Source organism: Ciceribacter lividus, assembly GCF_003337715.1.
Lineage (GTDB): Bacteria > Pseudomonadota > Alphaproteobacteria > Rhizobiales > Rhizobiaceae > Allorhizobium > Allorhizobium lividum.
In genome coordinates this window covers 171,566-227,772 of sequence record NZ_QPIX01000004.1, presented here as the reverse complement: position 1 = coordinate 227,772, position 56,207 = coordinate 171,566, and the positions used below count along the sequence as shown (strand labels likewise).

Sequence of the window (56,207 nt, the reverse complement as noted above, 5' to 3'; positions counted from 1 at the left end):
ACGAGTGCGTGTCGTTCACCGCAAGAACAACGCGTCCCCGTCCGCCGCAAGCCGGTGAACTGTGTGCCGTTCGAGCGCGGCGGTCACCTCGACGGCATCGCCTTCGAGCTGCTCCGGCGGGATCATCTGCCCGACGGTGAATTCGAAGCGATCACCCTTCTTGTTGAGAAGCTCATAGAAGACCGTCATGTCACGGAGCTCTGTCGACCACTTGGCGAACCAGTAGAAGAGCCCCGAATTGCGCGCCTTCATGTGAATCGGCAGTATCGGCAGGTTGTACTTGCGGGCGAGACCGACGGCCGAGGTCTTCCACGGGCGTTCGTTGAGGCGACCGTTCGCCCAATAGGCGATGCGCCCGGAGGGAAAAAGGATCGTCGCCTTCTGCTCGGCCACGGCACGGTTGGTGAGTTGCAGCGTTTCTCGCGCCTTGAGCTTGCTCTTGTATTCCTCCCGCCATTCAACGGGGATCACCATCTCGGCCAACCGCGGGTTCACGCGCACGGCGTCGCGGTTGGCGAAGAACATCATGTCCGGCCGCCGCTCCTTCAGAAGGTCGAAGACGGCCACCCCGTCGGCGATACCCGTCGGGTGGTTGCTGACCATGATGAAGCCGCCCGAGGAAGGAATGCGGTCGAGATTGCGCACCTGAATGTCGAGCCGCAGCACGTTGCTCAGATATTCGAACGCCTGAAAGCCGGGCATGTTGGCAACATCGTCAGCGAATTCGATCGCCTTGGCATAGCGCAGCAGCGTATAGAGGAATGGCCGCATCACCGGCCAGAGCGGGTGCTTGACGATCTTTTCGCCGCGCTCCGCGATCAGCGTATCGACGATATGTCCGGGTTGACCTTGCGATACCAGGGCGACGGCCTCTGCAAACTGTCCCAACATCGTCGTCGAATCACGGCGAGCCATGGAATACCCCGGTTCTGTCGATCAGCTTCCATCGCAGCTCAATGTGATGGAAGCATGACGAATCTACATGTTAGCTCTTCACTAACACATGCCGGGCATGTTGGTTCAGCAGGCTCTCAAAGTAAAGGTTCGTACCCTTGAACGTGCTGCTCATCATCGCCGCACCCGATCTCATGAAGGAACGCCAACAGTGGCTGGAAAGCCTCGCGGGCGAGAGACGGCTCGCCGACAACACGCTCGAAGCCTACGAACGGGATACGCGCCAGTTCCTCACCTTTCTCACCACACATCTCGGCGCTCCGCCCGGCGTGAACGATATCGCCGAGCTCAGGCCGGCGGACTTGCGCGCCTTCCTTGCCGCCCGCAGACGGGAAGGTTCAGGTGCACGTTCGCTCGGACGGCATCTTGCCGGACTTCGCTCATTTCTCCGTCACATGGAGAGGAAAGGGCTCGTCAACGCCGCGGGTGCGGGCGCCATTCGATCGCCGAAACAACCGAAGTCCCTACCGAAGCCGCTGACTGGACACCAGGCGATATCCGTGGTGCAGGCAGACTCCCAGCTGAGCGACGAGCCCTGGATCGCGGCACGCAACGCCGCCGTCCTGACCCTTCTCTACGGCTGCGGGTTGCGTATTTCCGAAGCGCTCGATTTGACACCAAAGGCCTTTGACGGCGACGACAGCACGTTGCGTGTCACCGGCAAGGGCCGCAAGACTCGAATCGTACCCCTGCTGCCGGTCGTCAGGGAGGCCGTCGAGAGCTACGTGCGGCTTTGCCCCAACCATCTGGAGGCGGACGGTGCGCTGTTCCGTGGTGCCCGGGGCGGCAAGTTACAGCCGGCGATCATCCAGCGGGAGATGCAGCGCCTGCGCTCCGCGCTCGGACTACCCGACTCCGCCACACCCCACGCACTCCGCCACTCCTTTGCCACCCACCTCTTGAGCGGCGGCGGCGATCTGCGCACGATCCAGGAGCTGCTGGGACATGCGAGCCTCTCGACCACGCAGGTCTACACCGCAGTCGACGCGGCGAGGCTCCTCGACGTCTACGAGAAGGCACATCCTCGCGCCTGACTTCCCGCGTTAACCAATCGCATTAAAGAAACGTGAGGAGCGGCGAGCGTAGTCTCGCCGGGATCGCAACCGGAGCGCTTCGATGTTCGCCAGCCTCTTCAACCGAAACGGATCGCATCATTCCCTCGCACGTATGGGCGATCTGGTCCTCTGGTTCTTGGCCGCGCTCCATGTGGCGCTCGCCTTGTCGCTCCTCCTTGTCCTGACCTCCCTCTCCCCCGCTCGCGCGGAAAGCGATAGCGAGTGCCCGGGTATCGATCTTCTTTCGGACTTGAAGCAGAAGGATTCCGACGCCTACGAGGCAATTCTCCGGGAGGCGGCAAAGACCCCGAACGGCAAGGGCATTTTCTGGAAAATAGAAAAGAATGGCCTCGCACCGTCCTACCTGCTCGGCACCATGCACGTGACCGATCCGCGCGTCCTCAAGATGCCGAAAGGGGCACCGGAGGCTCTCGCCGTCTCATCGACGATCGTCGTCGAGTCCGACGAGATCCTCGACGACAAGAAGGCGGCCGCGGCAATTCTGCTCCGGCCTGATCTCACGATGTTCACCGATGGCACGTCGATTACCGACCACCTCTCGGCCGAAGATGCGACCCGTCTGGAGGCAGGACTGCAGCAGCGCGGAATCCCGCTCGCGACAGTCCTGCGCATGAAGCCTTGGATCATCTCGAGCTTCGTCGCGCTGCCCAGATGCGAGGTCGCACGCAAGGCGAAAGGCGCTTCCTTCCTCGACAAGCAAATTGCCGAGGAGGCGGTAAAGGCCAGCAAGCCGGTGGTGGGCCTCGAGACCTTTGCCGAGCAATTGGAGGCAGTGTCTTCTCTGCCCGTCGACTTTCATCTCCAGGCTTTGATCGAAACTGTAGCCCTAGGCGACCGGATGAACGACGTCGTCGAGACGATGGTCAGGCTCTACACGACAGGCGAGATCGGCATGACCATGCCGATGCTGCAGAAGGTCGCGCCGGGCAAGACGGGTGACAATGACAGCGGTTACGCAGCTTTCGAACGTCGAATCGTTCTCGACCGCAACAAGACAATGGCTGAGCGGGCGATGCCGCTCCTCGCAAAGGGTGGCGTCTTCATTGCAGTCGGAGCCCTGCACCTTCCGGGCAACGAAGGTCTGGTCGAGCTGCTACGCAAACAGGGGTATAGCGTAACGGCGGTCAACGGCTGACGACCACCGGACCCGCAAGACGGCCAAGCGTGGTTCTCACGATCAGCCTGTGAAAAGGCGTAACCGCAAGAATGTAGAGCCGGCCGAAAGTATTGTGCCTCTTGACCAGCGTCGTGACGGAGACCTTGCTGCCGACAGTCCCAGCAGAAGCCACTTCAATCACGATGCGGAAATCCAGATGCCTGTCGTCGAAGCCCAGGACGACCTGATCGTCTCGCTCGCTGACGATCGCAAAGGCGCCGACAGAACCCGCCTCCCCAGACTTCGAATCCGCAGCCTTTAGGCCAAACGGCGCGACAACGCGATTGCGAATGTCGAGCAGACGGCGCGCCCAGACAGGCGATTGGCCAAGCGCCAAGTGGGCTGCACGAATCGCCGGCATCGCCCGTTCCGGAGTGATCACCGCATATCGATCGGCCCAGTCTGCCTCTATCAAGGCGAGATGCGGAAGCGCCGGGCTCTCAGGAAAAACATCGAGCATGGCGCTTCCTGTTCTTGTCTTATGTCACAGCTGAAAGCCGTAGTTCAGCCTTTGATCATCCGTTGCGCCACGGGCGTCTTCCAGACGAACTGGTGGACGAGAACCGCACCAACGTGGAGGACGATCAGCACCCACATCAACAGTTTCAACGGCCCCGCGTGGAGAAATCCGGCGGTCTCGATGTCGAAGTAGTAAGCGGCAATGCCGGCGATCGGCATCACGAAGAATAGCAGATAGAAGGTCGCGTGGGTGACTTTCGAGGCCATCTGCGCCAGCGGTGTCTCATCGGCGGGGGCCGCCGGCACGCCCTGCGTGAAGCGCAGGATCAGCCGGATGACGGCAAGACAGAGCACTACAATACCGACATAGGCGTGAATGTTGGCGGACGCAATCATGTCAGGTGTCACCGCCTGACCTTCTTCCGCGGCCTCCGTGAGCTCCTCCATGCCTTCGGTGAACAGGAGGTTGAACAGGATCAAGGCGGCCATGATCCAGTGGATCAGCCGCTGGGATAGGGAGTAGGAGATTACGGGGGAGGATGTCATCTTCTTGCCTTTTATCAAAAAGTTTCAGGGCGATTACGGCCGGATGATAGAAGCCGCGGCCCGTTTGGCAAGCCGCGGCTTCTATCATTAAGAAGATTTAGTCCGGCATGCGTATCACATGTGGATCGGCTTGAAGAAGGTCGCGAGCGCTGCCTCCTTAACCGCTTCCGACATCGTCGGATGCGCGTGGCAGGTCCGGCCGAGATCCTCCGACGAGCCGCCGAACTCCATCAGAACAGCCGCCTCGTGGATCATCTCGCCCGCGCCGAAGCCCACGATGTGGACGCCGAGTACTCGGTCGGTTTGCTTGTCCGCGAGAACCTTGACGAAGCCGTCGGTGGCAAGCATCGCACGCGCACGGCCGTTGGCGCTGAACGGGAACTTGCCGACCTTGTAGGCGACACCGGCGGCCTTCAACTCCTCCTCGGTCTTGCCGACGGAGGCGACTTCCGGCTGCGTGTAGACGACGCCGGGGATGACGTCATAGTTCACGTGGCCGTGCTGGCCGGCAAGGATTTCCGCCAGCGCCACACCCTCGTCCTCGGCCTTATGGGCGAGCATCGGACCACGGACGACGTCGCCGATCGCATAGATACCCGCGACGTTGGTGCGGAAGTGACTGTCGATCTCCACACGTCCGCGATTGTCGAGCGCAATGCCGGTCTCTTCCAACCCAAGACCCGCCGTGTAGGGCTTGCGACCGGTGGCGACCAGCACAATGTCGGCTTCGAGCGTCTGAGCCTCGCCGCCCTTGACGGGCTCGAAGGTGACCTTTGCGCCCTTGTCCGTCTTCTCGACGCCCGTGACCTTGGCGCCGAGATTGAACTCCATGCCCTGCTTGGCAAGCATGCGCTGGAACTGCTTCGACACTTCGCCGTCCATACCGCCGAGGATGTTGTCGAGATACTCGACCACGGTAACCTTGGCGCCGAGACGCGACCAGACTGAACCGAGTTCGAGCCCGATCACGCCGCCACCGACGACGATCATCTTGGCGGGCACCTTGTCGAGGGCGATGCCACCCGTGGAGGAAACGATCACCTTCTCATCGATGTCGACCTGAACACCCGGAATGCCGGCGACCTCGGATCCGGTCGCAATGATGATGTTCTTGGCCTCGAGAACCTGCGTCTCGCCCTTGTCATTGGTGACTTCGACCTTGCCGGCCGCGAGAATCTTGCCCATACCCTGGATACCGTCGACCTTGTTCTTCTTGAAGAGGAACGAGACGCCCTCGACATTCGACTTCACGGTCGCATCCTTGTGAGCCATCATCTTTGCGAGGTTGAGCTTGGGAGCTGCAAGCTCGACGCCGAGCGCGTCCATGCCATGAGCGGCGTGGTGATACATTTCCGACGCGTGCAGAAGCGCCTTCGACGGGATGCAGCCGACGTTGAGGCAGGTGCCGCCGTAGGTCGCGCGCTTCTCGACGACGGCGACCTTCAGCCCCAGCTGTGCCGCCTTGACCGCGCACACGTAACCGCCGGGGCCGGATCCGATAATGATGACATCATAAGACATGACTGCTTCCTTCGTATTCGGCGACTATCGTCCGCCGCTGACATTCAAGATGGAGCCAGTCACATAAGATGCCTGGCTGGAGAGGAGATAAAGGATCGCATCGGCGACCTCGTCCGGTTTGCCGGGACGCTGCATGGGAATCGTCGAAGCAAGTGCACTTGCCCGATCCGGAATGCCCCCGGATGCATGGATATCGGTGTCGATGATGCCCGGCCGGACGGCGTTGACGCGTATACCTTCGTCGGCCACTTCGCGAGCGAGGCCGACGGTGAAGGTGTCGATGGCACCTTTCGATGCGGCATAATCGACATACTGACCCGCACTACCGAGAACCGCCGCCATCGACGAGACGTTGACGATGGCACCGCCTCGTCCGCCATTGTTCGTGGACATGCGCTTCACCGCCTCGGCGGCGCAACGAATCTTGCCGATCACGTTGATGGCGAACATGCGCTCGAGCCTCTCACGGCTGAAGTACTCGACGCGGGCGGACACGTCGACGATACCGGCATTGTTGACCAGTCCGTCGAGGCGGCCAAAGCGTGCATCAAGTCTCGCGTAAATCGCTGCAATGCCGTCTTCAGTGCCGGTATCGCCCTGGACGACATCGGCAACGCCGCCAGCGGCCGCAATCTCGGCAGCAAGTGCCGTCGCGACGCCCTCCTGCGAGACGTAGTTGATCAACACCTGCCAGCCGAACCCGGCGGCCTTGCGGGCGACCGCCGCTCCGATGCCGCGGCTCGCACCCGTGATCAGAAGAACCGGTCCGTCACTCATTGGTCGCATCCTTCCAGGGAGAAAACATCCCATGGCGTCGTGTCGGTAGACTTGCCCGCGGATGACGCCATCCATGCCGGCCCGAAACCGGGCAACACGATCACCGGTGCCGCTGCCTCTCCTTCGGACGGCAGCAGGCCGATGCCGCCTTTCCGTTCGTCGCTCGCATAGATTATGCCGCGCCAGACGGTGCACGCGGCAATGTCGGCGCCCGTAACGTCTCCTTCGGGGCAGTTGTTGAGGACCATGGCAACCGGCCGTTCGATTTCGGGATCGTACATCACGTGCCCATTGAAGTGCTTGCCGCCGAGGATCAGCGCGAAGCGATGACTGAGCGGCGAATTCTCCTCGTCCGTGCGTGCAAACCGCAACTCGGCGCGCGCCTCCAGCTCGACGTAGATCGCCTTTTCGATCGGGCATTCGGCAGCCGCGAGCGACCGCACTCCCAACAGGGAGAAGGCGACGATGGCGGCAGACCTCACGCCCGGCATCTCAGCTCGCCTTTGCTGCCGCAAGCTTCAGCCCGAACGCGATGAAGACGAGGCCGGAGGCCCGATTGATCCACTTGCTCGCCCGGGAAAATGCCGCGCGCATCCGCGGTGTGGTCATGAAGAAGGAGACGCCGACGAACCAGGCGATCAGGCAGGCCGCCATGACAAAGCCGTAGCCGAGCTTCACCAGCCCCGGCGTCTCGTGGCTGACGACCGCCGAGAAGATCGAAAGAAAGAAGAAGACGGCCTTTGGATTGAGCGCATTCGCCATGAAGCCGAGGCCGAACGCCTTGATCCCCGACTGTCGCCTTTCTGCGTCCGCCTCGGTCGCCTCCGCTGGGCCGACACTCGCCTCGCCGGCGCGCAGGGCCTGTACGCCGATATAGACGAGATAGGCGACACCACACCACTTGATGACGTTGAAGAGCAGAATGGACTTGGAAATGATCAGACCGAGGCCGAGGATCGTATAAGTGACGTGGAACATCAGCGATACGCCAATGCCGAAGCTGGTGATGATTGCGGCCCGCCGGCCATGCACCAGCGACTGGCGGATGACCATGGCGAGGTCAGCACCCGGAGAAACGATAGCGAAGGAGAATATCGCCATCAGCGAGAGGAGTTCTAGAACGTAGTGCTGCATCATCGAAAGGAACTCCGCATCTGAAGACATCGCTGCGACTCTAGCAACAAGCGATCCGCTGCGACACCCCGGCAGAAGGCCGTTGCGCGCTCCGACGAGCCCGCTGCAACACAAGACCGTGAAATTGAGCGCCGCCCTGTCGACTGAATGGCAGGTTGGCACGCCCTCCCACGGAGACATCGGGGCGCCAGAGGCGCCCCGTCGCTGTCCTTAAAGATCGAGAACGAGACGCTCCGGATCTTCGAGGCTCTCCTTGACGCGGACGAGGAAGGTCACGGCTTCCTTGCCGTCGACGATGCGGTGGTCATAGGAAAGCGCCAGATACATCATCGGGCGGATGACGACCTGACCGCCGATGGCGACCGGACGTTCCTGGATCTTGTGCATGCCGAGGATACCCGACTGTGGCGCATTCAGGATCGGCGACGACATCAGCGAACCGTAGACACCGCCGTTCGAGATGGTGAACGTACCACCCTGCATGTCGGCCATCGAGAGCGCGCCGTCGCGCGCGGCCTTGCCGAGGCGACCGATTTCCTTCTCGATCTCAGCGATCGACATCTGGTCCGCATCGCGTACAACCGGAACGACGAGGCCCTTGTCGGTGCCGACGGCGACGCCGACATGGCAGTAGTTCTTGTAGATGATGTCGGTGCCGTCGATTTCGGCGTTGACCGCCGGCAGTTCCTTGAGCGCATGCGTGACGGCCTTGGTGAAGAAGCCCATGAAGCCGAGCTTCACGCCATGCTTCTTCTCGAAGATGTCCTTGTAGCGGTTGCGCAGGTCCATGACCGCCTTCATGTCCACCTCGTTGTAGGTGGTAAGCATTGCGGCGGTATTCTGCGCGTCCTTCAGGCGCTTGGCGATCGTCTGGCGCAGGCGGGTCATCTTCACGCGCTCTTCACGAGAAGCATCGTCGACCGAAGAAGCCGGGCGTGGAGCAGCCGGTGCGGCAGCCGGAGCCGGGGCCGCGGGGCCCTTGGCGATTGCGGCGAGAACGTCGCCCTTCAGCACCTGGCCGCGCTTGCCGGAGCCTTCGACGTCCGAGGTCGAGATGTTGTTGTCGGCAGCGAGCTTGGCAGCGGCCGGGGCAGCCGGCATGGCCGAGGGAGCAGCCGGAGCAGCGGCGGCAGCAGGGGCCGGAGCCGCGGCAGGTGCGGGAGCAGCAGCGCCTGCAGAGCCGGCGGCGCCTTCGGCGATCTGCCCGAGGAGCGCGCCGAGACCAACGGTCTCGCCGTTCGCTGCAACGATCTCGGTAAGGACGCCCGAGGCCGGAGCCGGGACTTCGACGGTCACCTTGTCGGTTTCGAGTTCGACGAGAGGCTCGTCGGCCTTCACGGTATCGCCAACCTTCTTGAACCAGGTGCCGACCGTGGCTTCACTGACGGATTCGCCCAGGGTGGGGACTCGGATTTCTGTGGCCATGATTTAATTCCGTTGATCAGTTATCGGTTTCTGTCGAATGGGTCGGTTGTGCGAGGGGAGCGTCAGCCCCCCAACGCATCCTCGAGGAATGCTTCGAGCTGTGCCAGATGCTTCGACATCAGGCCCGTCGCCGGCGACGCCGCCGCAGGGCGCCCGGTGTAGCGGACACGCTGGTACTTGGCATCGATGTGGGCAAGTACCCATTCGAGATACGGATCGATGAACGACCACGCACCCATGTTCTTCGGCTCTTCCTGGCACCAGACCATCTCTGCATTCCGGAACCGCGACAGCTCATTGATGAGCGCCTTGGCCGGGAACGGATAGAGCTGCTCAATGCGCAGGAGGTAGATGTCGTCGATGCCACGCTTTTCGCGCTCCTCGAGCAGGTCGTAGTAGACCTTGCCCGTGCACATGACGACGCGGCGGATCTTGTTGTCTTTCTGCAGCTTGATCGGGCCGTCCTTCACGACTTCGGCATCGTCCCACAGCAGACGGTGGAACGACGACTCGCCGGCCATTTCCGACAGCGACGAAACCGCACGCTTGTGGCGCAGCAACGACTTCGGCGTCATCAGGATGAGCGGCTTGCGGAAGTCACGCTTCATCTGCCGGCGCAGGATATGGAAGTAGTTCGCCGGGGTCGTGCAGTTGGCGACCTGCATGTTGTCTTCCGCGCAGAGCTGCAGGAAGCGTTCCAGACGGGCGGACGAATGCTCAGGCCCCTGACCTTCGTACCCGTGCGGCAGCAGGCAGACCAGACCGGACATGCGGAGCCACTTGCGTTCACCCGACGAGATGAACTGGTCGAACACGACCTGCGCACCATTGGCGAAGTCGCCGAACTGCGCTTCCCAGAGGGTCAGTGCATTCGGACGGGCAAGCGAGTAGCCGTATTCGAAGCCCAGCACCGCCTCTTCCGAAAGCATCGAGTTGATGACTTCGTAGCGCGCCTGGGTCGGCGACAGATTGGCGAGCGGAATGTAGCGTTCCTCGGTCTCCTGATCGTAGAGTACCGAATGGCGCTGCGAGAACGTGCCGCGTTCACAATCCTGGCCCGAAAGGCGGATCTTGTGCCCGTCGAGGCAGAGCGATCCGAAGGCGAGCGCTTCGGCCATCGCCCAATCGATCCCTTCGCCGGTCTCGACCATCTGCGCCCGGTTGTCCATGAAACGCTGAATGGTGCGATGCGCCTTGAAGTCTTCCGGGATCGTCGAAAGCTTGCGCCCGATCTCCTTCAGCGTCTTCATCGGCACCGAGGTCTTGCCGCGGCGCTGTTCGTCAGCATTGTCCGCGGCCCTGAGCCCCGACCAGACGCCATCCAGCCAGTCGGCCTTGTTCGGCTTGTAGGCCTGTCCCGCCTCGAACTCCTGTTCGAGATGGGCACGCCAGTCGGCCTTCATCTTCTCGAAGTCGCCTTCGGTGATCAGCCCCTCGGCGATCAGGCGCTCTGCATAGAGCTGCACGACCGTCTTGTGGCTCCGGATCGCCTTGTACATCTTCGGCTGGGTGAACGCCGGCTCATCGCCTTCGTTGTGACCGAAGCGGCGATAGCAGAACATGTCGACCACGACCGGCTTGTGGAATTTCATGCGGAACTCGGTCGCAACCTTCGCCGCGTAGACCACCGCTTCCGGATCGTCGCCGTTCACATGGAAGATCGGCGCCTCGATCATCTTGGCGACGTCGGACGGATAGGGCGACGAGCGCGAGAAGGCCGGGTTGGTGGTAAAGCCGATCTGGTTGTTGATGATGAAGTGCATGGTGCCGGCGACCCGGTGACCACGCAGGCCGGAAAGCCCGAGGATTTCCGCGACGACGCCCTGGCCGGCGAAGGCCGCATCGCCATGCAGCAGCAGCGGAAGGACCTTCGATCGTTCCTTGAGCGGGATGATGTCGCCTTCCCAGACCTTGGCGAGCTGGTCCTGCTTGGCGCGGGCCTTGCCCATGACGACCGGGTTGACGATTTCGAGATGCGACGGGTTCGCCGTCAACGAGAGGTGCACCTTGTTACCGTCGAATTCGCGGTCGGAGGAAGCGCCGAGGTGGTACTTGACGTCACCGGAGCCTTCGACTTCGTCGGGCTTGAAGGAGCCACCCTTGAACTCGTGGAACACAGCGCGATGCGGCTTGGCCATCACGTTTGTGAGGACGTTCAGGCGCCCGCGATGCGCCATGCCGAGAACGATTTCCTCAAGGCCCTCCTGACCACCACGCTTGATGATCTGTTCCAGCGCCGGGATCAGCGATTCACCACCGTCGAGACCGAAACGCTTCGTGCCCTTGTACTTGACGTCGATGAACTGCTCGAAGCCTTCCGCCTCGATGAGCTTGGACAGAATGGCCTTCTTGCCGTTTGCCGTGAACTCGACGCCCTTGTTCGGGCCTTCGATGCGCTCCTGGATCCATGCCTTCTCTTCCGGGTTGGAGATGTGCATGAACTCGACACCGAGCGTCGAGCAATAGGTGCGCTTCAGGATATCGAGCATTTCCGGGATCGTGGCGTATTCCAGACCCAGGACGTTGTCGATGAAGATCTTGCGGCTGTAGTCGGCCTCCGTGAAGCCGTACGCTGCCGGCGAAAGTTCATTGTAATCGTCGACCGGAGCAGCAAGACCGAGCGGATCGAGACTGGCATGCAGGTGGCCGCGCATGCGATAGGCACGGATCATCATGATGGCGCGGACGGAATCCCGCGTCGCCTGCACGATTTCGGCTTCACTGAGCGGGGTTCCTGCCGCGACAGCTTTCGCCTTGACCTTGGTTTCAATGGCCTTCTCGGCCAAGCCCCAGTTTCCGTCGAGTGCGGACACGAGCTCGCCGTTGGCCGAGATCGGCCAGTTCTTGCGTTGCCAGGATGCTCCGGCTGCCGCCTTCTTCACGTCTTCGGGCTTGTCGTCCAGCGCCTTGAAGAAGGACTGCCACTCAGCCGGCACGGAGGCCGGATCATCCTCGTAACGCGCATAAAGCTGCTCGATATAAGCTGCGTTCGATCCGTCGAGGAACGACGTGATCAGGAACTGCTCGTTGGCTTCTTGCCTTGCCATACTGTTCGCGGGCCTTTCACGCCCGCCTCCCACTTGTGGTGATGGCCGAAGACCGGCCCGCCGCTTTGCCACTCTCGATGCGATCCGCGTTCGCAGTGGCTGAAATGCCAGATCCGGGCAAAGGGATTCCTAACCCTCCCTTTGCCCGGCCTTTTGTCTTAGATAGGTCAGCCCTTCAGGACTTCGACCAGCGTCTTGCCGAGACGTGCCGGCGAAGGCGATACCTTGATGCCGGCCGCTTCCATCGCGGAGATCTTGGATTCCGCATCGCCCTTGCCGCCGGAAACGACGGCGCCGGCGTGACCCATGGTGCGGCCCTTCGGCGCCGTGCGACCGGCGATGAAGCCGGCCATCGGCTTCTTGCGACCCTTCTTGGCTTCGTCGATCAGGAACTGGGCGGCATCCTCTTCGGCGGAGCCGCCGATTTCGCCGATCATGATGATCGAGGTCGTGGCCTCGTCCGCGAGGAACATCTCCAGCACGTCGATGAATTCCGTACCCTTGACCGGGTCGCCGCCGATGCCGACAGCCGTCGTCTGGCCGAGGCCCTCGTTCGAGGTCTGGAACACGGCTTCATAGGTCAGCGTGCCGGAGCGCGAAACGATACCGACCGAACCCTTGCGGAAAATCGAGCCCGGCATGATGCCGATCTTGCACTCTTCCGGGGTCAGGATGCCGGGGCAGTTCGGTCCGAGCAGGCGCGACTTCGACTTGTCGAGCTTGGCCTTGACCCGCACCATGTCCATGACCGGGATACCCTCGGTGATGCAGGTGATGAACGGGATCTCGGCTTCGATCGCCTCGATGATCGCGTCGGCGGCGCCTGCCGGCGGAACGTAGATCACGGTCGCGTCAGCGCCGGTCTTTTCCTTGCCTTCGGCAACAGTCGCGAAGATCGGCAGGGTTTCGCCCTTGGAGCCGGTCCAGGTTTCTCCACCCTTCTTCGGATGGATACCGCCGACCATCTGCGTGCCGTAGTAGGCGAGCGCCTGTTCGGTGTGGAAGGTGCCGGTCTTACCGGTGAGGCCCTGCACGAGGACCTTGGTGTTCTTGTTTACGAGAATGGACATGTGTTCCGGTCCTTCAATTAGCCGTTGATCGCCGCGACGATCTTCTTGGCAGCGTCGTCGAGATCGTCGGCCGCGGTGATCGCGAGGCCCGATTCATTCAGGAGCTTCTTGCCAAGTTCGACATTGGTGCCTTCGAGGCGCACGACGAGCGGAACCTTCAGGCCGACTTCCTTCACGGCGGCGATCACGCCTTCGGCAATGACGTCGCACTTCATGATGCCGCCGAAGATGTTGACGAGGATGCCCTCGACCTTCGGGTCGGCCGTGATGATCTTGAAGGCTGCAGCCACCTTCTCCTTGCCGGCACCGCCGCCGACGTCACAGAAGTTGGCCGGCTCGGCGCCGTAGAGCTTGATGATGTCCATCGTCGCCATGGCGAGACCGGCACCGTTGACCATGCAGCCGATGTTGCCGTCGAGCGCGACGTAAGCGAGGTCCCACTTGGAAGCCTCGATTTCCTTCGCGTCTTCCTCGGTTTCGTCGCGCAGGGCACGGACGTCGTCATGACGGAACAGCGCGTTGCCGTCGAAGGAAACCTTGGCGTCGAGGACGCGCAGATGGCCATTCTTCATGACGATCAGCGGGTTGATCTCGAGAAGCGACATATCCTTCTCGTCGAAGGCCTTGTAAAGCGCCGGGAACAGCGACTTCGCGTCTTCGACCGCAGCCCCTTCGAGCTCGAGTGCCTTTGAGATCTTTGCGATATCCGAAGCGGTGACGCCGGCTTCCGGGTCGATCGCGATCGTGTGGATCTTTTCCGGCGTGTCATGCGCGACCGCTTCGATGTCCATGCCGCCTTCGGTCGAAACGACGAAGGCAACGCGACCGACCGAACGGTCGACCAGCAGCGAGCAATAGAGTTCGCGGGCGATGTCGGCGCCGTCCTCAATATAGAGGCGATTGACCTGTTTGCCGGCCTCGCCGGTCTGCGCCGTCACCAGCGTGTTGCCGAGCATTTCCTTGGCATGCGCGACGACCTCGTCGATCGACTTCGCGAGGCGGACGCCGCCCTTGGCGTCGGGGCCGAGTTCCTTGAACTTGCCCTTGCCACGGCCGCCGGCGTGGATCTGGCTCTTGACCACGTAGAGCGGGCCGGGAAGCTTCTTTGCGGCAGCTTCGGCTTCTTCCACCTTGAGGATGGCCACGCCTTCGGCAACCGGTGCGCCGTAGCCCTTCAGGAGAGCCTTGGCCTGGTATTCGTGAATGTTCATCGTCTTGTCCCTGTTTGATGGGTCGGAGCGGTTACTTCAGCGCCGGGGCGATATTGATGCAGGTTTCGCAGAGGCCGGCGACGGCGCCGACGGACTTCTGGAAGGCTTCCTCTTCCGCCTTGTTGAGGTCGATCTCGATGATGCGCTCGACGCCACCGGCACCGATGACGGTCGGCACGCCGACATACATGTCCTTGACGCCGTATTGACCGGAAAGATGAGCTGCGCAAGGCAGGACGCGCTTCTTGTCCTTGAGGTAGGATTCGGCCATTTCGATCGCCGAAGCGGCCGGCGCATAATAGGCAGAACCGGTCTTCAGAAGGCCGACGATTTCGGCGCCGCCGTCGCGGGTGCGCTGGATGATTTCCTCGAGGCGTTCCTTGGTGACCCAGCCCATCTTGATGAGGTCGGTGAGCGGAATGCCGGCGACAGTCGAGTAGCGGGCGAGCGGCACCATGGTGTCACCATGGCCACCCAGAACGAACGCGGTGACGTCCTGGACCGAAACGTTGAATTCTTCGGAAAGGAAGTGGCGGAAACGCGCGCTGTCGAGCACGCCGGCCATGCCGACGACCATGTTCTTCGGCAGGCCCGAGAACTTCTGGAGTGCCCAGACCATGGCGTCGAGCGGGTTGGTGATGCAGATGACGAAGGCGTTCGGCGCATACTTCTTGATGCCCGCACCGACCTGCTCCATGACCTTCAGGTTGATGCCGAGCAGATCGTCGCGGCTCATGCCCGGCTTGCGGGCGACGCCGGCGGTCACGATGCAGACATCGGCACCTTCGATGGCGGCATAGTCGCTCGCGCCGGTCAGCTTGGCATTGAAGCCTTCGACCGGCGAGGATTCGGCAATGTCGAGCCCCTTGCCCTGCGGAATGCCGTCGGCGATATCGAACAGGACGATGTCGCCCAGTTCCTTGAGGCCGGCGAGATGCGCCAGCGTGCCACCGATCATTCCAGAACCGATAAGTGCGATCTTTTTGCGCGCCATTGAAGAGCTTCCTTCTAGATCCAAAACCCGGGCAGACATTGGCTTTATGCCGACCGTTGCGTCAGATCGCATAGACAAAACCAAGAAAAACCGCAACCGATTCTTTTGGCGATAGGATTTTCAATCGGTTAGATCATTATTTTCTTACGTAAACGTAAAAATTTATGACCCGAGATCGTCACATTTGCTGACGTTGGCGCTTGTGCAGGGCAAGATAGTCGGCGCTCCGCATCTCGAAAAGGCGCGAAACGGTGCGGTCGAATTCAAAGCCCTCGGTTCCCTTTCGCACCGTCAAAAGATCCTCTGGCGCTGCCGCGGCGGAAACGAACAGCCGCACCGAGTGGTCGTAGAGAGCATCGACCAGAATGATGAAACGCTTCGTCTCGTTTCTCTTCTCTGGACCGAGAAGAGGAACGTGCTCGAGGAAGATCGTGTCGAACCTCCTGGCGATCTCGAGATAGTCCGACGCGCCGAGCGGCTTTTCGCAAAGCTCTGCAAAGGTGAACCGCGCCATTCTCCCGGCGGCGCAAGGGACATGTACCGACCGGCCACCCCTCTCGATCTCCAGCGAAGCCTCGGGTCTGCCCGCAACGAGGCTGTGCCAGGCCGCATTCATCGCCAGATCGGCACGCTCGTCGAGCGGCGTCACATAGACCGGAAGGTGCTGGTTCTTCTCCATCCGGTAGTCGGTCGGTGAGTCCAGGCTTACGACGTCGACGTGCCGTTTCAGAAGTGCGACGAAGGGAAGGAAGAGGCCACGGTTGAGCCCGTCCCGGTAGAGATTGTCCGGTTCCACGTTCGAAGTGGCGACAAGAATGCAGCCCCGCGAGAAGAGCTCCGTGAATAGCCGCGACAGGATCATCGCATCGGCGATATCGGTGACGGTGAACTCGTCGAAGCAGAGCAATTCCGCTTCCTCGCGCAATGCGGCCGCCACTGGAGGAACCGGGTCGGCCTGCCGCGTCTCGCCGTTCTTCAGCTTCACGCGATGGGCGTGGATACGTGCGTGGACGTCTGCCATGAACTCATGGAAATGTGCACGACGCTTCTTCTCCACCGGGGCGAACTTGAAGAAGACGTCCATGAGCATCGTCTTGCCGCGCCCGACACTCCCATGGACGTAGAGGCCACGTCGTGTACCGACGGGCTTCTTCTTGCGGGCGAACATCCAGCCGAGTGCGCTCGACTTTGCCGCAGGGCGCTGCTGCCTCAGATCAAACAGAATGTTGTCGAGAGACTGCGCCACCTCCATCTGGGCGGAGTCGGCCTGCAACAGGCCGGCGGCGGCCTGCGAGCGCAAGTGCTCGCATACGCTATGCGCATAATCGGGGATGGGCTGCATCGGATGCTCCGAGCGGGAACGAGGAAGGTTGGGCCCGCTCCAGAATTGGGACTAACGGCTGAGGCTGACCGGCTGGCCGTTATTGGTCGTTCCGTCGAAGCGAGCGTCCGCGGTCTTGTAGAGGCGGCCGATCACATTGCCGTTACGGTCCTTGAGCACGACCTGCTTGCCCTCGACCTCCCACGATCCCATCGTGGTCAGCGGGCCGGCACAGCCGCGGGTACCACCGCGCGAACCGGAGCCGAGATTGGTGAGCGTCAGGAACATATCGCAAGAGGCGCCGGCATTCGTGACACGCCAGTTGCCGACCATCGATTCCTTGGTGACGTCGAGAGCCGTCGCGGGCGCCGCAGTAGCAACCGAAGTCGGCGCGCCGGCGGGGGCCGCCGGGAACTGCGAAGGATCAGTAACGCCGCCGGGCGGCGGAAGCTGGCCGGACTGTACCGACGGCACGGGTTGAGCCTGCAACGGCGGCAGCGATGACGACGAGTTATCGAGACCGCTGTAAGATGTCCGCTGGCAGCCAGCAAGCGAAAGCACGACAGCAACACCCGTCGCGGCATATTTGAATTTCATATCGATACTCCCGTTCATCCGCTTCATTGGGTCAATCGCGCAGGAACACGGCGGAATTATCGCCAACGACCCTCTCAAATCAAGTTGACACTCAAATATTACGATCCATTCGCTTCTGCAACCGGGCGTCGACTGATGCCGCATACGTGAACGGGTCACATCCTTTCGGATGCAACCCGTTCTGCACGCGGATATCGGTACCGATCAGACGCGGCGCTCGACCATCATCTTCTTGATTTCGGCGATCGCCTTCGCCGGATTGAGCCCCTTCGGGCAGGTCTGCGCGCAATTCATGATCGTGTGACAGCGATAGAGCCGGAAGGGATCCTCGAGATTGTCGAGGCGCTCGCCGGTCGCTTCATCGCGGCTGTCGATGAGCCAGCGATAGGCCTGCAGCAGGACGGCCGGTCCGAGATAGCGGTCGCCGTTCCACCAGTAGCTCGGACAGGAGGTCGAGCAACAGGCGCAGAGGATGCACTCGTAGAGGCCGTCGAGCTTCAGACGGTCCTGGTGGCTCTGCTTCCATTCCTTCGCCGGCGCAGGGGAGACGGTCTTCAGCCACGGCTCGATCGAACGGTGCTGGGCATAGAAGTTGGTGAGATCCGGTACGAGGTCCTTGACCACCGGCATATGCGGCAACGGATAGACTTTCACCGTTCCGCCGATCTCATCCATACCCTTCGTGCAGGCGAGCGTGTTGGTGCCGTCGATGTTCATCGCGCACGAGCCGCAGATGCCCTCGCGGCAGGAGCGGCGGAGCGTCAGCGTCGGGTCGATGTTGTTCTTGATGTAAAGCAGGCCATCGAGAACCATCGGGCCGCAATTGTCGACATCGATATAATAGGTGTCGATACGCGGGTTCTGTCCGTCGTCCGGGTTCCACCGGTAGATGCGGTATTCCCGCAGGTTCTTGGCACCTTCCGGCTTCGGCCAGACCTTGCCTTCGGTGATCTGCGAGTTCTTGGGAAGAGCGAGTTCAACCATGTCCTGTTCCTCTCAGATCAGTAGACACGCGCCTTCGGCGCGATTTTCTGCGGATCGATGCCGTCGGCGATGAGGTCGGTGTGGACCGGACGGTAGTCCAGCTTGACTTCGCCCGCTTCGCTCACCCAAGCCAGCGTGTGCTTGCGCCAGTTGACGTCGTCACGTCCGCCGAGCGGACCGGTCGCATAGTCTTCGCGCGCGTGCGAACCACGGCTCTCCTTGCGCGCTTCGGCGCCATAGACGGTCGTGATCGCGTTGGCCATCAGGTTGTGGAGCTCCAGCGTCTCAACCAGATCGGAGTTCCAGACCATGGAGCGGTCGGTGACCTTGATATCCTGCAACTCGCCCTTCCAGATCGCCGAAATACGGCGGCAGCCGGATTCCAGCGCTTCCTGCGTGCGGAACACTGCGGCGTCTTCCTGCATGGCGCGCTGCATCTTGTCGCGGGCGACCGCCGTCGGCGTTGCGCCGGAGGCGAAGCGAACGCGGTCGAAGCGATCCATGATCCTGTCGCAGGCCGCAGTATTGAGCGCCGGGACCGGCTCGGACTTGTCGATGACCTGACCGGCGCGGATTGCGGCCGCGCGGCCGAAGACCACGAGGTCGATCAGCGAGTTCGAGCCGAGACGATTGGCGCCGTGCACGGAGGCACAGCCCGCTTCGCCTACCGCCATCAGGCCGGGCGCGATGCGTTCCGGATTCTGGCTGTCAGCGTTCAGCACCTCACCCCAGTAATTGGTCGGAACGCCGCCCATGTTGTAGTGAACGGTCGGCAGAACCGGGATCGGTTCGCGAGTCACATCGACACCGGCGAAGATCTTCGCGCTTTCCGAAATGCCCGGCAGACGCTCATGCAGAACGGCCGGATCGAGATGGTCGAGGTGCAGGTAGATGTGGTCCTTGTTCTTGCCCACGCCGCGGCCTTCGCGAATTTCCAGCGTCATGCAGCGGGATACGACGTCGCGGGAGGCGAGGTCCTTCGCAGACGGTGCGTAACGCTCCATGAAGCGTTCGCCCTCGGAGTTGACGAGATAGCCGCCTTCGCCGCGTGCACCCTCGGTGATCAGGCAGCCGGCACCGTAGATGCCGGTCGGATGGAACTGCACGAACTCCATGTCCTGAAGCGGCAGGCCCGCGCGTGCGATCATGCCGCCGCCGTCACCCGTGCAGGTATGGGCCGATGTCGCCGAGAAGTAGGCACGGCCGTAGCCGCCGGTCGCGAGCACGACCATCTTGGCTGCGAAGCGATGGATGGTTCCGTCGTCGAGGTTCCATGCGACGACGCCGGTGCAGCGGCCGTCGTCCGACATGATGAGGTCGAGCGCGAAATACTCGATGAAGAATTCCGCATTGTTGCGAAGCGACTGGCCGTAGAGCGTGTGCAGGATCGCGTGGCCGGTTCGGTCAGCAGCCGCGCAGGTACGCTGCACCGGCGGGCCGTCACCGTAGTTCTGCATGTGGCCGCCGAACGGGCGCTGGTAGATCTTGCCTTCCTCGTTGCGCGAGAAGGGAACGCCGTAGTGCTCCAGCTCGTAGACCGCCTTCGGCGCCTCCATGGCGAGATACTGCATGGCGTCGACGTCGCCGAGCCAGTCGGAGCCCTTGACCGTGTCGTAGAGGTGCCACTGCCAGCAGTCGGGCGTCATGTTCTGCAGCGAAGCGGCGATGCCGCCCTGAGCCGCGACCGTGTGCGACCGGGTCGGGAAGACCTTGGTGATGCAAGCGGTCCTAAAGCCCTGCTCGGCCATGCCCAGGGTCGCGCGAAGGCCGGCCCCGCCGGCGCCGACGACGATCACGTCATAGGAATGATCGACGTACTTGTATGCCTTGCCGCCTTGGGCGGGAGAACTGTTCGGTGCCATGATGAATTATCCTACGAATGCGATCTTCAAGATGGCGAAAAGACAGAGACCGCCGACGAAAACCGCAAAGAACGTGTTGAGCATCAGAAGGACGATCTTCATGCCTTCAGCATGGACATAGTCCTCGATGATCACCTGCATGCCGAGCCGCATGTGGATGAGGCTGTTGATCACCGTCAAAGCCATGATCACCGCGACCACGGGATTCGACAGCGCGCCGACGACGTCGGCATAGGGAGCGCCGTTGTAGGCCACGAGGAAGACGATGAAGAAGATCAGGAGCGGGATGCCGGCTACCGACGTCAGGCGCTGACGCCAGAAGTGCGTGGTGCCGTCCTTGGCCGACCCGAGGCCCCGAACCTTGCTGAGTGGAGTGCGCATATCCATGTCATTCACCTCAGAAACGGACCATGTAGCCGACGATCCAGATCACCAGGGTGAGAAGAATCGAGCCGATGAGATTGGCCTTGGCAAGTTTGGTCGAAAAGCTCTTCTCGAAGCCGTAGCCCATATCCCAGAGAAGGTGGCGCAGCCCGCCGAGCATGTGATGAACGAGCGCCCAGGTGTAGCCGAACAGGATCAGCCGTCCGAGAAGAGTGCCCATGAACCAGCTCACCCACTCGAAGTAGGTGGCGCCGGAAGAAGCCGCGATCAGCCACCACGCGACCAGCAAGGTACCGAAGTAGAGTGCACCTCCGGTAACGCGATGCATGATCGACATCACCATGGTCGGGATCGGCTTGTAGATTTGCAGATGCGGCGACAATGGCCGCTTGTTTGTCACATTCGCCATCTGAACCTCGCGGCGTTTCAATGCGGTCCTGATCAGGACTGTCCCCAGCGCGATGCAACCGCCTGCTGCAGTGCATCGCGTCAGGGCGACGTTTACTCACCAGAAGGCGGCACGACAAGCATAATCGCGGCCCGCGCGGATTTTAATCGATTCGGCCTGACTGAGACTTAGACATTGGTCGAAGCGCTTCGACGCAATCTTCCTGCAGACGAAGAATGGGATGGAGTGACTTTGGTGTCACTTTACGTCATGGTGCCGTTAAGCGTTTCTTAACACTTCCATTGACCGGAGGAAGCCATGATGTTCAAGCGTGTGGGCGCCGTGATCGCCGCAACGGCGGCATTCGCCGTTTTCGCGACGGGCGAGCTTCAGGCCCGCCACCGGCACGGGCCGAACCCTGGCGTTGTCGCCGGCGCCGGCCTTCCTTCGGTGTTGCCGGGCATCGGCACCTATGCGGGGTCGATTTCAGCTCTGCGCATTCGAGGAACCGGCATCTACTTCATGGTGGAGCACTCGACCTATAAGCCGGCGCTGGCCCGTCCTGCGCCAAAGGCCCGCATCATCGACGTGAATGCTGAGGTCAACGCGGACAAGGCAGACTTGAAGAGCGCCTGCCGTTACGAGGCCGGCGTTTGCGTCATCAGACCCTGAGCGGTCAGACGTCGACCTGCGGGGTAAATCGCCAGACTGTCGTTTTCTTGATTTCGCTGTCTTCGAGCGCTCTTGTTACCGGCACCTGGTAGGAGGCGAGCGCCGTCAGCCTGTCTTTCGGCAGATAGCTTCTGCCGGGGTCGCCGACCAAGACGTCTATGCCCGTCGCGGCAAGGCGATCGAACCAGGGGATGAGAGCGTCCGCGAAGCCGCGGTCATAGAAAACATCGCCTGCAAGAACGACGTCCGCCTCCAGCGTCTCGCCGACCACGTCCCTGCCGATGAAATCGATCACAACGCCATTTGCCTCCGCATTCAGGCGGATCGCCGTTTCCGCCCAGGGATCGATATCGGCTGCAACGACACGGTCAGCGCCGGCCAACCTAGCCGCAATCGCCACAAGGCCGGAGCCACTTGCAAAATCGACCACACGCTTGCCGGCGGTGACTTCCGGATGATCCAGCACGTAGCGGGCAAGCCCCTGCCCTCCCGCCCAGGCAAAGGCCCAAAAAGGCGGCGGCAAGCCGATCTCTTCGAGTTCATCCTCGGTCTTGAGCCAAAGGTCGTGGACCTCGCTCGCGAGATGCAACCGGATCTCGGACACATGCGGCGGCGCCATCAGGCTGGTGTTGGCACGGATGAAGCGCTCCGGGTCAGTTTTCAACGAAGGCCTCAACGCGGCGGGTTGTCGAGTTCGCCCATCCGGCAGACTTCGAGGTATTCCTCCTCGGTTACGGGCTGGACGGAAAGACGCATCGATGTCACCAGCGACATCTTCGAGAGCTTTTCATTCGCCTTGATGTCCTTCAGCGAAACCGGCTTGGGCATGTCGGTGACGGCACGGATGTCGACGCAATCCCAGCGAAGATCGCCTTCGGCTGTCGAATCGGGGTGCGACAACGCGCAAACCTCGACGATGCCGACGACCTCGAGCCCCTCGTTCGAGTGGTAGAAGAACCCTTTGTCGCCGATCTTCATCGCACGCATGCTGTTGCGTGCCAGATAGTTGCGCACACCGGTCCATTCTTCGCCGACGTCACCCTTGGCCTTCTGCATTTCCCACGACCACTTGAAGGGCTCGGACTTGAAGAGCCAGTAAGCCATCCGCTGTCATGCCTCCGGATTGTTGAAGACCCAGTTGTAGGCCTTGATCTCCACGGTTTCGAAGAGACCGGCCGCAGCATAGGGGTCTTGCGCGGCAATCGCTTTCGCACTCGCCATATCGTCCGCCGCGATCAGCAGCATGGAACCGCACGGCTTGCCATTGTCATCGAGGAACGGCCCGGCAATTTTCAGAACTCCATCGGCATTCAGGCCGTTCAGCCATTCGAGATGCGCGGGGCGCGTTTCCATGCGGACATTGAGGTGGTCGGCCTTGTCGCGGCAAAGGACGGCAAAAAGCATCGGCTACTCCTTCAAAAGAGACGTGATCTATTCGGTGGTGATCGGACGCGTCATCAACTGCTCGATCGCGGTCGGAATGTCGAGCTTGCCATCAATGATTTCGGCAACTGCTTCCGTGATCGGCATGCTGACGCCGTGCCCCTCGGCAAGCCGGGCTGCCACAGCCGCCGCAAACGCGCCCTCGACGAGGTCGCCACGCCCGAAATTCGCGGGCTCTCCCTTGCCCAGGGAAATGCCGAAACGCAGGTTTCGCGACTGATGGCTGGTGGCAGTCAGCACGAGATCGCCCAAGCCCGAGAGACCTTGGACGGTGCTGCCGCGCCCGCCGAGCGCTTCGACCAGCCGCGACATCTCGGCCAGCCCGCGTGCAATCAGTGCCGCACGCGCGGAATCACCGAGCCCCATGCCTTCGACGATGCCACATGCAATAGCCAGCACGTTCTTGAGCGCTCCGCCGAGCTGAACACCCGTGCGGTCGGTGGAAGCATAGAGCCGGAAGGTACGTCCCGAGATGGCATGCGCCAGACGCTCCGCATCAGAAAGTTCAGCAGCGGCGATCGCCATTGCCGTCGGCAGCCCGCGGGCGATGTCCGTCGCAAAACCGGGCCCCGAGAGCACCGCGACCGGATGATGCGGCAACTGACTTTCGAGGACGTCCGTGAGCAGGCGTGACGTGCCGCGGTCAATACCCTTGGCACAGGTGACGACGGTCGAGCCGGTGGCGAGATACGGGCCGAATTGCGCCGCGGCGTCGGCCTGTGCCTGCGACGGCATCGCGAAGAGCACGGTTTCAGCGCCGGCGAGAATCTCCGGTTCTGCCGAGTATCGGAGTGCATCCGGGAGATGGATACCCGGGAGCGCTGCGGTGTGCATCCCGTCGGTACGCAGGTCCGCCATCAGCGACGGATCGCGTCCGAGCAGCGTGACCTCGGATTTTCCTTCGAGCGCGATGACGGCAGCGAGTGCAGTTCCGAACGCTCCCGCCCCGACGACGGCGATCCGGTGCCTCTCGCTCATGCCTTTGCCCCGCGCTTTCCGTGACCTATCCGCACCTCTGCGCTGCTGTCGAGTGGCCAGCGCGACCGCGGCTGCACGTCGAGGGAGTCGGCGGCAAAGCCTGCCGCCATCCGTTCGAGCCCGGCCCAGGCGATCATGGCGGCATTGTCGGTGCAAAGCCGAAGCGGCGGCGCCACGAAGCGAAAGCCGTGCCGCTCGCAAAGGGTCTGCAAAGTTCGGCGCAGTTCCTGGTTTGCTGCGACACCGCCTGCGACAACCAAGGCAGGAGGGTGGTCAAGGTTCGGAAACTCGGCGGAAAAGCGTGCGAGCCCGCGGCCGATGCGGTCGTCGAGCGTGCGCGAAATGGCCCGCTGGAACGAGGCACAGATATCCGAGATATCTTGCTCGGTGACCGGCGCGATTGTCTCCGCAGCCTGTCGAACTGCCGTCTTCAGCCCGGAGAAGGAGAAATCCAGCCGTGCTTCCCCGACCAGCGGTCGGGGAAAATCGAACCGTCGCGGGTCGCCGTCCACCGCGGCCCGTTCGACGGCTGGCCCACCGGGATAGGGAAGGCCAAGCAGCTTCGCCGTCTTGTCGAAGGCTTCGCCCAATGCATCGTCGATCGTGGTACCCCACCGTTCATACTGCCCGACGCCGCGCACCAGGACGAGCTGGGTATGCCCTCCCGATACCAGCAGCATCAGATAGGGAAAGGAAAGCCCGTCGGTCAGCCTCGCGGTCAGCGCATGGCCTTCGAGATGGTTGATGGCATAGAGCGGCTTCGAGAGCGCCCTTGCAATCGCCTTGCCGGTCATCAGACCGACGATCAGGCCGCCGATGAGGCCGGGGCCGGCGGTCGCCGCCACGGCGTCAATATCGCCGAGAGAGGTGCCGGTGCGCGCCAGAGCCTCTTCAATCAACGTATCGAGCGCTTCGACATGCGCACGGGCAGCGATCTCCGGCACGACACCGCCATAGGCGCTGTGTTCGTCGAGCTGGCTCAGCACCACGTCGGCGGCAATCTCCCCGCGCCCGTCGCCGTGGCGCAGGACGATGGACGCCGCCGTCTCGTCACAGCTGGTCTCGATGCCGAGGATGCGAAGAAAGGAACCCATGGAACTGATCGTTGATTGCGGTGACCGGGAAACCCGTTTACGAGAAACGTCGGTAACAACGGATGTAATCGGATGCAAACAAAACCTTTCCGAATCGGAACCCGGGGCAGTCCGCTTGCGCTCGCACAGGCTCATGAAACCCGCAAACGGTTGATGGAAGCGCATGGCCTGCCGGAGGAGATGTTCGAGATCGTCATCCTCTCGACACAGGGCGACAGGGTTCAGGACCGCGCGCTGGCAGCCATCGGCGGCAAGGGTCTCTTCACCGCAGAACTTGAAGAACAGCTAGCCGACGGTCGGCTTGATCTCGCCGTGCATTCGTCGAAGGACATGCCGACCCTGCTGCCGCAGGGTCTCTATATCTCAGCCTTCCTGCCGCGCGAGGACGTGCGCGACGCCTTCGTCGGCAAGGCGGCTCCGACGCTCATGGATCTTCCATCCGGCGCGGTGGTCGGCTCGGCCTCGCTCCGCCGTCAGGCGCTCATTCGCCGCCTGCGCCCCGACCTCAACGTCACCATTTTTCGTGGCCAGGTCGACACGCGTCTGCGCAAGCTCGCCGAGGGCGAAGCGGACGCGACACTGCTTGCCATGGCCGGGTTGAACCGGCTCGGCAAGGCCGATGTCGCAACCGAAGTCCTCGACCCGGAGAGCTTCCCGCCTGCTCCCGCACAAGGCGCGATCTGCATCGAAAGCCGGCTTGGCGACAAGCGAACAGACGACCTGGTCTCCGCCATCAACGATCCGGTCACATGGACGGCCGTCAGCTGTGAGCGCGGTTTCCTTGCAACCCTCGACGGCTCCTGCCGGACACCCATAGCGGGACTGGCGAAGGTCGAAGGCGGGCACATCTCATTCCATGGCATGATTCTCACACCGGACGGCTCGCGCTTCCATGAAATCCGCGCCGAAGGCAAGGCGAGTGAAGCCGCTGCAATCGGACGGACCGCCGGGGAGACGATCCGGAGCAGAGCGGGCAGCGGCTTTTTCGCCGACTGGACCTGACGCGATGCGCGTTCTCGTGACCCGGCCCTCGGAGGCGGGAGAAAAGACGGCCGCGAAACTGCGGACGCTTGGTCACGAGCCCGTTCTCCAGCCGCTGAGTGCACCAATCCGCCATCCGGAGGCGGCGCTTTCAGCGCTTGCCCTTCCGCATGTAGCAATCGCCATCACCAGCGCGGAGGCGATCCGGACACTCTCGGAGGTCGCAGATCGCCTGGTACCCTTCCTCGCCGAGCCGGTTTTCGCCGTCGGCGAGGCTTCTGCCGATGCCGCGCGCAGCTTGGGCTTTACAAACGTCGCCGCCGCAGGCGGAGACGGGGCTGCTCTCGCCGCCCGCGTCAGCGCTCACCTCAGGGAAGCTGGGCAAAGCGGCGTGCTCCTCTATCTCGCCGGCACACCGCGGGCACCCGGCTTCGAAGCTCGCCTCGCTGAGGACGGCATCCAGGTCACCGTCGCCGAATGCTACGAGATGAAGCCCGTGGATGACGCACTTGCGGCACTCCGGCACATCCTCGCGGGTGAGCGGATCGATGCCGTGCTTCTCTATTCCGCGGAGACCGCGAAGCGGTTTTTTGCCGCAGTAAAAACCACCGCCGCTGACGAGATGCTCCGAGACATCCGCTTTTGCTGCCTGAGCAGCAATGTACTCCATGCCATTCCCGCCGAGTTCCGTGAAAAGGCATCAGTGGCGGTATCGCCAGACGAAACGGCGCTTCTGGCGTTGCTGGAACCCCTTCCTTAGGCGCAAAATGGACATGAGCCCTTTCCTTAGAGGCCGTCACTGACTAACTTCAAAGCACTGCATGGAAGAAGAGGTACCCATGGTTTCCGGAAAGCCGCCACGTCGCACCAAGTCCTCGAACGAACCGGTCACCATCGACCTGCAGGCAGAGGAAACCACAGCTGCCGCCGAGACACCCGCCTCCGCGGCGGAAAGCCCGGAAGAGCGCGAGGTAGGCCCGGAAGCCGAAACAGCGCCGGCGCATGCCGGAACGGAGACAGCGGCTCGCGCAGAGGCCGAGGCAACGCCTACCGCGGAGGCTGCCGAACCAGAGGTCAGGGAGCCTGAATACCGGTCGGCGGAAGCGCCTCGTGAACGCAAGGGAACGCCGACATTTGCAGCCGTCGCGGCTGCGGGCATCGTCGGTGGCCTCGTCGCTCTCGCCGGCGCCGGCAGCATGCAATACGCCGGCTATCTGCCGGCCCTGTCCCCCGCTTCGGAGCGCCTCGCCGCCGACCAGACGGCCGAGCTCGCCGCTCTCAGGAACGAGGTCGACGGCCTTCGATCCGCTGTTTCGCAAGGCGCGGACACAAAGCAGATCGAGGAGCGCTTGGCAGCCCTTGAAAGCACGGCAAACCAGCCGCTTCCGACCATCGATACCACGGCGCTCGACCAGCTGCGCGAGCAGCTTTCAGGTTTGCAGAGCACGCTGGCGACCCTTCGGACGAGCGGGGATGCGGCAACTTCCAGACTGTCGGAGCTCGAGACGCGCCTCGACGGGCGCATAGCCGACATCGAGAAGAAGCTCGATGAGCCACGGGACGACGTCGAGGTTGCCCGCGCGATCGCGGTGGCCGGATTGAAGGCCGCTGTTGATCGCGGCGGCACCTTCCTGACCGAACTCGACACCCTCGCCGGCATCACACCCGAAGACCCCGCCATCACCGCGCTCAGAGACTATGCGCGCACCGGAATTCCCTCGCGTGCGGAGCTTGTGCGTCAGTTCCAGGATACCGCAAGCGCCATTCTCGCAGCGGTTCACCAGCCGGATCCGAACCAGGGGCTTGCCGAACGGCTGCTCTCGAGTGCGCTTTCGGTCGTCAAGGTGCGACCGGTCGGCAATGTCGAAGGCGACACGCCGGAGGCGATCGTCGCACGAATGGAGGACAAGCTGCGAAACGGCGACCTTCAGGGTGCATCACTCGAGTGGGAGACCCTGCCGGAGACCGGCAAGGCCGCATCGGCCGACTTTGCAAAGGCCCTGAAATCCCGGATCGAGGTCGAGAAGCTGGTCGGCACCGCCATGACCAGTGCGGTCGGCGGCAACCGGGGTTGAGGAGCAAGCAATGATCCGGACACTGTTCTTCGTTCTCGCTGTTCTCATCCTCGGATTCGGCTTTGCCTGGCTCGCCGACCGACCGGGCTCCCTCTCGATTCTCTGGCAGGGTCAGTTGATCGAGATGAGTCTCACCGTCGCCGCGACGGTTGCCCTCGCGGTCATCGCTGCGGTTATGCTGATCTGGTGGCTCGTCCGCCTGCTGTGGACATCGCCGCACTCCGCACGCCGATTCTTCCGCGCACGCAAGCGGGATCGCGGTTATCAGGCACTCTCGACCGGCCTGATCGCCGCGGGCGCTGGAAATGCATTGCTCGCCCACAAGATGAGCGCGCGAGCACGCGGCCTCTTGCTGGCGGAACAGGAGCCGCTGATCCTCGTGCTCGAGGCGCAAGCGGCTGTGATCGAAGGCAGGCATGACGAAGCACGCCGTCTTTACCAGCAGATGTCGGAGGATCCCGAAACCAGAGAGCTCGGCCTGCACGGCCTCTATCGGGAGGCAAGCCGGCTCGGGGCTCACGAGGCGGCGCGCCAGTATGCGGAAACTGCCGCCGAACAGGCGCCTTATCTCCCCTGGGCCGCCAAGGCGACGCTCGAATACCGTTGCCAGTCCGGCCAGTGGGAGGACGCGATCCGCCTGCTCGACCAGCAGCGCGTGGCCCATGTTCTCAGTCGGCCGGAGGCTGACCGCCTGAAGGCGGTCCTGCTGACGGCCAGGGCCGAGGAACAGCTCGAAGGTGATCCTGCCGGCGCCCGCGACAGCGCCGTGCATGCCCTGAAACTCGCGAAAGATCTCGTTCCGGCGGCTGTCGTCGCGGCCAAGGCCTATTTGCGCGAAGACAATGTGCGGAAGGCGTCGTCGATCCTCGAGCAGACGTGGAAGGTCGCTCCGCATCCGGACATCGCCAGGACTTACGTCCGTGCCCGGGGTGGAGACAGCGCTGTCGATCGGCTGAAGCGTGCCGAGAGGCTGGATTCGTTGCGGCCCAACAACGTCGAAGGGCTCCTGATCGTCGCAGAAGCGGCGCTCGACGCCCAGGATTTTGCCAAGGCCCGTGCCAAGGCGGAAGAGGCGGCACGCATGGACGCCCGCGAGCGGGTCTATCTCTTGCTGGCCGATATCGAAGAAGCGGAAACCGGCGACCAGGGGCGTGTGCGCTACTGGATGGCCCAGGCGCTGCGCGCCCCGCGTGATCCCGTCTGGATCGCCGACGGTCACATTTCGGAGAAATGGCTGCCCCTGTCGCCCGTGACGGGTCGCCTCGATGCCTTCGAGTGGAAGGTTCCCTTCGACCAATTGGAAGGTCCGGTCGAGGAGGGCGTCGTCTCCCGAGGGGACGCCGCGATCAATGCGCTTCCGCCAGTCAAGAACGCTCAGTCGTCAACGGAGGCAGAGCAACGCGCGACAGTCGAAAAGGCCGAGAAGGCAGACATTTCGGCATCACCCAAAACGCCCGCGGAGCCGGTCCGCAAGCAGGAGCAAGCCGAAACGGCCACCCCCTTCTTCGGCCATCCGCCAGACGATCCGGGCGTGCGCGAAGGCCGGCGGCCGGCCGACGACAAGAACCGTCTACGCCTTTTCTGAAGGAAGAGAGATGCTCGAACGCCTCCAGGCCTTTTTCCAGAACCTGACACAGGCTCGCGGAAACGACACCATATCTCCCGACGACCCACGGGTCGCAGTTGCAGCCCTCTGTTTTCAGGTGATGGAAGCGGACGGCGTTGTCCACGACAAAGAGCGCGAGAAGCTCGAACAATTGCTGAAGGAGGAATACCGGCTGAACAACGAGGAGCTCCAGGCACTGCTGAAGGCGGGCCAGAGGGCCGAGAGCGAAGCCGTCGACTATTATCGCTTCACGTCCGACATCAAGCGCCATCTGGACGAAGAACAGCGGCTTCAGCTTCTCGGTATCCTCTGGGACATCGTCTACGCCGACGGCAGCCGAAGCGAGATGGAGGATCACGTGGTGTGGCGGATCGCCGACCTGCTCGGCGTCTCCGATCGCGACCGCGTGAGCCAGCGCCGCGAAGCGGTCATGCGCTCGGTTCAAGGGGCCAAGGATGCTTCATCGTCATGAGCCTCTGAGATCGCGGCAGAAGGCGCCGGTCCTGCTCGTCCTTCATCAGGAGCGGTCGAGCCCCGGAAGGGTCGGCCAGATGCTGCTGGAGAAAGGCTACCCACTCGACATTCGCAGGCCGCCTCTCGGCGACGCGCTTCCCGAGACGCTGGCCGGACACTCCGGCGCGGTCATCTTCGGTGGTCCGATGAGCGCGAACGACCCCGATCAGTTCATCCACGACGAAATCGAGTGGATCAGCATTCCGCTCAAGGAGAAGAAGCCGTTTCTGGGCATCTGTCTCGGTGCACAGATAATGGTCCGCAATCTGGGCGGAAAGGTCTCCTCCGACCGGAACAGTCTGGTCGAGATCGGTTGGTATCCGATCCGTCCGACCGAGCATGGCCGTCTGCTCATGCGTTGGCCGCAAATGGTCTATCACTTCCATCGGGAGGGCTTCGACCTGCCGCACGGATGCGAACTGCTCGCCGAGGGCGACGTCTACCGCCATCAGGCGATCCGTTACGGCGAAAACGCCTGGGGCCTGCAGTTTCACGCCGAACTCACCCGTGCCATGATGCAGCGTTGGGTCGTCCACGGAGCCCATCGCTTCATCATGCCGAACGCGCAGCCGGGCCGAGACCACCTCGAAGGCCGGATGATCTTCGATGCGCCCCTCAGGGCCTGGCTTTCGGAGTTCCTCGATCTCGTCTTCGAACCAAAGGCTCACTGCGTGTCCTGACGCATGGGCGCGTCGAGGCTATCGATGCGCCGCAGTTGCGGAAAGCCGGCGGCCCACAGGATGGCGACCGCAAGCGTTCCAGCGCCTCCGATCACGACCGCGGGTACCGCTCCGACCAGCGAGGCCATCGTGCCGGCGCGAAACTCGCCGAGCTCGTTGGAGGCGCCGACGAAGACCATGTTGACCGCATTAACCCGGCCACGCACGTCATCCGGCGTCCAAAGGGCGATAAGTGTCTCACGAACGTAAACCGACGCCATATCGGCCGCCCCCATCAGCATGAGCGCCACAATGGAGATCCAGGCTGTCTCCGAGACGCCGAAGATGATCGTGCCAGCACCGAACAATGCGACGCCGGCGAACATGAACAGGCCGGCATTGTGGCGAACCGGGAAGCCGGCGAGAACGATCGCGACGAGAATGGCGCCGATACCGGGAGCCGCGCGCAACAGCCCAAGCCCCCAGGGACTGAGCACGAGGATGTCGCGCGCGAAGATCGGCATGAGGGCGACGGCCCCTCCGAGCAGTACCGCGAAGAGATCGAGGGATATCGCGCCGAGAACGACCTTCTCGCTCCAGATGAAACGGAATCCCGCGAGTACCGTCGCCCAAGTCACCGCCTTGTTGGAGATTCTCTGCGCCGGCCGTTCTACCAGGAAGACCAGAAGCGCCGCGACAGAAAAGAAAGCCAGAGCAACCGAATAGGCAACGACGGGACTCACACCGTAAAGCAAGCCGCCTGCGACCGGACCCAGGATCGAAGCGGTTTGCCAGGAGGTGGAGTTCCACGCCACGGCGTTCGGCAAATCTTCCTCCGGGACGAGATTGGGAGCAAGCGATTGGGTCGCCGGCGCATTGAACGCGCGCTCGATCCCGAAGACGACGAGGATCGAAAACACGAGAACCGGTGAAAACGCGTCGGCGAGCGTGAGCGCGAGAAAGGATGCGCCGCAAAGAGCGCTGACGATCATGCAGGTCGCGACGATCGCTCGCCGGTTGTAGCGGTCCGCAACCGAACCGGTCACCAGGATGAGGAGCAACGCCGGCAGAAACTGAAAGAGGCCGATCAGCCCGAGATAGAAGGCGCTTTTCGTCTCGTCATACATCTGCCAGCCGACGGAGACGCTGAGGATCTGCGTGGCGAAGGCCGCGAGGAACCGCGAGAGGAAGAAGCGGAGGTAGGAGGCATGCCTGAAGGCTGCGAAACGGTCGCCGGACAGATGTGCAGACATGGTCGGAAAGCAATCCTCTCGGAAGGTGGGATTCGGCCGAAATCCGGGGGGACCATTAAGCATGATTCCCCCCGTGCCCGCCTGCAGCACTTGCCCGATAAGCTGCCAATGTCTACATGTCTGTCAACCTTGAAATGGAGACGATTATGCTGGCGTTGTTTCAAACGATCGATTTGGCTCTCAGCCTTTACACCTGGGTCCTGATCGGGAGTGCCATTTTCTCCTGGCTCTACGCGTTCAACGTCATCAACGCGAGCAACCGCTTCGTCAATTCGCTCGGAACTTTCTTCTACAACGTCACCGAGCCGGCGCTCCGACCGATCCGCCGGGTGCTGCCGGATCTCGGGGGCATCGACATTTCTCCGATCATCGTCCTGCTGATCATCTTCTTCGTCCGGTCCCTGATGTGGACGAGCATCTATCCGATCTTCGCTTGAAGCCGCCATACAGCATCCACGGCGACCACTTGCGACTGTCCGTACGGCTGACGCCGAATGCCGGGCGTGACCAGGTGGACGGCGTCGAGGTCAACGCCAACGACGAAGCGCATCTGAAGGCGAAGGTGACAGCCGTCCCTGAGAAGGGAAAGGCCAACAAAGCCCTCATCGCGCTCCTCTCGAAGGCGATCGGTGTGCCGAAGTCCTCGATTTCGGTGATATCCGGCGATACCGCCAGACAAAAAATCCTCCGGATCGACGGAGATCCGGAGGACTTGGCAAAAAAGGTCGAGGCGCTTCTGGCGCGCTGAAGCGCCTTACTTGGAAGCCTTGGCGCGCTGCACGGCTTCGAGGATGAGCTGCTTGGCGACGCTGACGTCCTGCCAGCCGCCGATCTTCACCCACTTGCCCGGCTCCAGATCTTTGTAGTGCTCGAAGAAGTGCTCGATCTGCTTCAGCGTGATTTCCGGCAGATCGGTGTAGTTCTCGATCTTGTCGTAACGCTGCGTCAGCTTGTGGGACGGCACCGCGATGATCTTCTCGTCCTTACCGGAATTGTCTTCCATGATCATCACGCCGATCGGGCGGACATTGATCACGCAGCCAGGCAGCAGCGGGCGGGTATTGCAGATCAGGACATCGATCGGGTCGCCGTCGTCCGACAGTGTATGCGGCACGAAGCCGTAGTTACCCGGGTAGGTCATCGGGGTATAGAGGAAGCGGTCAACGATGAGCGCGCCGGCGTCCTTGTCCATTTCATACTTGATCGGATGACCGCCGACCGGAACTTCGACGATGACGTTGATGTCGTCGGGCGGGTTCTTGCCAACGGCAATTGCATCGATGCGCATGTCTAACCCCATGGGTATGTTGAAATCCCGGCTGTCCTAATGGGAATCATTGCGCAATGCAACACGGCTTTGGGAGAAGGTCGCATCCGTCGGAAGGAGACGTGGTGTGGCACGCGCCGCAGTTTTTTGCATCAGTGCCTCGCTGCATGCGCCACCCGGCTGCTATAACGCCACAAACGGGGGACGCACGATGAAACCACCTATTTCTAGATTTCTGGCGGCGCTGCTGATGTGGCCGGTGATCACCCACGCGGCATGGGCCAACGACAGCACCTACACGGACCTCGATCTCGACAAGTGCCGCACGGTCGCCGAGGACGAGATGGGCGTGAGCCTGCTGTGCCGCGGGTTCGGCGAATACGACGTGCACTTCGCCGAGAGCGATCTCCGCCAAAGCATCCTCTACGGTCCGCTCGACAAGGCGCTGGAAAACGAGGTGTTCGAATCCTTCGAGGCCTTCAACCACGTGGGAAGCAAGATCGAATGGAGGCTCGACACCTCACGCAAACCAGTGGCGACAATCCTGCGCTGGTTCATCGAGAACGTCGACGACAAGGCGGGTATGCCGACGAAAGAGAGCACCGGACAGGTTCTCGTCATTTCACGCGTCGCCCAGCCGGAGGACGGGCGCGGCTGCGTCGTCGGCTATGTTGATGCGCTGTCCAATCCTGAGGCCAACGAACTCGCCCGCCGAGTGGCCGACGAACAAGTGCCAGGATTTGCCTGTGGCAGGGACAGAAGCGCGTGGTTCGGGCAACGCGGCGAAAAGAGCGGTGAACCAACGCACGTGTGGCCAGAGACTGTGCGGTAGGCTGCGGCGAACAGCAGATCTAGTGCCAGATGAAACCCAGCTTCTTCAGCTGCGCCTCGCCGAAATCCTCCATGCCCTCGACGGCGTCTACACCTCCGTTCGAGCGGAAGAATTGTGAGGCGTGGGCGCTCTCCTCGAGGCACCAGACGACGAGACCGGAGCAGCCGAGCGATTTCAGAAGACGACGCGCCTCACCGAAAAGCAGATAGCCGAGGCCGATCCCCTGGTATTCCGGGCGGATATAGATCTCGTAGATCTCGCCTTCCTGCGGCAACGCACGGGAACGGTTGAGGCCGACCGTCGCATATCCTGCGATTGTGCCCGCAACATCGACGACGAGAATCGTCGCAGGACCTCGGGTAGCCTTCCGCCACCAGGTCTCCCCTCGCCGTTCGATCATCTTTGTCAGCGCGTGGTGCGGAATGAGGCCGGCATAGGCGTGCTGCCACGAGAGGCGATGCGCCTCCGCGATGGCTGCAGCGTCCTGCGGTTCCGCAGGCCGAACATCAATCGACAACGTCTTCATAACGCCACTCTCGTCCCGTCGGGGCCATTTCGCCATTCGCCCTCTGCGCGAACGGGACATTGCCCACAGACTTTTCATCCGGACCATAGGCGAAATTTTAACGCTTTTTTAAACGGTCCGACAAGACCGGAGGATTCGTAACCACAAATAAAAACCCCGGTTTCTCGAACCGGGGTTAATGATTCATATTAGCATTATCTCATTAAGCCTGAGCGGCGCGGGCCTTGTCGAACCGCTTGCGGTCGTTGGCGTCGAGATACATCTTACGCAGGCGGATCGACTTCGGGGTGACTTCCATCAGTTCGTCGTCCTGGATCCAGGACAGCGCGCGGTCGAGCGTCATGCGGATCGGCGGGGTCAGCTTGACCGCTTCATCCTTGCCGGCGGCGCGGATGTTGGTGAGCTGCTTGCCCTTCAGAACGTTGACTTCGAGGTCGTTGTCGCGAGTGTGGATACCGATGATCATGCCCGCATAGACCTTCTCGCCCGGCTCGATCATCATCGGACCGCGGTCCTCGAGATTGAACATGGCATAGGCGACAGCCTCGCCGGCGCCGTTCGACAGCAGCACACCGTTGGTGCGGCCAGTGATCGGGCCCTTGTAGGGCTGATAGTCGTGGAACAGGCGGTTCATGATGGCCGTGCCGCGGGTATCGGTCAGCAGTTCCGACTGGTAGCCGATCAGGCCGCGGGTCGGCGCAAAGAACACCAGACGGACGCGATTGCCACCGGAAGGCCGAAGCTCGGCCATTTCGGCCTTACGCTCGGACATCTTCTGCACGACGATACCGGAATGCTCCTCGTCCACGTCGATGACGACTTCCTCGATCGGCTCCATCAACTGTCCGGTCGTCTCGTCATTGTGCATGACGACGCGCGGACGCGAAACGGCAAGCTCGAAGCCTTCGCGGCGCATGGTCTCGATCAGCACGGCCAGCTGCAATTCGCCACGACCGGACACGAAGAAGGAGTCCTTGCCTTCGGCTTCTTCGATCTTCAGCGCGACGTTGCCTTCAGCTTCCTTGAACAGGCGGTCGCGGATGACGCGGCTGGTGACCTTGTCGCCTTCGGTGCCAGCCAGCGGGCTGTCGTTGACGAGGAAGGACATGGTAACCGTCGGCGGGTCGATCGGCTGAGCGGTGAGCGGCTCAGTCACGGACGGATCGCAAAACGTGTCGGCAACCGTGCCTTTGGAAAGGCCGGCAATCGCGACGATGTCACCCGCATGGGCTTCGTCGATGGCGGTGCGCTCGATGCCGCGGAAGGCGAGAATCTTGGAAATGCGGCCGTTTTCGATCAGTTTACCATCCTGGCCGATAACCTTGACGGCCTGGTTCGGCTTGATCGAACCCGAATGGACACGACCGGTGATGATACGGCCAAGGAAGGGGTTGGCCTCGAGGATCGTGCCGATCATGCGGAACGCGCCGTCCTCATCGCCGACGCTCGGCTCCGGAACATGCTCAAGCACGAGGTCGAGCAGCGGTGCAAGGCCCTGGTCCTTCGGGCCTTCCGGATTGACGTTCATCCAGCCGTCGCGACCCGAACCGTAGAGGATCGGGAAGTCGAGCTGTTCGTCGGTTGCGTCGAGATTGGCGAACAGGTCGAAGACTTCGTTGATGACTTCTTCGTGGCGGCCGTCCGGACGGTCGATCTTGTTGATCGCGACAATCGGACGAAGACCGACCTTCAGCGCCTTGCCGACAACGAACTTGGTCTGTGGCATCGGGCCTTCCGAAGCATCGACCAGAACGATCGCGCCGTCCACCATAGACAGGATGCGCTCGACTTCGCCGCCGAAGTCGGCGTGGCCGGGGGTGTCGACGATATTGATGCGCGTGTTCTTCCATTCTACCGACGTCGCCTTGGCGAGAATGGTGATGCCGCGTTCCTTTTCCAGATCGTTCGAGTCCATCACGCGTTCTGCAACGCGCTGGTTTTCGCGGAACGAACCGGACTGCTTCAGGAGCTCGTCCACAAGGGTCGTCTTCCCATGGTCGACGTGCGCAATGATGGCGATATTGCGAAGTTTCATATTAGGTATCTCTGAGGCTGGGCGCGAAACGGAGGGGCGCCTTGTTTGTTTGGCGCGCTCATACCGTGTTTTTTGCGTTTGCGAAAGAAAAAAAGGCAAAAGCCCCGGCCACAGCCTTTTCCGAGGACCTCTGCCGCCGGTACACATCTTCGGGAGGCAGGGCCGGAAAGCCGACCCTGCCTCGAAGTCTCAGGCGCTACGCACCGGATCAAGGGTGACCTTGTAGAGCTCGTTGTCGTCGCGATCCATGAGCCGGACCGTCAGCTGCTCGCTCTGCCCGTCGATGTCGACGAGGCCGAAGAACTGCAGCCCCATCGAGGGCGGCAGGTTTTGCCCCTGTTCGGCAGTCGGCCCCTTCACGAACTTGAGTTCCGGCCCGAAAGTCATGTCGAGATCGTTGGGCCCGAACGTGCCGGCATGGAGCGGGCCGGAGACGAACTCCCAGAATGGTTCGAAATCCTGGAACTGCGCCTTGTCGGGATTGTAGTAGTGGGCGGCCGTGTAATGCACGTCGGCGGTCAACCACACTGTGTTCGTGATGCCAGCCGTCTTTATGTAGCGCAGAAGGTCGGCGATCTCGAGCTCGCGTCCCTTCGCGGGACCGTTGTCCCCTTGCGCGATCGCTTCGGCGCCCTTGCGATTCTTGAAGTCGTCCCAGACGATGAGGCCGATCGGCATGTCGCAGGCAATCACCTTCCAGGTTGCCTTCGATGCCGCAAGTTCGCGCTTCAGCCAGTTGACCTGCTCGAGCCCCATGATCCGGGCCTCGGGCGAAAGCTCCGTTTCCATGCTGTCGTGATTGGCACCACGGTAAGAGCGCAGGTCGATGAAGAAGACGTCGACGAGGGGGCCGTAGGCGATCTTGCGATAGACCCGACCCGGTTCGGCAGGTGTGTAGCGGATCGGCGTCATCTCGTGGAAGGCGCGCGCCGCACGGGCCGTCAGGAGGGAAACGGACTTTTCCGTGTACCGGTCATCGCTCGTCAGATCCTTCGATGCAGACCAGTTGTTGACGACCTCGTGGTCGTCCCACTGGAAGAACGTCGGACAGACGGCGTTGAAGTCGCGGACATGGCTGTCCAGCATGTTGTACTTCCACTGCCCGCGATACTCGGCGAGCGTCTCGGCCACCTTGCGCTTCTCATCGATCAGCACCTTATTCTTCCACACGCTGCCATCGGAAAGAGCGACCTCATCCTTCATTGCGCCGTCGGCATAGATGGTGTCGCCCGAATGGATGAAGAAATCGGGCTGATGCTTGGCCATCGTCGAATAGGTCTTCATGCCGGTTTCGTCGATGCCCCAGCCCTGTCCGGCGGTATCACCCGACCAGGCGAAACGCACCGACCGCTTCGAGGCGGGCGCCGTGCGGAAGCGACCCGTAACAGGCTCGGAAAGCGTATTGATGGAAGAGAGGTCAGCTGCGACGAAACGGTAGAAGATGTCTTGATCGGAAGGCAGTTCCGTCAACAGGCGCTTCACGGCGAAGTCACTCTCCGGCAGCGCGTCGAGCGGCGCCAGCTTGACGGCGTTGGAGAAGCTCTCGTTCGTCGCATACTCCATGAAGATGCGCGAGGGACGATCGACCCGGGTCCAGATCATGCCCGAGAACATGTCGACGTCGCCGGACTGGACGCCGTGGGTGAAGAGCGGTCGCTCCGCGGCACGAGCATAGAACGGAAGTGGCAGACCCGACGCGGCGACGACGCCGGTCGCACCTGCGGACAGAAGAAACGAACGACGCGACAGCGCCTTCAGTGACTGTGTCATGAAACCTCTCCTCGTTTGGCTGGCGGACGACCATCGCCCGCCGGCGGAAACAATCAGAGCTTCATGTCAGTCGCTTGATCCGGATATGAAAGTTACGTCACCGTTCTGTGACACTCTCGGGGTGATCTAGGCGTCACTGCCGTGGATCTCCTCCATCATCGCCAACCCCTTCTTGCGCAGCATCGCGTCGGGGTCTGGCAGTTTGCCCCGGAAAGCCCGATAGGCGTCCTCCGGATCAACCGAACCGCCGACCGAATAGATGTTGTCCTTCAGCTTCCTGGCCATCACCGTGTCGAAGGCGTCGCCGGTCTCCTCGAAAGCCGAGAAGGCATCCGCGTCGAGAACTTCCGACCACATGTACGAGTAGTACCCGGCGGAATAGCCGCCGGCGAAGATGTGCTGAAAGTGCGGCGTGGCGTGACGCATGACGATGGAACGCGGCATGCCGATCTCCTTCAAGACTTCCTCCTGCACCGCCATCGGATCGTCGACCGAGGTCCGCGTGTGGAACGCCATGTCGACCAGCGCAGAGGATGTGAACTCCACGGTATTGAAGCCGGCATTGAAGGTGCGCGCCGCCAGCACCTTGTCGAGGAGTGCCTTCGGCATCGGCTCGCCGGTCTCGTAGTGGATCGCATAGCGTTCCAGAATAGCCGGTACGGTCAGCCAGTGCTCATAGAGCTGCGACGGCAGCTCCACGAAATCGCGCGACACGCCGGTGCCGGCGACAGAAGGATAGGTGACGTTTGACAGCATGCCATGCAGCGCGTGTCCGAATTCGTGAAACAGCGTGCGCGCGTCGTCGAGCGAAAGCAGCGCCGGCTTGCCCTCTGCAGGCTTCGCGAAGTTGCAGACATTGTAGATGATCGGCATTTCACCCGTGGTGCCGTTTTTCATCGTCAGCTTGTGCTGGGAGCGGAAGGCGCTCATCCAGGCTCCCGACCGCTTGGAGGGACGGGCGAAATAGTCACCGAGGAAGAGCGCGACGAGCGTCCCGCTCCGGTCGCGGATTTCGAAGACGCGAACATCCGGATGATAGGCGGGAATGCCCTTTTTCTCGACGGCGATGATGCCGAAGAGCCGGCTGGCAACATCGAAGCAGGCATCGATGATCTTCTCGAGCTGGAGATAGGGTTTTAGCTCGGCTTCGGAGAAATCGAACTTCAGCGCCCTGATCTTTTCGGCGTAATAGCGCCAATCCCAGGGCATGACTTCGTGATTGTGCCCCTCTCCGGCGATCAGGCGGGCAATGTCCGCCTCCTCTTCTCCGGCGCGGCGGACGGCCTTCTCCCATACGGTCATCAGGAGGTGGTTCACGGCACCCGCCGTCTTCGCCATCGTATTGTCCAGCTTGAACTCGGCGAAATTCGCGTAGCCGAGCAGATCGGCCAGTTCCCGCCGAAGCGAGAGCGTCTCCCGCACGATGCCGCGATTGTCGGTTTCGCCCTCGTTCATTCCACGAGCGGTCCAAGCTCTGAAAGCCTGCTCGCGCAGGTCTCGCCGTTCGGAAAACGTGAGAAACGGCTCGATGATCGAGCGTGAGAGAGTAACGGCGTACTTGCCCTCGGCGCCGCGGTCGCGAGCGGCTGCCGCCATTGCGTCCTTGAGGAAATCCGGCAGGCCGGAAAGCTCCGCATCGGAAGAAAGCAGCAGTGACCAGTTCTTCTCGTCGGCGAGCACGTTCTGCCCGAACCTGGCCCCCATGCCCGCCAGTCGTTCGTTGATCTCGGCAAGCCTCTGCTGTTGTGGCTTCGCGAGCAAGGCACCGGACTTGACGAAACCCTTCCAATGCCGCTCTAGGACACGCATCTCCTCCACCGACAGGCCGAGCTTGTCGCGCTGCTGCCAAAGTGAATCGATGCGCGCAAAGAGTGCCGCATTCATCCCGATCTTCGAATAGTGGCGCGACAGCTTCGGCGCGATTTGCCGCTCGAGCGCCTGAATCGTTTCGTTGGTGTGGGCTCCGGCGCGATTCCAGAACAAGGCCGAAGTTCGCGACAGGCTTTCGCCGGCGATCTCCAGTGCCGAGACGGTGTTCGCAAAAGTCGGAGGCTCCGGATTACCGGCAATCGCCTCGATTTCCGCGTCATGCTCCAGGAAGGCCGCCTCGAAGGACGGCGCGAAGTCGTCCTCGGATACCGCCTCGAACCGGGGCAGCCCCTGGAAGCCGTTCCATTCGGTGAGCGCTGGGTTGAGTGTGGAAGCTGCGGCCATCTCGTATTCCCTTCATCTGGTCGCGACCGACCGGCGGGTTGGACATGGCTACCGATATGGGGCGCCGAGCGCGGACTTGGCAAGGACCGGCAGGGCAAAACTCGGCACGGTCCATGATTCTTCAAAGCCACGGCACGAATCCGGTCCCCGGGGTCGCTGCTTTGCCTCTCGTCAAATCTGGGCGGGAGGCTTATGGTCCGCACACTTGCGCCGCACCTGCTCTTCCTCGCGGCGCGCCTCCCGGGCAGACTCGAACATCGGACAGACAGCGATGGCACCACAGCGGATGAGCGAGAGCCGAACGTCATTGATCGGCGCGCTGCTGACGACCATCGGCCCCGTTTCGATGGCGATCTACACGCCGGCCATGCCTGAACTCGTGCATGCCTTCGGCACGTCGGATGCCGCCATCAAACTCAGCCTTTCGCTCTATTTCTTCGGCTTTGCCTTCGCGCAGCTTCTCGCTGGCCCATGCTCCGACGCCTTCGGACGCCGGATCGCCACGCTGTCCTTTCTCGGCGTCTACCTGCTGGGGAGCCTGGTGGCTGCCTTTGCACCGTCTGTCGAACTGCTTCTTGCCGGCCGCCTGGTGCAGGGTGCCGGCGCCTCGGTTGGCATTACCGTCTCCCGCGCCATCGTCCGAGACCAATTCACAGGTGCTGAAGCAGCGCGCATCCTCAACATGATCGGCATCATGCTGGCTGTCGGCCCGGCAGCCGGCCCGACGCTCGGAGGCCTCGCCCTTGCCCTTTCCGGATGGCAGGCCGTGTTTTTCGCAATGGTGGGTTTCGGTGTCTTCAGCTGGCTCATTGTCGCCTTCCTGATGCGCGAGACGACGAAGCCCGACCGCGCGCTCATCAAACCATCACGCCTGCTTGACGCCTATGCAACGCTCGTCACCGACATGCGGGTACTTCTCGCAGCCTTCGTGCTCGCCGGCACCGTCGGCGCCCTCTACGCCCAGTCGACGATGCTGCCCTTCATCCTGATCAAGAGGGTCGGTCTGAGCCCGGCCGAATTCGGAGTTGGAATGCTGATGCAAACCGGTTCCTTCTTTTTCGGCTCGGTTGTTCTGCGGATGCTGTCGCCTCGTCTCGGTGAAAAGTGGGCGCTTCTTACCGGCCTGGCACTCGCCGGAACCGGAGGTGCATGCATTGCCCTTTCGGTCGCTTTTGTCGACCCGAGCTTCCTTTCCATCATGGTACCGGTCGCCATATGCGCCTTTGGCATGGCCTTCGTGATTCCCTACATCACCACCGCGGGGCTACAGCCGCATCCGGCGATCGCCGGTTCGGCCGCGGCCCTGATCGGCTTCGTGCAGATGGGCTCCGGCTTTCTCGGTGGTCTTGCAGGAGCGCTGATCGGCGATCCGCTGCGGGCGTTCGGGATCGTCATTCCGGCAATGGAGTTTGTAGCAATCCTCGCCTATCTCGGCTTTCTCCGCGCAAGCCGCAGAATGGCATGAAAAAGCCTGCCACGCTCCCGCGCGGCAGGCTTTTCACAGAATCGGAACCTGTCAGTTGCCGAGGTTGCGCTTGGCGAGCGTACGCAGACGCAGTGCGTTGAGCTTGATGAAGCCGGCAGCATCCTTCTGGTCGTAGGCGCCCTGGTCGTCTTCGAAGGTGACGAGCTTGTCGGAATAGAGCGACTTTTCGCTCTCGCGGCCGATCACCATGACATTGCCCTTGTAGAGCTTCAGCGTCACCTCGCCCTCGACATCCTTCTGGCTGAGGTCGATGGCCGCCTGCAGCATCTGGCGTTCCGGCGAGAACCAGAAGCCGTAATAGATGAGCTCGGCGTAGCGCGGCATCAGTTCGTCCTTCAGGTGCGCTGCGCCACGGTCGAGGGTGATCGATTCAATTGCGCGGTGAGCGGCCAGCAGGATCGTGCCGCCAGGCGTTTCATAAACGCCGCGCGACTTCATGCCGACAAAGCGGTTTTCGACGAGATCGATGCGTCCGATGCCGTTGTCGCGGCCGTAGTCGTTGAGCTTCGCAAGAATCGTCGCCGGGCTCATGCGCACACCGTTGATCGAGACCGCGTCGCCCTTCTCGAAGCCGATCTTGATGACGGTCGGCTTGTCCGGGGCAGCTTCCGGCGAAATCGTGCGCATATGCACGTATTCCGGTGCTTCCTGCGACGGGTCCTCGAGGACCTTCCCTTCGGAAGACGAGTGCAGCAGGTTGGCATCGACCGAGAAGGGAGCCTCGCCCTTCTTGTCCTTGGCAACCGGGATCTGGTTCTTCTCGGCGAATTCGAGAAGGTCCGTGCGGCTCTTGAACGACCAGTCGCGCCACGGCGCGATGATCTTGATGTCGGGATTGAGTGCGTAGGCCGACAGCTCGAAGCGGACCTGATCATTGCCCTTGCCGGTCGCACCGTGGGCGATGGCGTCGGCGCCGGTCTTCCTGGCGATCTCGATCAGGTGCTTGGAGATCAGCGGACGGGCGATCGAGGTGCCGAGCAGATAGACACCTTCATAGACGGCATTGGCGCGGAACATCGGGAAGACGAAATCGCGGACGAATTCCTCACGGACGTCCTCGATGAAGATCTCCTTGATGCCCAGCATCTCAGCCTTCTTGCGTGCGGGCTCGAGTTCCTCACCCTGGCCGAGGTCGGCGGTGAAGGTGACGACTTCAGCGCCGAGTTCGGTCTGCAGCCATTTCAGGATGATGGAGGTGTCGAGGCCGCCGGAATAGGCGAGAACGACCTTCTTGACGTCTTTCGGAAGTGCCATGTCGAGTTCCACTTTTACAGGATAGCGGTGAGCAGAGTGCGTGTTTGGCGGCACTTTTAGCGAGATTGTCGCCGCGTGCAAGGGGAAGCGGTGCCGGAAGAGGAGTGTCAGCCTCGAACCGGACACGCGTCAAATTGGAGATTTGACCTTCCCGCCGCCATAGGCCATATCACCCCTTCACCCGATGAGCTGAGGAGATTTGCATGACAAGACTTCACCCGGCATTCAAGAAGGGGAATCTCGCTGTGGTCACCGGCGGGGCATCCGGGATCGGTTTGGCCGCCGCCAAGTACTTTGCACGCCTCGGCATGTGCGTGGTAATCGCCGATCTGGTCGGCGAGCGACTGGCCGAAGCTGAAGCCACAGTCGCCGCGCTCTCCCATAGCGGCGCAACCGACGTGGTTGCCATTCCGACGGATGTGTCGAAGCGGGAAGAGCTCGAGGCGCTGGAGCGCACCGTCGTTCAGCGTTTCGGTCGCGTCCACGTGCTGATGAACAACGCCGGAATACAGCCGGGCAGCGCCATATTCGGCCCCCAGGCCAACTGGGAGAATGTACTTGCCGTCAACCTGATGGGTGTTGTCAACGGCAGCCGCACCTTCGGCCCCGGCATGATTTCCCACGGAGAACCGGCGCTCATCATCAACACCGGCTCGAAGCAGGGTATCACCACGCCGCCCGGCGATCCAGCCTACAATGTCTCCAAGGCCGGTGTGAAGGCCTTTACCGAAGCTCTGCAGCACGAGCTGCGAAATACGCCGGGCTGCCAGGTCTCGGCCCATCTACTGATCCCGGGCTTCGTCTTCACCGCGCTTACAGCGAACGGAAGGACTGAGAAGCCGGCCGGTGCCTGGACACCGGAACAGACGGTGGACTTCATGATGGAAAGCCTCTCGAAGGGTGATTTCTACATCCTGTGCCCTGACAACGAGGTTGATCGCCGCACCGACGAGATACGCATGCTCTGGGCGGTCGGAGACATCGTCGAGAACCGCCCGCCCCTCTCCCGGTGGCATGCCGACTACGCCGACAGTTTCAAGGCCCACCTCATCGAGAAGCAAGGCTGATTGGCAAGCCGTCGCAGGCCCGGTATGGATGATGCAACAGCGTCGCCCTTCCGGGCTTTCTTCACTACGGACCCCTCCATGGATTTCATCCCGAACCTTCCGGTCATCCTCGCCTTCAGCCTGGCGATTTTCCTGCTCGCCATCACGCCCGGACCCGATATGACGCTCTGGATCAGTCGTTCGTTGCGCGACGGACGAGCGACCGGATTGATGACGCTCGCCGGTACGAGCTTCGGGATTTCGATCCATACGATGCTGGTCGCCTTCGGCATTTCCGCGTTGATCGTTGCCTCGCCGACGGCGTTCACCATCCTGAAGACGGGCGGTGCGGGCTATCTGCTGTGGCTTGCCATCCAGGCGGTGCGCCATGGTTCAAATTTCGTCGTTCGCGCCGACGGCCAGCGCCAGTCGGCTCCGGTACAGGCCTTTCTGAACGGGCTCTGGGTCAATTTGCTGAACCCAAAGGTCATCATTTTCTTCATGACCTTCCTGCCGCAGTTCGTCAGCGCCAGCGACCCGCATGTCACAGGCAAGCTGCTGTTTCTCGGCATATGGTCGATCATCCTGTCCTTGCCGATCGGGCTTGCGATCATCTTCATGGCCGACGGGCTGTCGGCATGGCTGCAAACGAACCGAAAGGTGCTGCGCGCCATCGACTATACTTTTGCCGGCGTCTTCTCGATTTTCGCGGTGAAGATCTTCTTTACGCAGGCGCGCTGAGGAGCAAATGAAAATGGCACCGGGCGAAAGCCGGGTGCCATTATCGGGAAAACAACTGCTGTAGATCAGCCGATCAGCAATTCGTCGTCATCGAGTGTCTGCCCGCGAATCTTGCGGAACATCGCGATCAGATCTTCAACCTGCAGGTCCTTGCGGCTGTCGCCTGAGACGTCGAGCACGATCTCACCGGCGTGCAGCATGATCGTCCGGGTGCCGTAGTCCAGCGCCTGACGCATGGAATGGGTGACCATCAGCGTCGTGAGCTTCCGTTCCGCAACGATCGACTGGGTGAGCTCCATGATGAACTCGGCCATGCCCGGATCAAGCGCCGCCGTATGCTCGTCGAGCAATAGGACTTCCGAGCCGGCGAGCGTCGCCATGACCAGCGAGACGGCCTGCCTCTGCCCTCCGGAGAGCAGATCCATGCGGTCGCCCATGCGGTTTTCCAAGCCGAGATTGAGTGCGGCGATGCGATCCCTGAACTCGGCCCGGCGATTACCACCGAGAGCGTCCGCCAATCCCCGGCGCTTCCCGCGCATGGCTGCAAGAGCCAGGTTTTCCGCGATACTGAGTGCACCGCAGCTTCCCGCCAGCGGATCCTGAAAAACGCGTGCGACCAGCCCCGCGCGCTGCGCCGTCGTTTTTCGCGTCACCTCGGTACTGCCGATCGTGACGCGGCCGCCGGTCGGAAGGACGTCGCCGGCGAGCACACCGAGAAGGGTCGACTTTCCTGCACCGTTTGAGCCGATGACGGTGACGAACGAACCTGTTTCGATGGAAAGGCTGACGCCCGAAAGCGCCTGCTTCTGAAGCGGCGTGCCGCGACCGAAAACGACCTGGATGTTTTCGAGCGAGATCATGACGAGGCTCCTCCGCGACGCAGCCTCGGAAGAACAAGCGCGACGGCGACGAGTACGGCGGTAACGAAATTGAGGTCGGACGCCTTCAGACCGAGCACGTCGGAGGACAGGGCAAGCTGAATGGCGAGGCGGTAAGCGATCGAACCGACAATACAGCCGATGAGCGCTATCAGCAGACCACGGTTCCCGAACAGGGTCTCGCCGATGATAACGGCAGCGAGGCCCACCACGATGGTTCCCACACCCGAGGTGACGTCGGCAAAGCCGTTCGTCTGCGCGAACAGCGCTCCACCGAGCGCGACGAGCGCGTTGGAGATCGCCATGCCGAGATAGATCTGGCTACCGGTCGAGACACCCTGCGCCCGCGCCATGCGCGGATTGGCGCCTGTCGCACGCATCGCAAGTCCCGCGTCACTCTCCAGAAAACGCCAGACGAGGAAAACCGCGAGGCCGACCAAGACGAAAAGGAACAGTGGGCGAACGTGGTAGTCGGAGAGGCCGAGCCCGTAGAAGGGCGTGAGCATCGTGTCCTGATTGAGCAGCGCGACGTTCGGCTTGCCCATGACGCGCAAATTGACCGAGAACAGCGCGATCATCGTCAGGATCGAGGCAAGCAGGTTGAGGATCCTGAACCGGACGTTGAGCACCGCAGTCACCAAGCCGGCAATGGACCCGGCCACCATCGCAATGGCCGTCGCCAGCCAGGCATTCAGCCCCGCAATGATGAGAACGGCAGCGACGGCTGCCCCGAGAGGAAACGATCCGTCGACGGTAAGATCCGGAAAATCGAGGACGCGGAAGGCCAAGTACACGCCGATAGCGACAAAGGCGAAAACCAGGCCGAGCTCGACGGCACCCCAGAAGGCGATTTGGCTCACGGCAGTCAGTCCTTGTACAAACCCGGCGCCTGCGGCACGGGCAATGAGCAAGGCCGCCTTTGTGGCGGCCTTGCGTAAGATTGGCTTATTCGATGATCTTGGTCGCCCGCTTTACGATGCTTTCGGAGAACTCGACCCCCATCTTGGCGGCCGCGGACTTGTTGATGACGAGATCGGTGCCGGCCGCAACGCGAACCGGGATGTCACCAGGAGCCTCGCCCTTCAGAACACGGGCAACGATCTCGCCGGTCTGCTTGCCGACATCGAAGTAATTGAAGCCGATGGCCGCGAGGGCGCCGCGGGCGACCGAGTCGGTATCACCGGCATAGAGCGGGATCTTGGCTTCCACCGCCACACCCACCGCAGCCTCGAGTGCCGAAACGATAGTGTTGTCCGTCGGGATGTAGATTACGTCGGCGCGGCCAACGAGCGCACGGGTCGCCCCCTGCACCTCCGCCGACTTGGTGGCGACGGATTCGACGACCGCGAGGCCGGCCTTCTCGGCTTCCGTCTTCAAAGCCGCAAGCGTGGAAACGGAGTTGGCTTCGGCGGAATTATAGATGAAGCCGATCGTCTTGGCGTTGGGCGTGATCTCCTTGATCAGCGCGACGTGGTCGGCAACCGGAGACATGTCGGAAAGGCCGGTGACGTTGCCGCCCGGCTTCTGCATATCCTTGACGAGCTGCGCACCGAGCGGGTCGGACACGGCCGTGAAGACGACCGGAATGTCACGCGTAGCAGCGACGACCGCCTGTGCCGACGGCGTGGAGATCGGAACGATCACGTTCGGGCTCTCGCCGATGAACTGCCGCGCGATCTGAGCCGCGGTGCCCGGATTGCCCTGGGCGGACTCGTAGAGGAACTTGAGGTTCTCTCCTTCCTTGAAGCCGGCTTCCGCCAGCGCTTCCTTGACGCCGTCGCGAGCAGCGTCGAGCGCCGGATGCTCGACGATGGCCGTAACGGCAACCGTCACTTCGTCTGCACGGACCGGCATCGCAAGGGCCGTGGCGGCTACGAGGGCAAGTACGAGAGCGCGCATGAGTTATCTCCAATCTCTGTCGCTTACTGGCGGCCTTCTTAGGCAGATGAACGCACGAAATCAATCGCGAACCAACCGCCGCAGCACGGATTCGCGCGCCAAAACGTCGCCTTTTCGGCCTGTCGGAGAGTTTTTAGTCGTCTTCGCCGTGATTGGCGATCATCATCGCCTCGAACGCCAGTCGCTCCGTCTTGCGCATGCGTTCGGACTCGGATTTGAGCTGCCCGCAGGCAGCGAGAATATCACGGCCGCGCGGCGTGCGGATGGGTGAGGCGTATCCCGCCTGATTGATGAAGTCGGCGAACTTTTCGATCTGCTCCCAGTCGGAACACTGGTAATTCGTGCCTGGCCACGGATTGAACGGGATCAGGTTGATCTTCGCGGGGATACCCTTGAGCAATTGCACCAGTCCCTTGGCGTCCTCCAGGCTGTCGTTGACGTCCTTCAACATCACGTACTCGAAGGTGATGCGACGGGCATTCGAAAGACCCGGATAGGCGCGGCAGGCAGCCATCAGCTCCTTCAGGGGATACTTCTTGTTGATCGGAACCAGCATATCGCGGAGCTCGTCGCGCACCGCGTGCAGCGAAATCGCCAGCATGACGCCGATCTCCTCGCCCGTCCGATAGATTTCCGGAACGACGCCGGACGTCGAAAGCGTGATGCGCCGCTTGGAAAGCGAAAGTCCGTCGCCGTCGGAAGCGATCAGCAGCGCACGCTTCACCTCCTCGAAGTTGTAGAGCGGCTCGCCCATGCCCATCATCACGACATTGGTGATCTTTCGGTCGCTGGAGGGCAGCATCGCGCCGACAGGAACATTGCGGTCGGGGAAATCACCCAATCGGTCGCGCGCCAGCAGCAATTGCGAGAGAATCTCTTCGGAGGTAAGATTTCGCACCAGCTTCTGCGTTCCGGTGTGGCAGAAGGAACAGGTGAGTGAACAGCCGACCTGGCTCGATATGCAGAGCGTTCCGCGACCTTCCTCAGGGATATAGACGGTCTCCACCTCGACAGGGCGGCCGGCGCCGCGTGGCGGAAAACGCAGCAGCCACTTACGGGTCCCGTCGTTCGAGACCTGCTCCTCGACGATCTCCGGCCGGGCGATCGTGAAATTCGCCTTGAGCATGTCGCGCATGTCCTTCGCGACATTGCTCATGGCGTCGAAATCGGAGATGCCGCGGACGTAGATCCAGTTCCATATCTGCGCAACACGCATCTTGACTTGCTTTTCGGGCACACCCTTGTCGCGCAACGCAGCAGCAAGCTGCTCCCGGTCGAGACCGATCAGCGACGGCTTGCCGGAGATCGCGTCCTCGACCGGCGCGAGCGCGGCCTTGGGTTTGCCTGAAATCACAGCGTCGAGAGAAGCCATACCGTTTCACCTCACGCGCCACGCATCACCCGCGATCATGTCGTTGCGGGCGTGCTGGCCGTCTAGTTCCTGTAGAGTACCACCGGAGGAATTGGATTTATCCGGACCATATAGGTTTTCCGGCGGCCCTTTACCACCAAACGCGGTCGGCGTCATCCGGAATATGGAACAGCTTTATCGACGCCCAAGAAACGACGTAACGGGAAGACAGCAGAAGCCGGCTTCCCGTTGCGGATAAAACAGTCATGTGCGCGTCGCACCGGAGTTACTTGCAGTTCTCGATCTTGCTGAGCGCCGCCGAGATGCCTGAAAGGGAGTAGGTGTAGGACGTCGCGGTCCCCCGGGCAGAGGTCGCCTTGACCGTCATCGACGAGCCGCCCTTCATAGCGGCGACGAGGGCCGGTTCCTCAGCGGCATTCTCGACCCAGGCCGCTTTGTCCTTGGTGAACATCACGAAGTTCTTGCTGTCGATGGTGACGTTCACCTTCGAGCCGTCCTTGAGCTTGTAGCCCACCATCGCCTGCGGCTCATAGGAGATGTTCTGGCCGGGACGCTGCGAGACGATGAAGAAAATGTCACCATGGTCGACCGCCGCGGGTTCCTTGGCGGTCGGGACCGACAGTACGTAACACACCGTTCCGCCGTTCGCCTTGTAGGAATACGCCCCCCATGCCTTGAACTGCTCGATGCGGGTCGGCGCCTGAGCGGTGGCTGTCCCGTAGCCTGCCAGCACGATTGCCAATGCGGTTGCGATACGTCTTACAAACATGTTGTCCTGCCGCTTACGTTTCCGTCCAAGGCCCGACCGTGCGCCGAGCCATTATCTTAAAACCTGATTCAGTTTGACTTAATTTAGGTTACTAAACCGTCAACAAGGCATCCAATCTCGTCGCCGAAGGCAGCATTTCAGCCAACCAGACCGAATCTGGATCGTCCGCATCATCTGACGGTGAGTACTACCCCAGCACTCTGATCACAACAGAACAAATCCGGCGAGAGTTTGTCCTTTCCCGCCAACGGCACGGTCGAGCCCACGACGCGGGCATCGGCACCCGACCGTTGCTCGGGTTATCACCCGACGGCGACGCCCGGTTCGTCGGCGAGCGCGCGATCTGCCGCTTCGTAATGCTGCTCCCGGATGTGACTGCTTATCAGCGCAAACGCCGTCGTCAATACCGCAATGTCGTCAGTGAAGCCCACGACTGCCAGCATGTCGGGGATCGCATCGAAGGGGAGTACGAAATAGCCGAGAGCCGCCAAAAGTATGCCACGCACCCGCAACGGGGTCTGTCGGTCGGTGGCGCAGTAATAGGCAGCGACGACATCACGTCCGAACGGCAGTTGGCGTATGGCCTTGCGCATGGTCGGCCAGAACCTTGCTCTGACGGTCTTTTCCTGGCGTTCCTGGGCTTCTTCGTCGCCTGGCAGCAGGATCTCGCCGATCTTGATATCGTCCATTGTCCGTCCTCGCATTCTGCCAACGATATGGGAAAGGGTGCGCGGAATTCAATTCCCCTCGCCATCGCGGCGGGCGACCCGCTCACGGCTATCCGGTCGCGTGGCGGCACGCAAACGCAGCCGACCTCGGCTGACGATGGTCCGAGTCCATGTTGCGGAAACAACGGCCTCCGGCCGACTAAAACATGCTCTTTGCCGGCTGCGAGTCCCTGCCAGAAAAGCTTGCGACCGAATGGGCTTCATGAAGCGGGAATACTTCCTCGGTCAGATACGGCCCACCTCCGACGGATTCCTTCGAGGAGAGCAGGACAAAACGCGAGACGAGGAAGGGTCCGGTGTGGAAATCGCCCCGCCCGGAAAGGTAGTGAACGACGTCGTCTACCCTCGACGACTTGAGTCGGGCCAGCGTCACGTGCGGACTGAACTTTCTCGGATCCGGCGGCAGGCCGATACGCTGGCAGATGCGCTCGATCTCCGCCTGCAGCGCATACATTTCGGGCGCTGGAGAAACGCCGGCCCAAATCGAATGCGGCTTCTTCGAGCCGAACGAACCGATGCCGCTCAGGCTCAAGAGGAATTCCGGCCGATCGATACGGTCCAGCCGGTCGACGATCTCGTCCGCCGTCCGTCCGTCGACGTCCCCGATGAAGCGCAAGGTGATGTGGTAGTTCTCCACGTCGATCCAGCGAGCCCCGGGGAGCCCGCCACGCAACAGGGAAAGGCTGAGAGCCGCATTACGCGGAATTTCGAGGGCAGTGAACAGTCTCGGCATGGCGAGCTCTCCCCGAATCTCTTGCAGATAACAATAGCGAATCACGCAATGCCGATCCGCGCAACCCCCTAATTTGTGTCTGAGGCAATGCGATCGAGGAAGCGCTCCACGGCGGGCAGCATCCGCCGGGTGATGACCGCAATCCCTTTGGCGTTGGGGTGCATCCCGTCGTCTATCTTCAGACCGGCCTCAGTCACCACGCCATCGAGAAGGAACGGATAGAATTCCAGTCCGTACTTGTCGGCCAATCGCCTGTAGATCGGATCGAACCGTTCCCGATACTCCGTCCCCATGTTCGGCGGAGCAAGCATGCCGACGAGAAGAACCTCGATCCCGCGCTTGCGCAACCGGCTCACGATCTCGTCGAGGTTCCTCTCCGTCTCTTCCGGCGCTATGCCGCGTAAGGCGTCGTTGGCGCCCAACTCCAGAATGACGCCGTCCGTCCCGTCAGGAACGGACCAATCCACGCGCGCCAGTCCCGCAGCGGACGTATCGCCGGATACGCCGGCATTCGTAATGACGATCTTGCGGCCGGCAACAGCCAGGGCCTTTTCGAGTTGCGCGGGAAGTGCGTCTTCTGGAGGCAATTGATAGCCGGCCATGAGGCTGTCGCCAAAGCCGACGATTTGCACCGGGTCATCCTCCGCCTCGAGGGGGCTGGACATCAGCGTGACAACGAAGGCCAGAGCGGCAAAAAGGGGGATCGCTGCTTTAAATCTCATGGTGCCTTCCCTAAATTGACCAGAGCCCGCGGCAGAACGGCAGATCGGTCCTGCAGGTGATACTCAACATATAGGGCGAGCGCGCGTGGGAAAAACAATCATCGAAGTAAAGAAGGCCGACCTGACGCTCGGAAGCGCGGCGGCGGCTGTCCACGTGCTGAAGGGGATCGATCTCGTCATCGACCGCGGCGAGGCAGTCGGGATCGTCGGCCCGTCCGGATCGGGCAAATCGACGCTTCTCATGGTGCTGGCCGGTCTCGAGCGGCTCGATCGGGGTGAAATCTTCATCAACGGTGCGGCGCTCCATGATTTGAACGAGGATGCGCTGGCGGATTTCCGTGGCCGGAACATCGGCATCGTTTTTCAGTCGTTTCACCTGATCGCCAACATGACGGCGCTCGAGAACGTCGCGGTGCCGCTCGAACTCGCAAACGTCCGCAACGCGTTCGACATAGCCCGGCGTGAGCTTCAGGCGGTCGGCCTCGGCGAGCGTCTGAGCCACTATCCGGGACAACTCTCAGGCGGCGAACAGCAGCGCGTCGCCATTGCCAGAGCGCTCGCACCGTCGCCGGCGGTACTGATCGCCGACGAGCCGACAGGTAACCTCGACACCGAGACCGGTCGCCAGATCGCCGATCTCCTTTTCGCCAAACAGGCCGAGCGGGCCATGACGTTGCTGCTCGTGACGCACGATCCGCTGCTGGCGGCGCGCTGCTCGCGGCAGGTCAAGGTGATGTCGGGTGTGATCGTCGAGGACCGGTCACGCGAGCGGCTTGAAGAGCGACTGCCGGCATGAAAGCATTTCTTCCTCGGCTTCGCGTGGCTTTCAGGATTGCAGTCCGCGAGTTGCGCGGCGGGTTGCGAGGCTTCTACATCTTTCTCGCCTGCATCGCGCTGGGCACGGGGGCGATCGCGGCCGTCAATTCCGTCTCCACCGCGATCACGGACGCCATCGCCTCGCAAGGCCAGGCGCTGCTTGCAGGAGACGCGCGCTTCGAACTGAACAACCGCGAAGCCACACCGGAGGAACGACGTTTTCTGGACGAACTCGGGACAGTCGCGGTGTCGACCGTCCTGCGTTCGATGGCGCGATTGCCCGACGGCTCTGACCAGTCGCTGGTCGAAGTGAAGGCCGTCGACCAACTCTATCCGCTTTACGGCACCTTCGCATCCAACCCGCCGATGCCTCTCGCCGAGGCGCTCGCAGAAAGGGACGGCGTCTTCGGAGCGCTGGCGGCACCTCTCCTGCTCGAACGCCTCGGCCTTGCACCCGGCGACGAGCTTCTGGTCGGCAAGGCCCGCTTTCGCATCAACGGCGTGATTGCAGCGGAACCGGATGCCATCTCCGACGGAATGGGATTTGCACCCCGTCTGCTAACGAGCCTCGACGGTCTCCGCGCGTCCGGCCTTGTGGAGACTGGCAGTCTGGTCGAGCATGCCTACAAGATCCGGCTGCATGACACCCAGCTCTCACCCGCAGATCTGCGGAAAAAGGCCCAGAAGACGCTGCCGAATGCCGGCTGGTCGATCCGCACCAGCGACCGGGCCGCTCCGGCATTAAGCGAAAACATCGCGCGCTTTTCGCAGTTCCTCACTCTGGTCGGCCTCACCGCCCTGATCGTCGGCGGAGTTGGTGTCGCCAATGCCGTCCGTGCGTTCCTCGACAGCAAGCGCGTGGTGATCGCCACCCTGAAATGCCTCGGGGCTCCGGCGACGGTCGTCGTTTTGGTCTATTTCATCCAGATCGCCATCATCGCGGCCTTCGGCATCGCCGGCGGCCTCGTCGTCGGGATCGCGGCACCGATGATCGCGGCACAGTATCTCGCACAGGTACTGCCGATCCCCGTCGCTCCGACACTCTATCCAGGCGCACTCGCGCTCGCATCGCTGTTCGGCATGCTGGTCACGCTTGCCTTTTCCATCCTGCCCCTCGGTCACGTCCGCGAGATACCGGCAACCGCTCTCTTTCGGGAACAGGGCCTGGAGGCCGGCGGCTGGCCCTCGCGCGCCTACGTCTTCGCGGCCGCGCTTCTATTTGCCGCCCTCGCGGCGCTGGCGATCGGCGTCTCCGAAGATCGCTGGATTGCGGCCCTCTTCCTGGTTTCGATGGCCGTCGGCTTCGTCGTCCTGCGCTTCGTGGCGCTCTTGATCGCGCTGGCAGCGCGGCGTGCCCCTCGTCCGTCGTCTGCGGCCCTGCGTCTTGCGATCGGCAACATCTATCGCCCGGGAGCCCTCACGCCCTCCGTGGTTCTTTCCCTCGGGCTTGGCCTTACGCTCCTCGTCGCGCTGGCGCTCATCGACGGAAACCTGCGCCGAGAACTAACCAGCAGTCTCCCGGAACGGGCGCCGAACTTCTTCTTCGTCGACATCCAGAAGACCGAGTTGGAGGACTTCCGTCGTCTTCTCGCCACTCGCTCGCCGGCGGGCCGCGTCGAGGAGGTTCCTATGCTGCGTGGTCGCATTCTCGCTTTCAACGGCACGGACGTGACGAAGATGGAGGTACCGCCTGCCGGGCGATGGGTGCTTCGTGGCGACCGCGGCATCACGTATGCGGAGGCGTTGCCCGGAAATGCAACGGTGACTGCCGGCGATTGGTGGCCGGCAAACTACACGGGCGAACCTTTGGTGTCCTTTTCTGCGGAAGAGGCGGAACAGCTTGGACTGAAGATCGGCGATACGGTGACCGTCAACGTCCTTGGACGAAGCATCACCGCCCGGATCGCCAATTTCCGCAAGGTCGACTGGGAATCGCTTTCCATCAATTTCGTGATGATCTTCTCTCCGAACACCTTTGCCGGTGCACCGCACACGTGGTTGGCGACGCTCACGCTGCCCGACGCAACGAGCGCAGAGGAAGCTGCCATATTGAAAGCGGTAACCCGCAGTTATCCGACCATCACAAGTGTGCGGGTCAAGGACGCGCTGGACGTCGTGGAACGGCTGGTCGGCCAGTTGGCGACGGCAATCCGGGCAGCGGCCGGAATTGCGCTCGTCACCTCGGTCCTTGTTCTGTCGGGGGCTCTGGCGGCCGGAAATCGCGCGCGGACCCATGACGCGGTCGTATTGAAAACCCTCGGCGCCACGCGAGGCCTGCTGATCCGCGCGTTCACCTACGAGTACCTTCTCCTCGGCGCGACAACCGCCGCTTTCGCGCTCGCAGGCGGCGGCGCGGCGGCCTGGTACGTCACCGCCCGGATCATGAATCTCCCGTCATCGTTCCTTCCTGCCGTGGCTCTGACGACACTCGCACTTTCTCTCCTGATTACGGTCGGCGTCGGATTGACCGGAACCTGGCGAATACTGGGACAGAAGGCCGCTCCCGTGCTGCGAGAACTCTGAAAGCCTTCATCCTCGTATCGCGCGCGATCGAAGCTCCCCGTTTTTTGAGGACGCCTGCTCTTGTAGCAAAGCCCGGAAAACCTCATATTGTCCACAGGCATGCTGAGCTTCGCAGCGGCGCCTCGGGATCATGACCCGACACCGTATCCATTCCGAAGCTTGAAAAGAGGAAACAATGGCTGAACTTCGTAACTACCAAAGCCGGACGGGCGGCAACGCTCAGTCGGCCACGATGATCGACGAAGGCCTTCGCGCCTATATGCTGAAGGTCTATAACCTGATGGCACTCGGCCTGGCGATCACGGGAGTTGCAGCGTATCTGAGCTTCAATCTCGCCGTCGATAACGGTCAGCTGACGGCATTTGGTCAGGCGATCTATGTCAGCGGCCTGAAGTGGGTTGTCATCTTCGCGCCGG

General features: G+C 62.0%; 56 protein-coding genes (1 of these 56 cut by a window edge). 18 read left to right on the top strand and 38 right to left on the bottom strand.

Features of this window, described 5'->3' with window-relative positions:
* Positions 1–15: 15 nt before the first annotated feature.
* Complete coding sequence (locus DFR48_RS09390) at positions 16–915, bottom strand: GNAT family N-acetyltransferase (protein ID WP_114362890.1); 900 nt, start codon at positions 913–915, stop codon at positions 16–18.
* A 173-nt stretch (positions 916–1,088) separates the two neighbouring features.
* On the opposite strand from DFR48_RS09390, the gene DFR48_RS09385 reads away from it, so the two are divergent.
* Positions 1,089–1,988 (top strand): tyrosine recombinase XerC, encoded by a 900-nt coding sequence (locus DFR48_RS09385; RefSeq protein ID WP_114363009.1) that lies wholly within the window; start codon positions 1,089–1,091, stop codon positions 1,986–1,988.
* Positions 1,989–2,070: 82 nt separating this feature from the next.
* Positions 2,071–3,165, top strand: coding sequence for a TraB/GumN family protein (locus DFR48_RS09380; RefSeq protein WP_114362889.1), 1,095 nt, complete (start codon positions 2,071–2,073; stop codon positions 3,163–3,165).
* On the opposite strand, the gene DFR48_RS09375 is transcribed toward DFR48_RS09380, so the two are convergent.
* The 17 genes from DFR48_RS09375 to sdhC all read right to left on the bottom strand — a co-directional run bounded on the left by DFR48_RS09375 (position 3,155) and on the right by sdhC (position 20,927).
* Positions 3,155–3,646, bottom strand: a complete 492-nt coding sequence (locus tag DFR48_RS09375; RefSeq protein ID WP_114362888.1) for a DUF2867 domain-containing protein — start codon at positions 3,644–3,646, stop codon at positions 3,155–3,157. The two genes, DFR48_RS09380 and DFR48_RS09375, sit on opposite strands and share 11 nt — an antisense overlap.
* Positions 3,647–3,690: 44 nt before the next feature.
* Positions 3,691–4,191, bottom strand: a complete 501-nt coding sequence (locus tag DFR48_RS09370; protein ID WP_114362887.1) for a cytochrome b — start codon at positions 4,189–4,191, stop codon at positions 3,691–3,693.
* Between the two features lie 114 nt (positions 4,192–4,305).
* Positions 4,306–5,712, bottom strand: a complete 1,407-nt coding sequence (gene lpdA / locus DFR48_RS09365; RefSeq protein WP_114362886.1) for a dihydrolipoyl dehydrogenase — start codon at positions 5,710–5,712, stop codon at positions 4,306–4,308.
* A 24-nt stretch (positions 5,713–5,736) separates the two neighbouring features.
* Complete coding sequence (locus DFR48_RS09360) at positions 5,737–6,489, bottom strand: SDR family oxidoreductase (protein WP_114362885.1); 753 nt, start codon at positions 6,487–6,489, stop codon at positions 5,737–5,739.
* A complete protein-coding gene (locus tag DFR48_RS09355) occupies positions 6,486–6,980 on the bottom strand; it encodes a hypothetical protein (RefSeq protein WP_114362884.1) in 495 nt (164 codons plus the stop codon). Before DFR48_RS09355 ends, DFR48_RS09360 begins: the two co-directional genes overlap by 4 nt.
* 1 nt (position 6,981) lies before the next feature.
* Positions 6,982–7,623, bottom strand: a complete 642-nt coding sequence (locus DFR48_RS09350; protein ID WP_114363008.1) for a LysE family transporter — start codon at positions 7,621–7,623, stop codon at positions 6,982–6,984.
* A gap of 210 nt (positions 7,624–7,833) precedes the next feature.
* Entirely contained in the window at positions 7,834–9,048 is a 1,215-nt protein-coding gene (gene odhB / locus DFR48_RS09345; RefSeq protein ID WP_114362883.1) for a 2-oxoglutarate dehydrogenase complex dihydrolipoyllysine-residue succinyltransferase, read from the bottom strand.
* Between the two features lie 62 nt (positions 9,049–9,110).
* On the bottom strand, positions 9,111–12,095 hold the full coding sequence (locus tag DFR48_RS09340) for a 2-oxoglutarate dehydrogenase E1 component (RefSeq protein WP_114362882.1): 2,985 nt from the start codon (positions 12,093–12,095) through the stop codon (positions 9,111–9,113).
* A gap of 167 nt (positions 12,096–12,262) precedes the next feature.
* Positions 12,263–13,165 carry a succinate--CoA ligase subunit alpha gene (gene sucD, locus DFR48_RS09335; RefSeq protein WP_114362881.1) on the bottom strand — a complete coding sequence of 301 codons (903 nt, stop codon included), beginning with the start codon at positions 13,163–13,165 and terminating at the stop codon, positions 12,263–12,265.
* A gap of 17 nt (positions 13,166–13,182) precedes the next feature.
* Positions 13,183–14,376, bottom strand: a complete 1,194-nt coding sequence (sucC, locus tag DFR48_RS09330) for an ADP-forming succinate--CoA ligase subunit beta (protein ID WP_114362880.1) — start codon at positions 14,374–14,376, stop codon at positions 13,183–13,185.
* Positions 14,377–14,407: 31 nt separating this feature from the next.
* The gene (gene mdh, locus DFR48_RS09325; protein ID WP_114362879.1) at positions 14,408–15,370 is read right to left on the bottom strand and encodes a malate dehydrogenase; all 963 of its coding nucleotides are present in this window, start codon (positions 15,368–15,370) and stop codon (positions 14,408–14,410) included.
* Between the two features lie 178 nt (positions 15,371–15,548).
* The gene (gene zapE / locus DFR48_RS09320) at positions 15,549–16,712 is read right to left on the bottom strand and encodes a cell division protein ZapE (protein WP_114362878.1); all 1,164 of its coding nucleotides are present in this window, start codon (positions 16,710–16,712) and stop codon (positions 15,549–15,551) included.
* 51 nt (positions 16,713–16,763) lie between these two features.
* Positions 16,764–17,288, bottom strand: a complete 525-nt coding sequence (locus DFR48_RS09315; protein ID WP_114362877.1) for a protease inhibitor Inh/omp19 family protein — start codon at positions 17,286–17,288, stop codon at positions 16,764–16,766.
* 204 nt (positions 17,289–17,492) lie between these two features.
* Positions 17,493–18,272 (bottom strand): succinate dehydrogenase iron-sulfur subunit, encoded by a 780-nt coding sequence (locus tag DFR48_RS09310; RefSeq protein WP_114362876.1) that lies wholly within the window; start codon positions 18,270–18,272, stop codon positions 17,493–17,495.
* Between the two features lie 17 nt (positions 18,273–18,289).
* The gene (gene sdhA / locus DFR48_RS09305) at positions 18,290–20,134 is read right to left on the bottom strand and encodes a succinate dehydrogenase flavoprotein subunit (RefSeq protein WP_114362875.1); all 1,845 of its coding nucleotides are present in this window, start codon (positions 20,132–20,134) and stop codon (positions 18,290–18,292) included.
* Positions 20,135–20,140: 6 nt separating this feature from the next.
* Positions 20,141–20,521 (bottom strand): succinate dehydrogenase, hydrophobic membrane anchor protein, encoded by a 381-nt coding sequence (gene sdhD, locus DFR48_RS09300; RefSeq protein WP_114362874.1) that lies wholly within the window; start codon positions 20,519–20,521, stop codon positions 20,141–20,143.
* A gap of 10 nt (positions 20,522–20,531) precedes the next feature.
* Positions 20,532–20,927: a succinate dehydrogenase, cytochrome b556 subunit gene (gene sdhC, locus DFR48_RS09295; RefSeq protein WP_114362873.1), complete on the bottom strand. Its 396-nt coding sequence runs from the start codon at positions 20,925–20,927 to the stop codon at positions 20,532–20,534.
* A 297-nt stretch (positions 20,928–21,224) separates the two neighbouring features.
* Here sdhC and DFR48_RS09290 point away from each other — a divergent pair, with 297 nt between their 5' ends.
* Positions 21,225–21,578 (top strand): hypothetical protein, encoded by a 354-nt coding sequence (locus tag DFR48_RS09290; protein ID WP_114362872.1) that lies wholly within the window; start codon positions 21,225–21,227, stop codon positions 21,576–21,578.
* A gap of 4 nt (positions 21,579–21,582) precedes the next feature.
* On the opposite strand, the gene DFR48_RS09285 is transcribed toward DFR48_RS09290, so the two are convergent.
* From DFR48_RS09285 to tsaD, 5 genes are read right to left on the bottom strand one after another with little or no spacing between them, the layout of a single operon-like run.
* Complete coding sequence (locus tag DFR48_RS09285; RefSeq protein ID WP_114362871.1) at positions 21,583–22,242, bottom strand: class I SAM-dependent methyltransferase; 660 nt, start codon at positions 22,240–22,242, stop codon at positions 21,583–21,585.
* An 8-nt stretch (positions 22,243–22,250) separates the two neighbouring features.
* A complete protein-coding gene (locus DFR48_RS09280; protein ID WP_114362870.1) occupies positions 22,251–22,682 on the bottom strand; it encodes an EVE domain-containing protein in 432 nt (143 codons plus the stop codon).
* A gap of 6 nt (positions 22,683–22,688) precedes the next feature.
* Positions 22,689–22,982 carry a YciI-like protein gene (locus tag DFR48_RS09275; protein WP_114362869.1) on the bottom strand — a complete coding sequence of 98 codons (294 nt, stop codon included), beginning with the start codon at positions 22,980–22,982 and terminating at the stop codon, positions 22,689–22,691.
* A gap of 27 nt (positions 22,983–23,009) precedes the next feature.
* Positions 23,010–23,999, bottom strand: coding sequence for an NAD(P)H-dependent glycerol-3-phosphate dehydrogenase (locus tag DFR48_RS09270; RefSeq protein ID WP_114362868.1), 990 nt, complete (start codon positions 23,997–23,999; stop codon positions 23,010–23,012).
* Positions 23,996–25,093, bottom strand: a complete 1,098-nt coding sequence (gene tsaD, locus DFR48_RS09265) for a tRNA (adenosine(37)-N6)-threonylcarbamoyltransferase complex transferase subunit TsaD (RefSeq protein WP_114362867.1) — start codon at positions 25,091–25,093, stop codon at positions 23,996–23,998. Before tsaD ends, DFR48_RS09270 begins: the two co-directional genes overlap by 4 nt.
* A 72-nt stretch (positions 25,094–25,165) precedes the next feature.
* Between tsaD and hemC the strand changes: the two genes are divergently transcribed.
* The 6 genes from hemC (at position 25,166) to DFR48_RS09235 (ending at position 30,948) form a co-directional block, all read left to right on the top strand.
* Complete coding sequence (gene hemC, locus DFR48_RS09260) at positions 25,166–26,095, top strand: hydroxymethylbilane synthase (protein WP_114362866.1); 930 nt, start codon at positions 25,166–25,168, stop codon at positions 26,093–26,095.
* Between the two features lie 4 nt (positions 26,096–26,099).
* Entirely contained in the window at positions 26,100–26,834 is a 735-nt protein-coding gene (locus DFR48_RS09255) for a uroporphyrinogen-III synthase (RefSeq protein ID WP_114362865.1), read from the top strand.
* A gap of 79 nt (positions 26,835–26,913) precedes the next feature.
* Positions 26,914–28,149: a COG4223 family protein gene (locus DFR48_RS09250; RefSeq protein WP_114362864.1), complete on the top strand. Its 1,236-nt coding sequence runs from the start codon at positions 26,914–26,916 to the stop codon at positions 28,147–28,149.
* Between the two features lie 10 nt (positions 28,150–28,159).
* A complete protein-coding gene (locus tag DFR48_RS09245) occupies positions 28,160–29,734 on the top strand; it encodes a heme biosynthesis protein HemY (RefSeq protein ID WP_114362863.1) in 1,575 nt (524 codons plus the stop codon).
* A 10-nt stretch (positions 29,735–29,744) separates the two neighbouring features.
* Positions 29,745–30,227 (top strand): tellurite resistance TerB family protein, encoded by a 483-nt coding sequence (locus DFR48_RS09240; protein WP_114362862.1) that lies wholly within the window; start codon positions 29,745–29,747, stop codon positions 30,225–30,227.
* A complete protein-coding gene (locus tag DFR48_RS09235; protein ID WP_114362861.1) occupies positions 30,211–30,948 on the top strand; it encodes a glutamine amidotransferase in 738 nt (245 codons plus the stop codon). Before DFR48_RS09240 ends, DFR48_RS09235 begins: the two co-directional genes overlap by 17 nt.
* Here the strand turns inward: DFR48_RS09235 and DFR48_RS09230 are convergent.
* On the bottom strand, positions 30,933–32,180 hold the full coding sequence (locus DFR48_RS09230; RefSeq protein ID WP_114362860.1) for an MFS transporter: 1,248 nt from the start codon (positions 32,178–32,180) through the stop codon (positions 30,933–30,935). The two genes, DFR48_RS09235 and DFR48_RS09230, sit on opposite strands and share 16 nt — an antisense overlap.
* Positions 32,181–32,296: 116 nt before the next feature.
* On the opposite strand from DFR48_RS09230, the gene DFR48_RS09225 reads away from it, so the two are divergent.
* Together DFR48_RS09225 and DFR48_RS09220 are read left to right on the top strand one after the other, a co-directional pair.
* Positions 32,297–32,617, top strand: coding sequence for a YggT family protein (locus tag DFR48_RS09225; protein WP_114362859.1), 321 nt, complete (start codon positions 32,297–32,299; stop codon positions 32,615–32,617).
* On the top strand, positions 32,614–32,928 hold the full coding sequence (locus tag DFR48_RS09220) for a DUF167 domain-containing protein (RefSeq protein ID WP_114362858.1): 315 nt from the start codon (positions 32,614–32,616) through the stop codon (positions 32,926–32,928). Before DFR48_RS09225 ends, DFR48_RS09220 begins: the two co-directional genes overlap by 4 nt.
* 6 nt (positions 32,929–32,934) lie before the next feature.
* Here DFR48_RS09220 and ppa read toward each other — a convergent pair whose 3' ends face one another.
* Positions 32,935–33,468, bottom strand: coding sequence for an inorganic diphosphatase (gene ppa, locus DFR48_RS09215; RefSeq protein ID WP_112686408.1), 534 nt, complete (start codon positions 33,466–33,468; stop codon positions 32,935–32,937).
* Between the two features lie 106 nt (positions 33,469–33,574).
* Between ppa and DFR48_RS09210 the strand changes: the two genes are divergently transcribed.
* Complete coding sequence (locus DFR48_RS09210) at positions 33,575–34,279, top strand: hypothetical protein (RefSeq protein ID WP_245415562.1); 705 nt, start codon at positions 33,575–33,577, stop codon at positions 34,277–34,279.
* A 19-nt stretch (positions 34,280–34,298) separates the two neighbouring features.
* Here DFR48_RS09210 and DFR48_RS09205 read toward each other — a convergent pair whose 3' ends face one another.
* From DFR48_RS09205 to DFR48_RS09190, 4 genes are all read right to left on the bottom strand, one after another.
* Positions 34,299–34,805 (bottom strand): GNAT family N-acetyltransferase, encoded by a 507-nt coding sequence (locus DFR48_RS09205; protein WP_114362856.1) that lies wholly within the window; start codon positions 34,803–34,805, stop codon positions 34,299–34,301.
* A 202-nt stretch (positions 34,806–35,007) separates the two neighbouring features.
* A complete protein-coding gene (gene typA, locus DFR48_RS09200; protein WP_112686404.1) occupies positions 35,008–36,840 on the bottom strand; it encodes a translational GTPase TypA in 1,833 nt (610 codons plus the stop codon).
* Positions 36,841–37,029: 189 nt separating this feature from the next.
* Positions 37,030–38,610 (bottom strand): alkaline phosphatase D family protein, encoded by a 1,581-nt coding sequence (locus DFR48_RS09195; protein ID WP_114362855.1) that lies wholly within the window; start codon positions 38,608–38,610, stop codon positions 37,030–37,032.
* Between the two features lie 126 nt (positions 38,611–38,736).
* A complete protein-coding gene (locus DFR48_RS09190; protein ID WP_114362854.1) occupies positions 38,737–40,824 on the bottom strand; it encodes a M3 family metallopeptidase in 2,088 nt (695 codons plus the stop codon).
* A 271-nt stretch (positions 40,825–41,095) separates the two neighbouring features.
* Here DFR48_RS09190 and DFR48_RS09185 point away from each other — a divergent pair, with 271 nt between their 5' ends.
* Entirely contained in the window at positions 41,096–42,289 is a 1,194-nt protein-coding gene (locus tag DFR48_RS09185) for a multidrug effflux MFS transporter (protein ID WP_114362853.1), read from the top strand.
* A 51-nt stretch (positions 42,290–42,340) separates the two neighbouring features.
* Here the strand turns inward: DFR48_RS09185 and DFR48_RS09180 are convergent, their stop codons facing one another.
* The gene (locus DFR48_RS09180) at positions 42,341–43,564 is read right to left on the bottom strand and encodes an argininosuccinate synthase (protein WP_112686398.1); all 1,224 of its coding nucleotides are present in this window, start codon (positions 43,562–43,564) and stop codon (positions 42,341–42,343) included.
* A gap of 203 nt (positions 43,565–43,767) precedes the next feature.
* Between DFR48_RS09180 and DFR48_RS09175 the strand changes: the two genes are divergently transcribed.
* Positions 43,768–44,631, top strand: a complete 864-nt coding sequence (locus tag DFR48_RS09175) for an SDR family NAD(P)-dependent oxidoreductase (protein ID WP_114362852.1) — start codon at positions 43,768–43,770, stop codon at positions 44,629–44,631.
* 78 nt (positions 44,632–44,709) lie between these two features.
* The gene (locus tag DFR48_RS09170; RefSeq protein WP_112686725.1) at positions 44,710–45,351 is read left to right on the top strand and encodes a LysE family translocator; all 642 of its coding nucleotides are present in this window, start codon (positions 44,710–44,712) and stop codon (positions 45,349–45,351) included.
* Positions 45,352–45,416: 65 nt separating this feature from the next.
* Here the strand turns inward: DFR48_RS09170 and DFR48_RS09165 are convergent, their stop codons facing one another.
* The 8 genes from DFR48_RS09165 to DFR48_RS09130 form a co-directional block, all read right to left on the bottom strand.
* Complete coding sequence (locus DFR48_RS09165) at positions 45,417–46,211, bottom strand: ABC transporter ATP-binding protein (protein WP_114362851.1); 795 nt, start codon at positions 46,209–46,211, stop codon at positions 45,417–45,419.
* Positions 46,208–47,089, bottom strand: coding sequence for an ABC transporter permease (locus DFR48_RS09160; RefSeq protein WP_114362850.1), 882 nt, complete (start codon positions 47,087–47,089; stop codon positions 46,208–46,210). The genes DFR48_RS09165 and DFR48_RS09160 overlap by 4 nt, the downstream gene beginning before the upstream one ends.
* Before the next feature lie 85 nt (positions 47,090–47,174).
* A complete protein-coding gene (locus tag DFR48_RS09155) occupies positions 47,175–48,128 on the bottom strand; it encodes an ABC transporter substrate-binding protein (protein ID WP_114362849.1) in 954 nt (317 codons plus the stop codon).
* 133 nt (positions 48,129–48,261) lie between these two features.
* Positions 48,262–49,500 carry a dual-specificity RNA methyltransferase RlmN gene (gene rlmN, locus DFR48_RS09150; RefSeq protein WP_114362848.1) on the bottom strand — a complete coding sequence of 413 codons (1,239 nt, stop codon included), beginning with the start codon at positions 49,498–49,500 and terminating at the stop codon, positions 48,262–48,264.
* A 265-nt stretch (positions 49,501–49,765) separates the two neighbouring features.
* Positions 49,766–50,269, bottom strand: coding sequence for an invasion associated locus B family protein (locus DFR48_RS09145; RefSeq protein WP_114362847.1), 504 nt, complete (start codon positions 50,267–50,269; stop codon positions 49,766–49,768).
* A 302-nt stretch (positions 50,270–50,571) separates the two neighbouring features.
* Positions 50,572–50,958 (bottom strand): YkvA family protein, encoded by a 387-nt coding sequence (locus DFR48_RS09140; RefSeq protein WP_114362846.1) that lies wholly within the window; start codon positions 50,956–50,958, stop codon positions 50,572–50,574.
* 178 nt (positions 50,959–51,136) lie between these two features.
* The gene (gene thpR / locus DFR48_RS09135; RefSeq protein ID WP_114362845.1) at positions 51,137–51,730 is read right to left on the bottom strand and encodes an RNA 2',3'-cyclic phosphodiesterase; all 594 of its coding nucleotides are present in this window, start codon (positions 51,728–51,730) and stop codon (positions 51,137–51,139) included.
* A gap of 68 nt (positions 51,731–51,798) precedes the next feature.
* Positions 51,799–52,452, bottom strand: a complete 654-nt coding sequence (locus DFR48_RS09130; RefSeq protein WP_114362844.1) for an arylesterase — start codon at positions 52,450–52,452, stop codon at positions 51,799–51,801.
* 85 nt (positions 52,453–52,537) lie between these two features.
* Here DFR48_RS09130 and DFR48_RS09125 point away from each other — a divergent pair, with 85 nt between their 5' ends.
* From DFR48_RS09125 to DFR48_RS09115, 3 genes are all read left to right on the top strand, one after another.
* On the top strand, positions 52,538–53,248 hold the full coding sequence (locus DFR48_RS09125; RefSeq protein WP_114362843.1) for an ABC transporter ATP-binding protein: 711 nt from the start codon (positions 52,538–52,540) through the stop codon (positions 53,246–53,248).
* Positions 53,245–55,791: an ABC transporter permease gene (locus DFR48_RS09120; protein ID WP_114362842.1), complete on the top strand. Its 2,547-nt coding sequence runs from the start codon at positions 53,245–53,247 to the stop codon at positions 55,789–55,791. The genes DFR48_RS09125 and DFR48_RS09120 overlap by 4 nt, the downstream gene beginning before the upstream one ends.
* 175 nt (positions 55,792–55,966) lie before the next feature.
* A protein-coding gene (locus DFR48_RS09115; RefSeq protein WP_114362841.1) for a Bax inhibitor-1/YccA family protein crosses the window boundary here: on the top strand, positions 55,967–56,207 show its 5' end (the start). It continues 500 nt past the right edge of the window; the window shows 241 of its 741 coding nt (coding positions 1–241); it begins with the start codon at positions 55,967–55,969; the stop codon falls past the right edge of the window.

Bases quoted from the DNA above. Each gene is read 5' to 3' on its own strand.
- DFR48_RS09390 (WP_114362890.1), bottom strand. From the start codon at position 915: ATGGCTCGCCGTGATTCGACGACGATGTTGGGACAGTTTGCAGAGGCC.
- DFR48_RS09385 (WP_114363009.1), top strand. From the start codon at position 1,089: ATGAAGGAACGCCAACAGTGGCTGGAAAGCCTCGCGGGCGAGAGACGG.
- DFR48_RS09380 (WP_114362889.1), top strand. From the start codon at position 2,071: ATGTTCGCCAGCCTCTTCAACCGAAACGGATCGCATCATTCCCTCGCA.
- DFR48_RS09375 (WP_114362888.1), bottom strand. From the start codon at position 3,646: ATGCTCGATGTTTTTCCTGAGAGCCCGGCGCTTCCGCATCTCGCCTTG.
- DFR48_RS09370 (WP_114362887.1), bottom strand. From the start codon at position 4,191: ATGACATCCTCCCCCGTAATCTCCTACTCCCTATCCCAGCGGCTGATC.
- lpdA (WP_114362886.1), bottom strand. From the start codon at position 5,712: ATGTCTTATGATGTCATCATTATCGGATCCGGCCCCGGCGGTTACGTG.
- DFR48_RS09360 (WP_114362885.1), bottom strand. From the start codon at position 6,489: ATGAGTGACGGACCGGTTCTTCTGATCACGGGTGCGAGCCGCGGCATC.
- DFR48_RS09355 (WP_114362884.1), bottom strand. From the start codon at position 6,980: ATGCCGGGCGTGAGGTCTGCCGCCATCGTCGCCTTCTCCCTGTTGGGA.
- DFR48_RS09350 (WP_114363008.1), bottom strand. From the start codon at position 7,623: ATGCAGCACTACGTTCTAGAACTCCTCTCGCTGATGGCGATATTCTCC.
- odhB (WP_114362883.1), bottom strand. From the start codon at position 9,048: ATGGCCACAGAAATCCGAGTCCCCACCCTGGGCGAATCCGTCAGTGAA.
- DFR48_RS09340 (WP_114362882.1), bottom strand. From the start codon at position 12,095: ATGGCAAGGCAAGAAGCCAACGAGCAGTTCCTGATCACGTCGTTCCTC.
- sucD (WP_114362881.1), bottom strand. From the start codon at position 13,165: ATGTCCATTCTCGTAAACAAGAACACCAAGGTCCTCGTGCAGGGCCTC.
- sucC (WP_114362880.1), bottom strand. From the start codon at position 14,376: ATGAACATTCACGAATACCAGGCCAAGGCTCTCCTGAAGGGCTACGGC.
- mdh (WP_114362879.1), bottom strand. From the start codon at position 15,370: ATGGCGCGCAAAAAGATCGCACTTATCGGTTCTGGAATGATCGGTGGC.
- zapE (WP_114362878.1), bottom strand. From the start codon at position 16,712: ATGCAGCCCATCCCCGATTATGCGCATAGCGTATGCGAGCACTTGCGC.
- DFR48_RS09315 (WP_114362877.1), bottom strand. From the start codon at position 17,288: ATGAAATTCAAATATGCCGCGACGGGTGTTGCTGTCGTGCTTTCGCTT.
- DFR48_RS09310 (WP_114362876.1), bottom strand. From the start codon at position 18,272: ATGGTTGAACTCGCTCTTCCCAAGAACTCGCAGATCACCGAAGGCAAG.
- sdhA (WP_114362875.1), bottom strand. From the start codon at position 20,134: ATGGCACCGAACAGTTCTCCCGCCCAAGGCGGCAAGGCATACAAGTAC.
- sdhD (WP_114362874.1), bottom strand. From the start codon at position 20,521: ATGGATATGCGCACTCCACTCAGCAAGGTTCGGGGCCTCGGGTCGGCC.
- sdhC (WP_114362873.1), bottom strand. From the start codon at position 20,927: ATGGCGAATGTGACAAACAAGCGGCCATTGTCGCCGCATCTGCAAATC.
- DFR48_RS09290 (WP_114362872.1), top strand. From the start codon at position 21,225: ATGATGTTCAAGCGTGTGGGCGCCGTGATCGCCGCAACGGCGGCATTC.
- DFR48_RS09280 (WP_114362870.1), bottom strand. From the start codon at position 22,682: ATGGCTTACTGGCTCTTCAAGTCCGAGCCCTTCAAGTGGTCGTGGGAA.
- DFR48_RS09275 (WP_114362869.1), bottom strand. From the start codon at position 22,982: ATGCTTTTTGCCGTCCTTTGCCGCGACAAGGCCGACCACCTCAATGTC.
- DFR48_RS09270 (WP_114362868.1), bottom strand. From the start codon at position 23,999: ATGAGCGAGAGGCACCGGATCGCCGTCGTCGGGGCGGGAGCGTTCGGA.
- tsaD (WP_114362867.1), bottom strand. From the start codon at position 25,093: ATGGGTTCCTTTCTTCGCATCCTCGGCATCGAGACCAGCTGTGACGAG.
- hemC (WP_114362866.1), top strand. From the start codon at position 25,166: ATGCAAACAAAACCTTTCCGAATCGGAACCCGGGGCAGTCCGCTTGCG.
- DFR48_RS09255 (WP_114362865.1), top strand. From the start codon at position 26,100: ATGCGCGTTCTCGTGACCCGGCCCTCGGAGGCGGGAGAAAAGACGGCC.
- DFR48_RS09250 (WP_114362864.1), top strand. From the start codon at position 26,914: ATGGTTTCCGGAAAGCCGCCACGTCGCACCAAGTCCTCGAACGAACCG.
- DFR48_RS09245 (WP_114362863.1), top strand. From the start codon at position 28,160: ATGATCCGGACACTGTTCTTCGTTCTCGCTGTTCTCATCCTCGGATTC.
- DFR48_RS09240 (WP_114362862.1), top strand. From the start codon at position 29,745: ATGCTCGAACGCCTCCAGGCCTTTTTCCAGAACCTGACACAGGCTCGC.
- DFR48_RS09235 (WP_114362861.1), top strand. From the start codon at position 30,211: ATGCTTCATCGTCATGAGCCTCTGAGATCGCGGCAGAAGGCGCCGGTC.
- DFR48_RS09230 (WP_114362860.1), bottom strand. From the start codon at position 32,180: ATGTCTGCACATCTGTCCGGCGACCGTTTCGCAGCCTTCAGGCATGCC.
- DFR48_RS09225 (WP_114362859.1), top strand. From the start codon at position 32,297: ATGTCTGTCAACCTTGAAATGGAGACGATTATGCTGGCGTTGTTTCAA.
- ppa (WP_112686408.1), bottom strand. From the start codon at position 33,468: ATGCGCATCGATGCAATTGCCGTTGGCAAGAACCCGCCCGACGACATC.
- DFR48_RS09205 (WP_114362856.1), bottom strand. From the start codon at position 34,805: ATGAAGACGTTGTCGATTGATGTTCGGCCTGCGGAACCGCAGGACGCT.
- typA (WP_112686404.1), bottom strand. From the start codon at position 36,840: ATGAAACTTCGCAATATCGCCATCATTGCGCACGTCGACCATGGGAAG.
- DFR48_RS09195 (WP_114362855.1), bottom strand. From the start codon at position 38,610: ATGACACAGTCACTGAAGGCGCTGTCGCGTCGTTCGTTTCTTCTGTCC.
- DFR48_RS09190 (WP_114362854.1), bottom strand. From the start codon at position 40,824: ATGGCCGCAGCTTCCACACTCAACCCAGCGCTCACCGAATGGAACGGC.
- DFR48_RS09185 (WP_114362853.1), top strand. From the start codon at position 41,096: ATGGCACCACAGCGGATGAGCGAGAGCCGAACGTCATTGATCGGCGCG.
- DFR48_RS09180 (WP_112686398.1), bottom strand. From the start codon at position 43,564: ATGGCACTTCCGAAAGACGTCAAGAAGGTCGTTCTCGCCTATTCCGGC.
- DFR48_RS09175 (WP_114362852.1), top strand. From the start codon at position 43,768: ATGACAAGACTTCACCCGGCATTCAAGAAGGGGAATCTCGCTGTGGTC.
- DFR48_RS09170 (WP_112686725.1), top strand. From the start codon at position 44,710: ATGGATTTCATCCCGAACCTTCCGGTCATCCTCGCCTTCAGCCTGGCG.
- DFR48_RS09165 (WP_114362851.1), bottom strand. From the start codon at position 46,211: ATGATCTCGCTCGAAAACATCCAGGTCGTTTTCGGTCGCGGCACGCCG.
- DFR48_RS09155 (WP_114362849.1), bottom strand. From the start codon at position 48,128: ATGCGCGCTCTCGTACTTGCCCTCGTAGCCGCCACGGCCCTTGCGATG.
- rlmN (WP_114362848.1), bottom strand. From the start codon at position 49,500: ATGGCTTCTCTCGACGCTGTGATTTCAGGCAAACCCAAGGCCGCGCTC.
- DFR48_RS09145 (WP_114362847.1), bottom strand. From the start codon at position 50,269: ATGTTTGTAAGACGTATCGCAACCGCATTGGCAATCGTGCTGGCAGGC.
- DFR48_RS09140 (WP_114362846.1), bottom strand. From the start codon at position 50,958: ATGGACGATATCAAGATCGGCGAGATCCTGCTGCCAGGCGACGAAGAA.
- thpR (WP_114362845.1), bottom strand. From the start codon at position 51,730: ATGCCGAGACTGTTCACTGCCCTCGAAATTCCGCGTAATGCGGCTCTC.
- DFR48_RS09130 (WP_114362844.1), bottom strand. From the start codon at position 52,452: ATGAGATTTAAAGCAGCGATCCCCCTTTTTGCCGCTCTGGCCTTCGTT.
- DFR48_RS09120 (WP_114362842.1), top strand. From the start codon at position 53,245: ATGAAAGCATTTCTTCCTCGGCTTCGCGTGGCTTTCAGGATTGCAGTC.